Here is a 55133-nt window from a genome sequence, read left to right on the forward strand (position 1 = left end):
GCCGCACAATGAGGCCTGAAAGAAGACCGCACTCGATCACACGCTAACAAGGTCACAAGCCTCTTGCATTACGGGCGGCAACCAAAGAAGCGGCCTGGATCTAGCTGAAGTATCCGCCGTCCGAATCGTCGCCCGATTCCTCGACCAGGCGGTTGAAGTCGGGCAGGATGATGGCGCGCTTGCCCTGAAGCTCGATCACGCCGTCGCGCTTCAGCGCGCTGATCTGGCGGCTGACGGTTTCCAGGGTCAGGCCCAGGTAATCGGCCATCGCCTCGCGCGTCAGGGGCAGCTCGATCTGCATCCGGCCGCCCGGATCGCGCTTGTGCAGCGCGGCTTCGCGGCGCGCGATGATGGCGATGAAGGACGCGATCTTTTCCCGCGCGGTCTTGCGGCCAAGAAGCAGCATCCATTCGCGCGCCGCGTCCAGTTCGTCCAGCGTCATTTCCAGCAACCTGTGCGCGACATGGGGCGTCGTGCGCATCATCTGTTCGAACGGCTTGCGGCGGAAGCAGCACAGCACGACCTTGGTGGCCGCAGTGGCATTATACGCGGCGATCTCGCGGTTGGGGCGGCCCAGGAAATCGCTGGGCAGCAACAGGCCCACCATCTGCGTGCGCCCATCCTCCAGCGTCTGCGTCAGCGCGGCGACGCCGGTGACGACCGATCCCACGAAGTCCATGCGGTCGCCTTCCCAGACGATCGGCTGGCCGGGTTCGAAGACACGATAGAACTTCATGTCTTCCAGCAGCGCCAGCTCGTCCGTTTCGCAATGCGCGCAAACGGCGCGATAGCGGATCGGGCAGTCGCCACAACGTTCCGAGCCATCATGGCTTGCGGATTTCTGATTGATCTGGGTCAAGGCATTCTCGCGCGTTATCACGTAATCCTACCGGCATGAGCAATGTTTCGCAACTAAAGCGGCTGGGTCTGTTCGATTCGCGCGTCCCGCGCTACACGAGCTATCCCCCCGCGACACAATTTAAAACTGGCGTGAACGCCAATATGGTCCTGGGTTGGCTGGATTCCATACCCGAGGGCGCGGCGATTTCGCTTTATCTGCATGTGCCGTTTTGCCGCAGGCTGTGCTGGTTCTGCGCTTGCCGCACGCAGGGCACCAAGACGCTGGATCCGGTCATTGCCTATGTGGACACGGTCCTGGCGGAACTGGACCTGCTGCGCCGGCACCTGCCGCGCGGCGTGCGGCTGTCGCGCCTGCATTGGGGCGGGGGCACGCCCACGCTGCTGCCGCCCGACCAGATGCGGCGCGTGGCGGATGCGATCTTCGACGTGGTGCCGATGGCCGAGGGCGCCGAGTTCTCGGTCGAGATCGACCCGTCAGAGATCGACGCCCCCCGCATGGCGGCGCTTGCGGCATCGGGGATGAACCGCGCATCCATCGGGGTGCAGGATTTCGATCCAAAGATTCAGGACGCCATCGGCCGCCAGCAATCGTTCGAGCTGACCGGCCAGGCGGTTGACCTGATCCGCAGCCACGACATCGCCAGCCTGAACGCCGACATCCTGTATGGCCTGCCGCACCAGGACCGGAACCGGATTTCGGAAACGGTGCAGAAGCTCTTGGCCCTGTCGCCGGACCGGGTGGCGCTTTACGGCTATGCCCATGTGCCCTGGATGTCCAAGCGCCAGGTGATGATCCCCGAAGACGCCCTTCCCGGCAACGAGGACCGGCTGACCCTGTTCAACACCGCGCGCGACCTGTTCGTGGCCGACGGTTATGCCGAAATCGGCATCGACCATTTCGCACGCCCGGGCGACGGTCTGGCGATGGCGCAAAAGGCGGGCCGGCTGCGGCGGAACTTCCAGGGCTATACCGACGACGGGGCGCAGGTGTTGCTGGGACTTGGCGCATCCTCGATCTCGCGGTTCCCGCAGGGCTATGCGCAGAACGCCCCGGCAACCGGCGCCTATACCGCCCATGTCCGCGAAGGCCGCCTGCCCCATACCAAGGGCCATGCCTTCACGCCCGAGGACCATTGGCGCGGCCGGATGATCGAACAGTTGATGTGCGATTTCGCCGTGGACGCGGCCGAGATGGTTCTGGACCATGGCCTGACGCCAGCCCAGTTGCAGCAGGTCTTCGACCCGGTGGTGGCGCAGTTCGGCAACATGGTCCAGGTCGGTCCCTGGGGCCTGCGCATCACGCCCGAAGGCCGTCCGCTGGCGCGCATGGTCGCCAACATGCTGGACGCCTATATGGCCGCGCCGACCAGCCATTCCTCGGCGGTGTAGCGCCACACGGTGCGTGCAAGCACGCACCCTACACGGCTGACAGGCAAAGCTAGACCGCAGGGTGCGTGCTTGCACGCACCGCACCTCACGCGTGATCATGCGCCTTGTGATCGGCGCAGCCTTCGGGCGGCTCGATCTCGATGGTGGCATGGGCCACGCCATGGTCATGGGCCAGCATTTCCTTGGCCGCGCGGGTGATGGCGAAGGGGTCGCCCTGGCTGACGACCAGATGCACCGAGGCCGCCGCGCGTCTTTCGTCGATCTGCCACAGGTGCAGGTGATGGGCATCGCTGACGCCCGGCAGCGCGCGCAGGGCTGACAGCACGGCGCCGGGGTCGCTGCCCGGCGGCGCGGCCAGCATCAGCATGCGGAAGACCGGGCCGATCTCCATCCCGATATGCCACAGGATCACGACCGAGATCGCCAGCGTCAGGATCGGGTCGGCCAGGTTCCAGCCAAAGGCCCAGATCAGCGCCCCGCCCAGGATGACTCCGACCGACACGCCCGCATCCGCGAGGTTGTGCAGGAAGGCCGCGCGGATGTTGGCGCTGTCCTTGGCAGCCCGCCAGACAAGCGCGGCGGTCGCCAGATCCACGACCAGGGCGAAAGCCGCCAATCCCATCACCAGCCCGCCCGCAACCTGCGGTGGATCGGACAGGCGGCCCAGTGCCTCGGCAGCCAGCCAGATGGAAATCGCGATCAGCGCCAGATAGTTGACGAAGGCTGCGACGATTTCTGCCCGGCCCCAGCCATAGGACCAGTCGGGCGTGGCGGCCCGCCGCGACAGGCGGCGCGCGCCGAAGGCTAGCACAAGCGCCAGGGCATCGGACAGGTTGTGGATCCCGTCCGCGATCAGCGCCGTCGAATCGGCGGCATATCCGCCGATGATCTGCGCGGCCGTCAGCGCCAGGTTGACGACGACCGCCCAGCCGATGGCCGCGTCGCCATGATGGTGGTGGTGATGGCCGTGCCCGTGCGCATGGGTGTGGCCCATCAATGCGCCTCGGCCCAGTTCGCGCCGTGTCCGGCATCCACGACCAGCGGCACCGACAGCCGGACGGCGGGTTCTGCGGCGTTTTCCATGATGTCGCGGGCAACCGCGATCAGGTCGTCCACGGCATCCTCGCGCACCTCGAAGACCAGTTCGTCATGGACCTGCAACAGCATCCGCGCGGGCAGGTGGGCGATGGCGGCCGGCATGCGGATCATGGCGCGGCGGATGATGTCGGCGGCAGCCCCCTGGATCGGCGCGTTGATGGCCGCGCGCCGCGCCCCGCCCGCCGCCGGGCCGGACTGGTTGATGCCGGGCGTGTTGATGCGCCGTCCGAACAGGGTGCGGACGCTGCCGTCGGCCTTTGCATCCGCCAAGGTCCGGTCCATGTAGGCACGGATTTCCGGGAAGCGCTGGAAATAGGTGTCGATGAAATCCTGCGCCTCGGCGCGCGGGATGCGCAGGTTGCGCGACAGCCCGAAGGAGGAAATGCCATAGATCACGCCGAAGTTGATCGCCTTGGCGCGGCGGCGGATCATCGGGTCGATCCCTTCGACCGGGACGCCGAACATCTGGCTGGCGGTCATGGCATGGATGTCGATGCCCTCGCGGAAGGCCTGCTTCAACGCCGGGATGTCGGCCACATGGGCCAGGATCCGCAACTCGATCTGACTGTAATCCAGGCTGACCAGCCGATGCCCTTCGGCCGCGATGAAGGCTTCGCGGATGCGGCGGCCTTCCTCGGTCCTGACGGGGATGTTTTGCAGGTTCGGGTCGGTGGATGCCAGCCGCCCTGTCTGCGCCCCCGCGATGGAATAGCTGGTGTGGACGCGTCCCGTATCCGGGTTCACGAAGGTCGGCAGGGCGTCGGTATAGGTCGATTTCAGCTTGCTGATCTGCCGCCAGTCCAAAATCCGGGACGGCAGGTCATGGCCCTCGGCGGCCAGATCCTCCAGCACGTCGGCGCTGGTGGAAAAGGCCCCGGTCTTGCCGGTCTTGCCGCCGGTCATGCCCATCTTGTCGAACAGGATCTCGCCCAGTTGCTTGGGGCTGCCGATGGTGAATTTCTGGCCTGCCAGGGCGTAGATTTCGTCCTCAAGCGCCGCCATCTTCTGCGCGAAGGCCCCCGACATGCGGCGCAGCACCTCGGCGTCGATGCGGATGCCGGCCATCTCCATCTCGGCCAGGACGGGGACGATGGGGCGTTCGGTCATCTCGTAGACGGTGGTCACGCGTTCGACGGGCAGAAGCGGCGCGAAATGCTGGTACAGGCGCAGCGTGACATCGGCGTCTTCGGCAGCATAGGGCGCCGCCTTGTCGATGGGCACCTGCCCGAAGTTGATCTGCGACTTGCCCGAGCCGATCAGGTCCTTGATGGGGATGCACTTGTGGGCCAGATACCGCTCGGCCAGTTCGTCCATGCCGTGATTATGGGTGCCCGCGTTCAGCGCATAGGACATCAGCATCGTGTCGGCCAGCGGCGTCATGCGGATGCCGTGGCGGGCCAGCATCTTCCAGTCGTATTTCAGGTTCTGGCCGATCTTCAGGATCGCCGGATCCTCCAGCAGCGGCTTCAGGGCCGCCAGCACATCGGCCAGCGGCAACTGGCCGGGGATCAGGGCCGACTGCCCGAACAGGTCGTCGCCTCCCGCCATGTGGCCCACAGGGACATAGCAGGCGCGGCCCGGCGCCACGGCCAGGCAGATGCCCACCAGATCGGCCTGCATCTCGTCCAGGCCGGTGGTTTCGGTGTCGATGGCGACTTGGCCCGTGTCGCGGATCAGCTGCACCCAGCGGTCCAGGGCGTCGCGGTCGGTCACGGTTTCATAGGCCGCGCGGTCGATGGGGGCCAGATCGGGCGCAGCGGGCGCGTCGCGCACCGGCGCAGAGACGACGGCGGGCGCCTCGGCCCCCAGTCGTTCGGCTACGCGGGCGGTCAGGGTGCGAAACTCCATTTCCGACAGGAAGGTCAGCAGTTGAGCCGCATCCGGTGCCTTCACCTCCAGGCTTTCCAGGGTGAAGTCCAGCGGCGTGTTGCAGTCCAGTTCCACCAGCCGCTTGGAAATGCGGATCTGCTCGGCGTGGTCGATCAGGGTCTGGCGGCGCTTGGGCTGCTTGATCTCCTCGGCCCGCGCCAGCAGGGTTTCCAGGTCGCCGAATTCGGTGATGAGCTGGGCCGCGGTCTTGATGCCGATGCCCGGCGCGCCCGGCACGTTGTCGATGGAATCGCCCGCCAGTGCCTGCACGTCCACCACGCGGTCGGGCCAGACGCCGAACTTCTCGAACACCTCGTCGCGGTCGATGGGCTTGCCCTTGATCGGGTCCAGCATCTGCACGCCGTCTCCCACAAGCTGCATCAGATCCTTGTCGCTGCTGATGATCGTCACGGTGCCGCCCGCATCCCGCGCCTTGCAGGACAGCGCGGCGATGATGTCGTCGGCCTCATAGCCCTCGGTCTCGATGCAGGCGATGTTGAAGGCGCGAGTGGCGTCGCGGGTCAGCGGGAACTGCGGGCGCAGATCCTCGGGCGGTTCGGGGCGGTTGGCCTTGTAGGCGTTGTAAATCTCGTTGCGGAAGGTCTTCGAGGAATAGTCGAAGATCACCGCCGCATGGGTCGGCGCGTCGTGGCCCCGTTCGTCGGTGACGTATTTCCACAGCATGTTGCAAAAGCCCGCGACCGCGCCCACGGGCAGGCCATCGGATTTGCGCGTCAGTGGCGGCAGGGCGTGATAGGCCCGGAAGATGAAGGCCGATCCGTCGATCAGGTGCAAGTGGTGGCCCTTGCCGAAGCTGTCCATGAAAGCGGTCCTTGTGCCGAGTCGTTCCGGTCTTTCTGGCAGAAACTCGGGCGGGGCGCAAAGCCGTGAGGACAAGGACCGGGGCGCTGCCCCGGACCCCGGGATATTTAAGCCAAAATGAAAGAGCGCTTGCCGCCCGTCAGTGATCGTCGTGCGCGTGTTCGCGGTCGATCACGAAGCGCTTGTCGCAGTAGCCGCAATCGACAAAGCCGGTTTCGGGCGAGATCGCCAGCCAGACGCGCGGATGGCCAAGCCCGCCGGCATCGTCGCCGTCGCAGGCGACCTTCCAGGTGGTCACCGTCTGGGTCACGGGCGGGGGCAGGCGCAGTTCGGACAGATCCGTCTGTTCGGTGGACAGCGAGTTTTCCGGCGGGATGTATTGCGTCATGGCTGGCCTTCTTGTGGCGGCGGGCGGCATCTGGTCTAAGGCCTGATACCGCAGCGCCGCCTGCCTTCGCAAGCCGTCCGGGGATCAGACCATGCCGAATGCCATTGAAATCGCCGGGCTGCGCAAGACCTATGCCGCCCAAGGGTCCGCCCCCGCGAAGGAGGCGTTGAAGGGCATCGACCTGACCATCCCCGCAGGCAGCATCTTCGGCCTTCTGGGACCGAACGGCGCGGGCAAGTCCACCATGATCAACATCCTGGCCGGGCTGGTCAACAAGACGGCGGGCCGCGTCACGATCTGGGGCTTCGACCAGGACGTGAACCCGCGCCAGTCGCGCGCGGCCATCGGGGTGATGCCGCAGGAACTGAACATGGATCCGTTCTTCACCCCCCGCGCCAGCCTGGAGGTGCAGGCGGGCCTGTATGGCGTGCCAAAGCGCGAACGCTGGACGGATGAGCTGCTGGAGCTGGTGGGACTGACCCACCAGGCCAATGCCTATGCCCGCAACCTGTCGGGCGGGATGCGGCGGCGCCTGCTGCTGGCCAAGGCGCTGGTCCACCGCCCGCAGATCCTGGTGCTGGACGAACCGACGGCGGGCGTGGACATCACCCTGCGCGACATGCTGTGGCAAAATGTGCGAGCACTGAACCGGCAGGGCATGACCATCATCCTGACCACCCATTACCTTGAGGAAGCCGAGCAGATGTGCGACGAGATCGCCATCATCAACCACGGCGAACTGGTGGTGCGGCAGGACACCCGCAGCCTTCTGTCGCGCGCCGACGGCAAGACGCTGGTGCTGGACACGGGCGGGCGCGTCCCCTTGCCGCCCCTGCCGCAGGGGGCGCATCCCGAATGGCGGGGCGACGGACTGCTGGCGATCAGCTATCCCCCGTCGCGGATCCGCGCCGATCAGTTGCTGGATGCGTTGCGCGGCGCCGACATCCCCATCCTGGATGTCGCGACCGAGCAGCCGGATCTGGAGGATGTGTTCGTGGAAATGACGCGGGGCTGATCCCGCGAGGAGGAAAAGGATGGACCCTGAGACACGGCAAGGCGGCTGCCGCTGCGGCCGGGTGCGGTTCGCCGTCACCGGCGCGCCCCTGGTCACGATGGCCTGCCATTGCGACGGCTGCCGCAGGATGACCGCCAGCGCCTATTCCGTCAGCGGTCTTTATCCGGGTGCGGCCTTTCGGATCACGCAGGGCGAAACGGTTCTGGGAGGGCTGAAGGGCGATCTGCAGCACCATTTCTGCGGCTTCTGCCTCAGCTGGCTGTTCACGGCAGGTCCCATGCTGGGCGATATGGTCAATGTCCGCATCACCCTGCTGGACGACCCCCTGCCCGAGCCGCCCTTCATCGAATGCTGGACCGAAACCGCGCTGCCCTGGGCGCGGACCGGGGCAAGCCGGCGCTTCCCGCGCTTTCCCGATCCGGCCGAGTTTCCGTCGCTGGTCGCGGCCTATGCCGGGCGGCAGGCACCCTAGCCCTGGCGCGGCAGCATCGGTCCCATCACCCGCCCGCCCAGGATGTGCAGGTGGTAATGCGGCACCTCTTGCACGCCATGCGCGCCCGTGTTGGCGATGGCGCGGAAGCCCTGGTTGCCGCCGTCCAGGCCGACGCCTTCCGATACGCAGACCTGCGCGCAAAGCCGCGTGAAATCCACGATTTCCGCATCCGAGGCATTGGCCGCGAAATCGTCGAAGCTGACATAGCGGCCCTTGGGGATCACCAGCACATGCACCGGCGCCTGAGGGCGGATGTCGCGGAAGGCCAGGGCGTGATCGCTTTCCGCGACCTTGTCGCAGGGGATTTCCCCCCGCAGGATCCGGGCGAAGATGTTGGTGTCGTCGTAATCAAAGGCCATGGGCATTCCTCAGTCGGTGAACAGATGTGGCGTCCGGGCCAGATCATGCGCGACCTCGGGCGAAACATCCAGAAACCGCGCGATGGCATGGGCATTCGCCTCGGACGTTGCGTCGGGCGCAATGGCGGCAAACCGGGCAAAGTCCATGTCGCGCAAACGCTCGACCTCGTGGGCAAGGTCGCCTGCGACGATCGGCAGCAATTGGTCGATCACCGTGTCAGGCGTGCCGTCCCCTGCCAGGCCGGTGCGGCGCATGTGGCCGCGCAGATAGGCGTCGTCAAAGCTGGTGTCGATGAACAGGATCCGCGTCTCGGCCTTGTCGGACGCGAAGTCGGCGATCAGCGGCAAGGCCGAGGGATCCAGGCACAGGACCAGCCTGCGCGACCCGAAATCGTCGAAAAGCAGCCGGACCAGGGCGCGGCGATGCCGTTCCCGCTTGGCCACCGTCGAGGCGATCCCCCCCAGGTCGGGCAACCCGGCATCGCGTTCGTTGAAGATGTAATCGACCGCCGGAATGTCTGTCAGCGCCCGGATGGCAACCGTCAGGCGCTTGGCGACATGCCATTTCTTCGCCACGATCAGGCACAGGACATGGTTGCGCGACGCGCCCTGATCTTCCCAGAAGCGGGGGGCAAAGCGTCGGCCTACCCGGCCGCGGCCTGTCAGGAAACGGAACAGGCGGGGCGCCTCGTTCGTGATGGCGAAGCTGACGCCCTCGGCCTGCCACAGCGCGCCCAGCCTGGCGCGCAGATCCTGCGCCTCGGCACTGATCTTGCGGGCGAACAGGTAATCCTGGCGGATGAGCAGATCGTAGTGGTCGTTATGGAAGGTCACCGGCATTCCGTAGTCGGTGAACATCAGGCAGGTGGGCGAGCGGCGGCGGATCTGTGTCCTGGGCACCAGATGGGCAACCAGGGTCTGGAAGAAGGTCTCGTCCGGGATCCAGGTGGTGCGGAAAAAGCGCGGCAGGTCGGGCCGTTCCGCGATCAGCGTCAGCAGCGCCTCGACCGTCTGGCGGCGCAGGCACCACCATTGCGACCCGATCATGACCTGGATGCCCCGGGGCAGTGGCCGTTCAAGGCCAAGCCATTGCTGCGCCCTCAGGCTGGCATAGAACAGGCGCTTCGACCTTCGTTCGTTGAACCAGTGGCGATAAGCCAGCCGTTCGCCCTTGAGGCCGGTCTTGATCCAGTCGCTGTCGAAGAAGTCGAAGGCTTCGATATAGTCGCATTCGTCCCGATCCAGGAAGGCGCGGGCATATTCGGCCGACTTGATGGGCATGCAGTCGCCCGACAGCATGTAGAAATGCGTGGCCTGGGGAAAACGGCGTTCCGCTTCGCGCAGCGCCGACAGGGTGGCAGCGACCAGCGACCATTCGCCCCAGCCGCATCGGAACCGCCGGGGCGCGAAGCCGACGCCCGGCGCGTCCGCCAGCGCCTGCCGGATCCGGCGGTAATCGCCGGCCGGCGCATTGCGGTCATAATGGATGACGACATGATCGCCGCTTGCCGTCAGGCGCCGCGCCTGGTCCACCACGCCTTGCGGATCCTTGTGGGTCAGAAGGATGAAGGCGATGCGGGCCATGAATACGAAGTCTTAAGAATGCTGCGGTAAGGAAAGGCGACAATGCTTGCACGCTTCCCGGTTTCTGTGTGTAAACGCCTTTGACGCGCGCCGACAAGCCGGGTTGCAATCTGAAGAAGTGGGGGACGATGGGCTTTCCAGGGGTCTGGATGACCGAAAGCGAAAGCATGATCTATCGGGTGGTGCCGAAATGCGCCTGCTCGACCATCGGGCAGATCATGTTCTATTCCGACCATGGGCGTTTCTTCGACGGCGACATCCACGATGCGTCCGAAGGCCTGCACAAATGGTCCCAGGACCACAGCAAGCCCCTGATCGAAGCCGCCGTCGCCCGGCACAAGGGCGTCACCTTCACCTGCGTGCGCAATCCCTATGCGCGGATCCTGTCGTCCTTCTTCGACAAGATCGCCGGAATCCAGCGGAACGGGCGGCGCTATCGCGGCAATCTGGTCCCGCAACTGGCGCAGCAATATGGCATCGACGTGGGCGGGCCGGAAAACGGCTTCGACTTCGACCAAATCGCCAGCTTCCGCCGCTTCCTGCTGTTCGCGCGCGACACGATCCGCTTCCGTCGCCCGATGGAGCCTGACATCCACTGGTCAGCCATCTCGGGCCATGTCGGCACCTTCATCGCCAATGGCGGCCGCTACGACCGTATTTTCTTCACCGAGACCTTCAACGACGGCATGGCGCAGATCCTGGATGCGGCCACGACCCCGGTACCGGTCGATCCGGCCGCGGTGCCCCGCTTCAACGAATCCGAAGGGCACGGGCCGAAGCGGGCGCATAGGGTCAGCGATTACTTCGACGACCTGTCACGGCACCTGGTCTGGGAAATCTACAAGGACGATTTCCAGCTGTTCCGATACGATTTCGACAATCCCGACAACAAGCTGCCCTTGGGCGAAATCGACCTGGACGAGGTTCACGCGAAGCTGGGCCGCTAAGGCGCCATCACTCCAGATGGCTTTCCAGGAACCACAGGTCCTTGTCGGCGCTGCGCGACGCGGCCGTAAGGATATCGGCGGTATCGGCATCGCCCGCCTCGTCCGTGGCGTCGATGGCGGTGCGCAGCTTTTCCCCGTGATCGCGGTAACGGGTGCACAGGGCACGGATGTGGTCCTCGGCCTTGGTCAGATCGGTCGGGTATTCGGTCAGGGTCGTGCTGGCGGATACCTTCTCGGCCGTGCCAAGCGCCACGCCGTCCAGCTGCTGCACGCGCTCGGCGATGACATCGATCTGTTCGCGCAGGTTGTTGTGCAGCATGTCAAGCAATTCATGCACGGCAATGAAGTTGCGCCCCTTCACGTTCCAATGCGCCTGCTTGACCGCCAGCGCCAGGGCGATGGAATCGGCCAGCCGCCCGTTCAGCTCCGAAATCGCGGTCTTGCGGGCGTTGTCGGTAAGGCCCCTCAGTTCGACAGCCATGATCTGCTCCTTCCATGTTGCGCGGCCCCAACGGCGCGCGGCTGTGCGCGGTTCCGGCAAGGCCGCCATGCGCCAATGGAAAACGGCGTCCCTGCTGGTGCAGGAACGCCGTCTGGAGGGTGCCGGTGATCGGCAGGTGCGGATCAGACCGCGCCCTTGATGAAGGTCACGGCGTCGCCCACGGTCTGGATGGTTTCGGCGGCATCATCGGGGATCTCGATCCCGAATTCTTCCTCGAACGCCATGACCAGCTCGACGGTGTCGAGGCTGTCGGCACCCAGGTCGTCGATGAAAGACGCGGATTCGACCACCTTGTCCTCCTCGACGCCCAGATGCTCGACCACGATCTTCTTCACGCGATCAGCGATATCGCTCATGTCACATCCTCATTCTCGCGGGCATCCGCCCAATTTTATACGCGAATGTATAATTCGCCTTGGCACAGGGCGGTTTCCCTGCTGCTCAAGCCGGGGATATAGCACCCGTGAAGTCTCTTGCAACCGCTTTTGCGTGGCTGGCCTGCGTCAGACCATCGCCATGCCGCCATTGACGTGCAGCGTGGCGCCGGTGACATAACCCGCCTCGGGACTGGCAAGATACAGCACCGCCGCCGCGATCTCATCGGGGGCGCCCATGCGTCCGGCGGGGATCTGGGACAGGATCTTGCCCTTCTGGTCATCGGTCAGCTTGTCGGTCATCGCGGTCTCGATAAAGCCGGGCGCCACGCAGTTCACGGTGATGCCGCGCGACGCGACCTCATAGGCCAGCGACTTCGACATGCCCACCAGTCCCGCCTTGGCGGCGGCATAGTTGCCCTGCCCCGGATTGCCCGTGGCCCCCACGACCGAGGTGATGTTGACGATCCGCCCCCAGCGGGCCTTCATCATCCCGCGCAGCGCGGCGCGCGACAGCCGGAACACGCCCGTCAGGTTCACGTCCATGACCTGCTGCCATTCGTCGTCCGACATGCGCATGAACAGGTTGTCGCGCGTGATCCCGGCATTGTTGACCAGGATATCGACCGATCCCATGGCGGCGGCCGCATCCTTGATCAGCCCCGCGGCGGCTTCCGCATCCGACAGGTTCGCGGGCACCACATGCGCCCGCCCCCCCAGGGCCTGGGCCAGATCGTTCAGCGGCCCCTCGCGCGTGCCGGACAGGGCGACCGTGGCCCCCGCCGCGTGCAGCGCCTGGGCAATGGCGCCGCCAATGCCGCCCGATGCGCCGGTCACCAGGGCCGTCTTGCCTGTCAGATCGAACATGGCTGATCCTTCTTCTTCATGAAAATATCCCGGGGTCCGGGGCAGCGCCCCGGTCCGCCCTCAGCCCTTCAGCGCCACGATATCCGCAGGGGCGCCCACATTGCGCACCACCGCGTCCTTGGCGATGCGCTTGATCATGCCCGACAGGGCCTTGCCCGCGCCGATTTCCCAAAACTCGATGACGCCGGCCTCGGCCATGTTGGCGATGGATTCGCGCCAGCGCACGGTGCCCGTCACCTGTTCGATCAGCAGGCGGCGGATCGCGCCGGGTTCCGTCACCGCCTCGGCCCGGACATTGGCGATCAGGGGGACGGCGGGGGGATGGATGTCCACGCCCGCCAGCGCGTTGGCCATCACCGCCGCCGCAGGCTGCATCAGCACCGAATGGAAGGGCGCGGAAACCGGCAGCATCAGCGCCCGCTTGGCGCCCGCCGCCTTCATCGCGTCCGCCGCGCGCTCCACCGCCCCCTTGTGCCCGGAAATCACCACTTGCGCCGGATCGTTGTCGTTGGCGGCCTGCACCACCTCGTCGCCCGCCACCTCGCGCGCGATGTGATCGACGGTGGCGAAGTCCAGCCCCAGGATCGCCGCCATGGCCCCCTGCCCGACCGGCACCGCTTCCTGCATCGCCTGCCCGCGCAGGCGCAAAAGCCGCGCCGCATCCTCCAGCGTCAGCGCCCCGGCCGCGCACAGCGCCGAGTATTCCCCCAGTGAATGACCCGCAACGAAATTGGCGTCCTGGATGCCGAAGCCTTCCGATTCCAGCGCTCGGAACGCCGCCATCGAGGTCGCCATCAGCGCCGGCTGCGCGTTCTGCGTCAGCGTCAGCGTGTCGATGTCGCCGTTCCAGACCAGATCCGACAGCCTCTCGCCCAAGGCGTCGTCCACCCGTTCGAACACCTCGCGCGCGGCGGGATAGACCTCGGCCAGTTCGCGCCCCATGCCGACGGTCTGCGCCCCCTGGCCGGGAAAGACGAATGCGCGCATGGGTTCCTCCTGCATGGGTTGGGTCACACGGGGATAGCGCGGATGGGGGTGGGGGCGCAACGGGGGGTCATTCGTCAGGTGCAGGGTCCCACGGCCCCCGTCCCTCAGATATTCATCTGCTGCCCCAGTTCCACGACCCGGTTCGACGGCAGGCGGTAATAGTTCGTCGGCTCGGATGCCGACCGATAAAGCGTCACGAACACCCGCGCCATCCAATAGGGCATCAAGTTGCCCCGGCCCGCGCGCAGGGTGCGGCGGTTCAGGAAATAGGACGTGGACATGATGTCGAACTTCTGTCCGACATGCCGGGCTTGGGCCAGGGCGCGGGGCACGTTCGGCTGCTCCATATAGCCGAAGACCAGGCGGGCGCGCCAGAAACCGGGGGCGATGTCCTGAAGGTGCAGACGGGCATCCTCGGGGACGCGGGGGGTGGTGGCGCTTTCGACCTTCACGATGAAGTTGCGCTGATGCAGCACGCGGTTGTGCTTCAGGTTGTGCAGCAGCGCCGGTGGCGCAACGGCCGGATCGGCGGTCAGGAAGACCGCCGTGCCCGGCACGATCACCGGCGGCGACTTGGAAAGCTTGGCCGCAAAGACATCAAGGGGCACGCTGTCCTGCGCCAGCCGTTCCTGAAGCCGCCTCATCCCCTCGATCCAGATCACCATGAGCGCGATGGCCCCGGCCGCAAACAGAAGCGGGATATAGCCCCCGTCCAGCAGCTTCAGCAGGTTGGCCGAGAAGAAGATCAGTTCGATCCCCAGCACCGGGACCATCACGGCGGCGATCAGCGGCCAGCGCCAGTTCCAGGCCCAGCGGAACACCACCACCGCCAGGACCGAGGTGATGACCATGTCCCCGGTCACGGCGATGCCATAGGCGCTTGCCAGCCGGGCCGAGGATCCGAAGGACAGCACCAGCGCCACGACGCCGAACATCAGGATGGAGTTGACCTTGGGCAAGAAGATCTGGCCCGCCTGCCGGTCCGAGGTGTGGTTGATGTGCAGGCGCGGCAGGATGCCCATCTGCACCGCCTGCGCAGCCACCGAGAACGCGCCCGAGATCACCGCCTGCGACGCGATCACCGTCGCTGCCGTGGCCAGGATGACCAGCGGCGCCAGAAACCAGGACGGCGCCATCAGGAAGAACGGGTTCGACACGGTTTCCGGATGCGCCAGAACCATCGCCCCCTGTCCCAGATAGCTGAGCGCGAGGGCCGGGAAGACCAGCACGCTCCATGCGATGCGAATCGCGCTGCGGCCGAAATGGCCCATGTCGGCATAAAGCGCTTCGGCCCCGGTCACGGCCAGGAAGACCGACCCCAGGACCGGCATGGCAGCCATCCCGTATTCGGTCAGGAACGCCGCCCCCCGCAGGGGATTGAGCGCCTGCAGGATCCGGGCGTCATCCGCGATATGGCTGGCGCCCAGGATCGCCATGGTGGAAAACCAGACCAGCATCACCGGCCCGAAAAGCCGCGCGATCCGGTCGGTGCCGCCGCGCTGCACCCAGAACAGGATGATCACGATTGCCAGCGTGACGGGCACCACCCAGGCCTGAAAGCCCGGCTCGATCAGCGCCAGCCCCTCGACCGCGGACAGGACGGAAATCGCGGGCGTGATCATGCTGTCGCCGAAGAACAGCGACACGCCCACGATCCCCAGCAGCATCAGCAGGCGGCGGCTTTTCGACCGCGGCCCCTTCTTCAGCGCGCCCTGGGCCTTGGCAACCAGTGACAGGGTTCCGCCTTCGCCGTTGTTATCGGCGCGCAGGATCAGGACCACATACTTGATCGTCACGATCAGGACGACCGTCCAGAACAGCAGGGACACGATGCCGATGACCGAGCTTTCGGGCAGGCCCTCCTCGTGCGCGTGAACCAGGGATTCGCGCAGCGCATAGAGCGGCGAGGTGCCGATGTCACCATAGACGACGCCAAGGCAGGCCAGCACGAGCGCGGGACCGGTCTTGGAATGGGAATGATCTTCAGACACTGGGTCTGCCGCGGAATGCTCGCGCGCGGCGCCGTCGCTTGCCATATGGTACCCCGTCAGGGAATTTGCGCCGGTATGCGCCTGCCAGGATCACCGTTCAAGGAAAATGTCGCCCCGGCCTGCCGCCGATAAGAAAGGGACCGCGATGGCCCCTTTCCCTTGCATCCTGGCGTCTAGACGCTCAGCCGACCAGTTCAAGGCCCGAGAAGAAGAACGCGATCTCCTCCTTGGCCGTTTCCGGGGCGTCGGAACCATGGACCGAGTTCTCGCCAACCGACAGCGCGAATTCCTTGCGGATGGTGCCTTCGTCGGCCTGGGCCGGGTTGGTCGCGCCCATCACTTCGCGGTTCTTGGCAATGGCGTTCTCGCCTTCCAAAACCTGCACCACGACGGGTTCGGAAGCCATGAACTCGACCAGTTCGCCATAGAAGGGGCGGTCCTTGTGGACTTCGTAGAACTTGCCCGCCTGTTCCGGCGACAGCTTGATGCGCTTTTGCGCGACGATGCGCAGGCCCGCGTCCTCGAACTTGGCATTGATCTTGCCGGTCAGGTTGCGGCGGGTCGCGTCGGGCTTGATGATGGAAAGCGTGCGTTCGATGGCCATGGGGCATCCCTTTGCTGTGGCAGGCGGGCCAGCCCCGCCCGGTCATGAAATCCGCGCCCGGTTATCAGGGATGGTATCTGCCGGCAAGCCGGGGGCATGATGCACGCGAACCCGACGAAAGGCCCGACCCATGACCGACCGTCCAGCCGCCCCCGCCCCGCAGCCGCGCCTGCATCCCGGTCCCATCGCCATGGCCTTTGCGACGGCGATCCTGCTGGCCGCCGCCTGGATGTGGTCGAACATGCTGTTGCTGGGTTTCGGCGCGGTCCTGATCGCCATCGCGCTGCGGGCAGGGGCGACGTTCCTGCACCAGCGCACGGGCATCGGCATCAAGCCCGGCGTGCTGCTGTCGGCCCTGGCAGCCATTTTGGTCATTGCCGGGGTCGTGGCCTGGGCGGGACCGGCGATCTCGGACCAGTTCCGGCAGCTGATCGGCAGCCTGCCCGCCGCCTGGGAACAGGTGAACGACTGGCTTGGCGGCAGTTCGTTCGGGCAGTTCCTGGAACGGCAGATGGAGGATGCCTCGACCGGCGGCGAGGTGTCGCCCTCGGGCTTGCCCTCGATGTTCAGCTATGTGACCGGGACGCTGACCACGGTCTTTGGCGGAGTGGCGAACCTGGTGCTGCTGGTGACGGTGGCGATCTTCCTGGCGCTGGATGCGGGGATGTATCGGCGCGGAGCCTTGCGCCTGGTGCCGCCGTCCTATCGTCCCCGCGCGGGCGGGATCGCGGACGAACTGGCCCGCGCCCTGGCCCGCTGGATGGGGGGACAGGCGCTGGACATGGTTCTGGTGGCCCTGGTGACGGGGCTTGGCCTGTGGCTGCTGGGCGTGCCGCTGGCCCTGGTCCTGGGCCTGATCGCCGGGCTGACCAACATCATCCCGGTGGTCGGGCCGTTCCTGTCGGGGGTGCCGGCGGTGCTGTTCGCGCTGACCCAGGGCCTTGACATGGCGGTCTATGTCGCGTTGCTGTTCCTGGTGGTCCAGCAGGTCGAAGGCAACCTGCTGATGCCCCTGATCCAGAGATTCGCGGCCGACCTGCCGCCCGCGTTGACGGTGCTGGCGATCCTGGCCTTCGGCAGCCTGTTCGGGTTTGCGGGGGTCATCCTGGCCACGCCGCTGCTTCTGGTCGGCATCATCCTGGTCAAGCGCATCTATGTCGAGGACATCCTGGGCGACCGGCAGGACGATTGAATCTTCGCAATTCGGTCACGACATCGCGTTATGATGGTTGCCGCTGACCAGGGGGCGACACATGCAATCCTTGCGCAAGGGCCGATACCTGGCCCGGCTGGCCCGGACACCCGATGACCTGCGCGCGGCGCAGCGTCTGCGCTGGCTGTGCTTTGTCGCACGCGACGGCGCGTCGGCCGAAGGTCTGGATGCCGACGGGCTGGACGCCGCCTGCCGCCACATGCTGGTCGAGGATACATCGACCGGCCGCCTTGTCTGCTGCTTCCGCTTTCTGCCGCTGATGGACGGAGGCGATATCGCCCGCAGCTATTCGGCGCAATTCTATGACCTGTCGGCGCTAGGATCCTTCGACGCCCCGCTGTTGGAGGTCGGGCGCTTCTGCGTCCATCCGGGCACGCAGGACCCCGACATCATCCGCACGGCCTGGGCCGCCCTGTCGCGCATCGTCGAGGACGGCGGGGTCAGGATGCTGTTCGGCTGTTCCAGCTTCATGGGAACCGAACCGGCCCTTCATGCCGAGGCTTTCGCCATGCTGCGCGCCCGCCACTTGGCCCCGCGCCACTGGCTGCCGCGCGTGAAGGCGCCGAACGTCTTCCGCTTTGCCCGCGCGCGGCCTTCGGGCCGGCCAGATCCGAAGCGGGCCATGGCGGCGATGCCGCCCCTGCTGCGCAGCTACCTGGCAATGGGCGGCTGGGTCAGCGACCATGCCGTCGTGGATCCCGTGCTGCGCACCATGCATGTCTTCACGGGGGTCGAGGTCGGCGCGATCCCCCCTGCGCGCCGCCGTTTGCTGCAAAGGGCGGCATCCTGATTTCAGGATTGCCCGACGCCTGGGCGGAGCGCCCATCGAATGGGCAGTGGCCCCAGATCACGCAGGAACGGGGCGCCGCCACCTGCAGCGCCGGATTGACCTTTCGGCTGGCTGGACGCCCCCTCGGGCCATGTTCGACGCGACCGACCCCATGCCCCTTCTTCAGCGCAGCACCGGCGCCGCGCAGGTGGTCATGGGTCCGCGCGGGCTTGTCGATCTGGCTCAGTCGGGATCAGCCAAGGCCATGCTGCCCCGCGTGTCCGAGGGTCCGCCGCAGATCGTGTTCCTGAACACCTCGGGCGGGCTGGCTTCGGGCGACCGGCTGTCCTTTGCCGTGATCCTGCGGCCCGGCGCCCGGGTGCTGGCGACCACCCAGACCGCCGAACGCGCCTATCGCGCCGAAGGTGCCCCCGCCCAGGCCGACCTGCGCTTGCAGGTGGGCCAGGACTGCTGGCTTGACTGGCTGCCCCAGGAAACCATCCTGTTCGACGGCGCGCGGCTGGAACGCAGGACAGTCGTGGACCTTGCCCCCGGCGCGGGCTGCGTGCTTCTGGAGATGATCGTGCTGGGCCGTCTTGCCAGGGGCGAACAGCCCCGCCGCCTGCATCTGCGCGACTACCGGATCGTGCGGCGGGCGGGCCGGATCGTCCATCACGACGCCCTGGCCCTGGACGACGCCGCGCTGCTTCGGCGGAACGGACCCGCCCTGCTGGGCGACGCCCGCGCCCTTGCGACGCTGGCGGTGGTCGCGCCCCATGCGCCCGACCTTCTGGCCCGCGCCCGCGCCGCCCTGGACGAACCCGGCGTCGCCGGCGCGGCAAGCGCCCCGACGGGGCGGCTGGTGATCCGCTGCCTGGCCCGCGACGATTGGCCCCTTCGGCGGCAGGTCGTCCGCCTTCTGGCCGCGCTGCGGCCCGACCCCCTTCCCCGCATCTGGCAGGTCTGACGATGAACCTTACCCCCCGCGAGCGTGAAAAGCTGCTGGTATCCGTTGCGGCGATGGTGGCGCGCGGCCGCCTGGCGCGCGGCGTCAAGCTGAACCACCCTGAGGCCATCGCGCTCATCACCGATTTCGTGGTCGAGGGCGCGCGCGACGGCCGCAGCGTGGCCAACCTGATGCAGGCGGGCGCGCATGTCATCACCGCCGATCAATGCATGGAGGGCGTTCCCGCCATGATCGAGTCCGTCCAGGTCGAGGCCACCTTTCCCGACGGGACCAAGCTGGTCACCGTCCACCACCCGATCCGCCACGAGGCTTGAATGAAAAGGATTTCGATTGCCGCCGCCCTTCTGCTGCCGCAGGCCGCCCTGGCCCATGTCGGCCATCACGACCAGGGCCAGTTCCTGTCGGGCCTGAGCCATCCCTTGGGCGGCGCGGATCACCTGCTGGCGATGGTGGCGCTTGGCCTGCTGGCGGCTCAGATGGGGAGCCGGGCGCTTTGGGCGCTGCCCTTGGCCTTCGTCGGCAGCATGATCGCAGGCGGTTTCGCGAGCTTTGGCGGGCTGCCCTTTCCGGGGGTCGAGCCGATGATCCTGGCCTCGGTCGTGATCCTGGGCGCGCTTGTCGCGATGGCCGCGTGCCTGCCGCTGGCGGCGATGGTCCCCGGCGTGGCGCTGTTCGGCATGGCGCATGGCTGGGCGCATGGCGCGGAAGGCCCGGCGGCGGGACTGGCCGCCTATGCGGCGGGCTTTGCGGTGGCAACACTTGCGCTGCATGGGGCGGGCATCGGCGCGGCGCGGATACTGGAACGCGGCACGGCCCTGCGGGCCTTGGGCGGCGGGACGGCGGCGGCGGGCCTGGCCCTGGCGATGGTGGGTTGAATGACCCGCACGATTGTTCCGGGCGAAATCCTGCCCGCATCCGGCGAGATCACCCTGAACCAGGGGCGCGATCCGGTCACCGTCATGGTCGCCAATACCGGCGACCGCCCGATCCAGGTCGGCAGCCATTACCACTTTGCCGAAACCAACCCGGCGCTGGATTTCGACCGCGAAGCTGCGCGCGGGATGCGCCTGTCGATCCCCGCCGGCACCGCCGTCCGGTTCGAGCCCGGCCAGTCCCGCGAAGTCCGCCTGATCCCCTATGCGGGCGACCGTGTGGTCCAGGGCTTCCGCAAAGACGTGATGGGGCCGCTATGACCCGCCTGTCCCGCGCCGATTACGCCGCGCTTTACGGTCCCACCACGGGCGACCGGATCCGGCTGGCCGATACCGAGCTGCTGATCGAGGTCGAGCGCGACCTGACCATCGCGGGCGAGGAGGTGAAGTTCGGCGGCGGCAAGGTCGTCCGCGACGGCATGGGCCAGTCCCAGGTCACGCGCGCGGGCGGCGCGATGGACACGGTCATCACCGGCGTCGTCGTCTTCGACCACCAGGGCATCACCAAGGCCGACGTGGGCCTGCGCGACGGCCGCATCGCCGGGATCGGCAAGGCGGGCAACCCCGACACCCAGCCGGGCGTGACCCTCATCATCGGTCCCGGCACCGAGATCATCGCGGGCGAGGGGCGCATCCTGACGCCGGGCGGCTTCGACTGCCACATCCACTACATCTGCCCGCAGCAGGTCGACCATGCGCTGCATTCCGGGGTCACGACGCTTCTGGGCGGCGGCACCGGCCCCGCGCATGGCACGCTTGCCACCACCTGCACCCCCGGCCCCTGGCACATCGCCCGGATGATGGAGGCCTGCGCGGATCTGCCGGTCAACATCGGCATTGCGGGCAAGGGCAACGCCAGCGTTCCCGCGCCGCTGGAGGAACAGATCCGCGCAGGCGCCTGCGCGCTGAAGCTGCACGAGGACTGGGGCACCACCCCCGCCGCCATCGACAATTGCCTGTCTGTCGCCGACGCCATGGACGTGCAGGTGATGATCCACACCGACACGCTGAACGAATCGGGCTTTGTCGAGGACACGATGGCCGCCATCGCGGGCCGCACCATCCACGCCTATCACACCGAGGGCGCGGGCGGCGGCCACGCCCCCGACATCATCCGCATGGTCGGCATGGGCAATGTCCTGCCCTCGTCCACCAACCCGACGCGGCCCTATACCGCCAACACCGTCGAGGAACATCTCGACATGCTGATGGTCTGCCACCACCTAGACCGCCGCGTGCCCGAGGACGTGGCCTTCGCCGAATCCCGCATCCGCCGCGAGACCATCGCAGCCGAGGATATCCTGCACGACCTGGGCGCGTTCAGCGTCATTTCCTCGGACAGCCAGGCCATGGGCAGGATCGGGGAAGTCATCATCCGCACCTGGCAGACCGCAGACAAGATGCGCCGCCAGCGCGGACGGTTGCCCGAGGAGCAGGGCCAGAACGACAACCTGCGCGCCCGCCGCTATATCGCCAAATACACGATCAACCCGGCCATCGCGCATGGCGTCAGCCAGCATATCGGCAGCATCACCCCCGGCAAGCGCGCCGACCTGGTGCTGTGGTCGCCTGCCTTCTTCGGCGTGAAGCCGGAAATGGTGCTGGTCGGCGGGCAGATCAGCGTGGCGCAGATGGGCGATCCGAACGGCTCGATCCCCGTGCAGCCGATCTTCAGCCGTCCGATGTGGGGGCATACGGGCCGCGCGTCCGCCCTGTTCGTGTCGAAGGCGGGCCTTGAAAACGGCGCGGGCGACAGCCTGCACAAGACCCTGATCGCGGTCGAGAACACGCGGGCCATCGGCAAGGCCGACATGGTCCTGAACGCCGCCATGCCCGCCATCGAGGTCGATCCCGAGACCTATGAAGTCCGCGCCGACGAGCAGTTGCTGACCTGCGAGCCAGCGACGGAACTGCCCATGGCCCAACGCTATTTCCTGTTCTGAGCGAGGATACCCCATGATCACCGCCACCAGCATCATCCGCAACGCCCCCGCCCCCTTCGACGGAGAGGTCTGGCTGGACTACGAAGGCCGCCTTCTGCGCCGCAAGAAGCTGTCCTGCCAGGCCGATTTCGGCAGCTGCGATTTCCTGGTCGATCTGCCCGAGGTCACCAGCCTGGAAGACGGCGACGCCTTTGAACTCTCGGACGGCCGCCAGATCGTCGTGCGCGCCCGGCCCGAACCCGTGATGGTCATCCGCGGCCACCTGGCGCGCCTTGCCTGGCACATCGGCAACCGCCACACCCCCTGCCGGATCGAGGCCGACCGCCTGGTCATCCGCCAGGACCATGTGCTGGAGGCCATGCTGCGCAAGCTGGGCGCCGACATCTGCCACAAGGACCTGCCCTTCCGCCCCGAAGGCGGCGCCTATGGACATGGCCGGACCTTCGGGCATGACCACGCCTCGTCGCACGACCATTCGAATGAACATCATCATAACGACAAGGGCCAAGGTCATCCCCACGACCATCACCACGCCTGAGGCCGCGCGCCTGCATCTGGCCCAGATCCTGTCGCCCGCCTTTCCGGTGGGCGGCTTTGCCTGGTCGCAGGGGCTGGAATGGGCCATGGACAGCGGCATCGTCACGCGCGAAACGCTGCCGCAATGGCTGGCCGACTGGCTAGACTTTGGTGCGGGCTGGACCGACGCGGTGCTGGTCGCGCTGTCGCTGCGCGCCACGGATTACGCGGCCCTGGACGATCTGGCCCGCGCGGCCTGCCTTTCCTCGCAGCGCCTGACCGAGACCGTCGAACAGGGCACTGCCCTGTCCACCAACATCGCCGCGCTGACCGGGCTGCCGCAGCCCGCCGCCGCGCTGCCGATAGCTTTTGGCCGGGCCTGCGCCACCATGCCCTTGCCGCATCCCGAAATCATCGCGGCCTTCCTGCAAGCCCAGGCCGCAGCTTTGGTTTCCGCCGCCGTCCGCTTCATGCCGCTGGGTCCGGTCGAAGGCCAGAAGATGCTGGCCGCGCTTCAGCCCGCGATCCTTGCCGCCGCCCTGCGCGGCGCATCGGCAACCGAAGACGACCTAGCCGTCGCAAGCTGGGGCGCGGATATCGCCGCCATGCGGCATGAAACCATGACAGTCAGGATATTCCGATCATGAGCCAGAATGGTCCCCTTCGCGTCGGCATCGGCGGCCCCGTCGGCGCGGGCAAGACCACGCTGACCGAACAGCTGGCCCGCGCGCTGGCCCCGCGCCTGTCCATGGCCGTGATCACCAACGACATCTACACCCGCGAGGATGCCGAGGCCCTGATGCGCGCCCAGGTCCTGCCGCGGGACCGCATCCGGGGCGTGGAAACCGGCGGCTGCCCCCATACCGCCATCCGCGAGGACGCGAGCATCAACCTGGCCGCCATCGCGGATCTGAACGCGGCCTTTCCCGACCTGGACCTGGTGCTGATCGAATCGGGCGGCGACAACCTGGCCGCGACCTTTTCGCCGGAACTGGCGGATCTGACCATCTATGTCATCGACACGACGGCAGGCCAGGACATCCCCCGCAAGCGCGGGCCGGGACTGGCGCGGTCCGACCTGCTGGTCGTGAACAAGACGGATCTGGCCCCCCATGTGGGCGTGGACGCCGCGCTGCTGGAATCCGATGCGCGCGCCGCGCGGGGTGCCCGCCCGGTGGTCATGGCGCAGCTGCGCCACGGCAAGGGCGTGCAGGACATCGTCGATTTCCTGATCGACCAAGGCGGCTTGCAGCCCCGCGCGGCCTGATCCTGCCTGCGGCGCGGGCAATTGCCTGCGGGATTGCCCGGTGGCCGCCCAGTTGCCGCATTCCCCGCCCGAAACCTGCCCAAGGCCTGTTCAGCCTTCCCAAAACCCGGCTTGCTGCACCTGCGAAGGCCCCACGCCTTCACAAAAACAACAGGGACACAGGGCCGAACGGCCGGGGAAGGTGATGATGAACAAACTGTCCGCGATGCTGGCGCTGACCACCGCCATGGCATTGGCAACGGGCGCGATGGCGCAGGAAGGCGAGCCGATCAAGATCGGCGTGCTGCATTCGCTGTCGGGCACCATGGCGATCTCGGAAACGACGCTGAAGGACACGGTCCTGATGATGGTCGAACAGCAGAACGCCAAGGGTGGGCTTCTGGGCCGCCCGATCGAGGCCGTGGTGGTGGACCCCGCATCCGACTGGCCGCTGTTTGCCGAAAAGGCCCGCGAACTGCTGACCGTCAGCGACGTGGACGCGATCTTCGGCTGCTGGACCTCGGTGTCGCGGAAATCCGTCCTGCCGGTGATCGAGGAACTGAACGGGCTGCTGTTCTATCCCGTCCAGTACGAAGGCGAGGAGTCGTCCAAGAACGTGATCTATACCGGCGCCGCGCCGAACCAGCAGGCGATCCCGGCGGTGGATTACATGGCCGAGGAACTGGGCGTCGAGAAATGGGCGCTGCTGGGCACGGATTACGTCTATCCGCGCACCACGAACAACATCCTAGACGCCTATCTCAAGGGCAAGGGCGTGGCGGAAGGCGACATCTTCGTCAACTACACCCCCTTCGGCCATTCGGACTGGTCCAAGATCGTGGCGGATGTCGTGGCGCTTGGCGCGGACGGCAAGAAGGTCGGCGTGGTTTCCACCATCAACGGCGACGCCAATGTGGGCTTCTACAAGGAACTGGCGGCGGCGGGCGTTTCGGCCGACGACATCCCGGTCATGGCGTTTTCCGTGGGTGAAGAAGAACTGGCGGGCCTGGACACGACCAACCTGGTCGGCCACCTGGCTGCCTGGAACTATTTCCAGACCGCCGAATCCGACGCCAACACCGCCTTCATCGAGGAATGGAAGAAGTTCATCGGCAATGATGAACGCGTGACCAACGATCCGATGGAGGCCACCGTGATCGGCTTCAACGCCTGGGTCGCCGCCGTCGAAAAGGCCGGCACCACCGATGTCGATCCCGTGCTGGACGCCATCGTCGGGGTCGAGGTTCCGAACCTGACCGGCGGCACCGCCACGGTCCTGCCGAACCACCACCTGACCAAGCCGGTCCTGATCGGCGAGATCCGCGAGGACGGCCAGTTCGACATCGTCAGCCAGACCGAACCCGTGCCGGGCGATGCCTGGACCGACTTCCTGCCGGAATCGGCCAAGCTGGAGGCCGACTGGCCGGGCAAGGACTGCGGCATGTTCAACACGGAAACCAACGCCTGCGTGCAGGTCCAGTCGAACTATTGACGCCTGCGGGGGCGGTTGCGCCGCCCCCCTGCCAAGGAACGCGCCCATGATCCGCCCAATGATCGCCCTGGTCCTGACGCTGCTTCTGGCCCTGCCCGCCAGCGCGAACCCCGCGCTTGAGGCCGTCATTGCCGACAACCTGGACCAGATCGAAAAGCCCTCGCGCCGCACGGTGGAACCCCTGGTCGCGCAGATCGCCGCCACCGGCCCCGAAGGGCTGGCGCTGCTGTCCGCCTGGGCCAACCGTTCGCTGGGCGTGACCGATGACGGGCGGCTGCTGATCGTGGACGGCGGCACCGCCACAGACGCCGCGACCGGCCAGCCCGTCCCCGGCGCCGACCCCAGGATGCTGCGCCCCAATTCCGGTGTGCGCGGCGTCATCGAATCCGCCCTTGTCGCGGGAGAGATTGCCAGCCCCGACCCCGCCCGCCGCGCCGCCGCGCTTGCCAGTATCGCTCGCGACGGCACGGCCGAACACCTGGCCGCCCTGCGCGCCGCCCCGGCTGAAGCCGATCCCGCCCTGGCCCGGCAGCGCGAGCGTGTCACCAACCTGCTGGCGATCCGCTTCGACGCTGACCCCGCCGCCCGCGTCGCGGCCATCGAGGGAATGGCAGGCGATGTGGGCCTCGATTTCCGCGCCGCGCTGAACCCGCTGCTGGCGACCAGTCGCGTCGCCGCGCCGGGTGAACCGGCGGACGCAAACATCGCCCGCGAGCTGACCGTCGGCGACACCGAGTTCCCGCGAGAGGCCGCCATCGCCCTGCTGACCAGCCAGGGCGTCCTGCCACCCCGTCTGACCCCCGCCGATCAGCGCAACGCGCTTGCCGCCAACATCCTGGACGGCAGCGTGGGCGGCGTCCCGGTGGCCGAACTTTCGGATCCCGCCGCCCGCGACCGCGCCTACGAGGCGCTCGAGGCCGCAGGCGCCGTTCCCCCCGCCGCGACCGAGGCCGAGGTCGAGGCAGCCATAGACGCCCACCGTTTCTTCGAAATCTACGCTGAACCGAACAGCGACGTGACCGACGCCGCCCGCGCGGCGCAGACCGGCGCGCAGGTGCGTCTGGCGGCGATGACCGGCATCGACCTGGGGCTGGACGCGCTGTCCTTGGCCTCGATCTATTTCCTGGCGGCCATCGGTCTTGCCGTCACCTTCGGGGTGATGCGCGTCATCAACATGGCGCATGGCGAGTTCATCATGATGGGCGCCTATACGAGCTATGTCGTCCAGACCCTGATCGCCAACCGCACCCTGTCGCTGGTCGTGGCCCTGCCGCTGGCCTTCGCCGTGACCTTCGGCGCGGGGGTGATCCTTTACCGGCTGGTGATCCGGCACCTGGCGAACCGTCCGCTGGAAACGCTGCTGGCGACCTTTGGCGTGTCCATCGCCTTGCAGCAATTGGCAAAGAACATCTTCGGCACGCAGGCCCGCCCGCTGACCGCCCCCGCCTGGCTAGAAGGGGCGATCACCATTAACGACGTGATTTCGATCTCCTCCATCCGGGTGGCGATCTTCGTGCTGGCGCTGCTGTTCCTGGGCCTGTTCCTGTTCATCATGAAGCGCACCCGCCTGGGACTGGAGGTCCGCGCCGTGACCCAGAACCCCGGCATGGCGGCGTCCATGGGCATCAATCCCGACCGCATCGCCATGATGACCTTTGGCCTTGGGTCGGGCATCGCGGGCATCGCGGGCGTGGCCATCGGGCTGTTCGCGCAGGTCACGTCGGAACTGGGCCAGCAATACATCGTGCAAAGCTTCATGACCGTGGTCGTGGGCGGCGTCGGCACCATCTGGGGCACGCTGGCGGGCGCGGGGCTGATCGGCGGGCTGTCCAAGGTGATCGAGGCCCTGAACCCCGCCAATACGCTTGCCGCGCAGACCTTCATGATCCTGTTCATCATCATCTTCATCCAGTTCCGCCCGCGCGGCATCATCCCGCAGCGCGGCCGTGCGGCAGAGGCGTGACCCCATGACCGAAAAGATGACCCGGCAATCCTTCCTCCTGCGGAACCCCTCGATCCTGGTCGTGCTGGCGCTGCTGGCGGTCTTTACCGTCGCCGTCACCCTGCTGAGCCAGGCCTATGGCAGCGGCGCGATCCCCACCTCCATGGTCAAGGTGCTGGGCAAGACGCTGTGCCTGGCGCTTGCGGCGGTGGCGATGGATCTGGTCTGGGGATACCTTGGCATCCTGTCGCTGGGGCAGATGGCCTTCTTCGCCCTCGGCGGATACCTGATCGGGCAATGGCTGATGTATGCGCGCACCGAAGGCATCGTCGCCGCGTCCCTGGCCCAGAACCCGATCCCCCCGACGCCCGCCGAATTGCAGGAAGGCGTCGCCAACCAGATCTTCGGCGTTGTGGGATCATCCGACCTGCCGCTGGCCTGGTCCTTCGCCCATTCCCTGCCGCTGCAACTGCTGCTGGTTCTGGCGGTGCCCGGCCTGCTGGCCTTGGTCTTCGGCTGGCTGGCCTTCCGGTCCCGCGTGAACGGGGTCTACCTGTCGATCCTGACCCAAGCAATGACGCTGGCCCTGGCCTTGTGGCTGTTCCAGAACGACAGCGGCTTTCGCGGCAACAACGGGTTGTCAGGCTTGCAGAACATCCCCGGCCTGGACGCCGTGGATCAGGCCACCCTGTCGGTCTGGTTCCTTTGGGCCTCTGCCGCAGCCCTGGCGCTAGCCTATGTCCTAGCGGCCTGGCTGGTCAGCGGCAAGTTCGGCAGCGTGGTCCGCGCCATCCGCGACGACGAGACCCGCGTGCGCTTCCTCGGCTACCCGGTCGAGGGCTTCAAGCTGGTGGTCTTCACCCTGGCCGCGATGATCACCGCCATTGCAGGCGCGCTCTATTACCCGCAGGCGGGGATCATCAACCCGGCGGAGCTGATGCCCATCGCCTCGATCTACCTGGCCGTCTGGGTCGCCATCGGCGGGCGCGGCAGGCTTTATGGCGCGATCATCGGTGCGGTTGTGGTGTCGCTTCTGTCCAGCTGGTTCACCGGCGGGCGGGCGCCCGCGATCCACCTGCCGGGCTATGTGGTCAACTGGGTGGACTGGTGGCAGGTGGCGCTTGGCCTCGGCTTTGTGCTGGTCACGCTGTTCGCGCCCAAGGGCATCGCGGGCCTCTTCGACCGGCTGGGCGGCATCCTGCCCCCGCAGCGGCATGGCCGCGACCTCGGCCCTGACGGGGGCGCCTTGCAGGAACAAGAGGCCAAGGCATGACCGCGCTTCTGGAAGTGGACAGCATCTCGGTCAGCTTCGACGGGTTCAAGGCGATCAACAACCTGTCCTTCAACATCGGTCCTGCCGAGTTGCGCGCCGTGATCGGTCCCAACGGCGCGGGCAAGACCACCTTCATGGACATCGTCACCGGCAAGACCCGGCCGGATAGCGGCGACGTGAAATGGGGCACGCCGCCGAAATCCCTGCTGCGCATGAACGAGGCGCAGATCGCCCGCGAAGGCGTGGGCCGCAAGTTCCAGCGCCCCACCGTCTTCGAGGACCAGACGGTTTCCGAGAACCTGACCATGGCGCTGAAGGCGGGCCGCAATCCGTTCTCGGTCCTGGGCTGGCGTCCGTCGCGCGCCTCGGCGGCGCGGGTCGCGGACTTGGCATCCGAAGTGGGCCTCGCCGCCCAGATCACCCGCAAGGCGGGCGAGCTGTCGCATGGCCAGAAGCAATGGCTGGAGATCGGTATGCTGCTGGCGCAGGAGCCGCGCCTGCTGCTGGTCGATGAGCCCGCCGCCGGCATGACCCTGGCCGAACGAGAGCAGACCACCGCGCTGCTGGTCCGGCTGGCCGAAACCCGCGCCGTGGTGGTGGTCGAACACGACATGGACTTCGTGCGCCGCCTCAACTGCAAGGTGACGGTGCTGCACCAGGGGTCCGTTCTGGCGGAAGGCAGCCTGGACCATGTGACCCGCAATCCTGACGTGATCGAAGTCTATCTGGGACGCTGAAGATGCTGGAAGCCACCAACCTCACCCTGCATTACGGCGGCAGCCAGATCCTGCACGGCATTGACATCGCCGCCCGCCCCGGATCGGTCACCTGCGTGATGGGCAACAACGGCGTGGGCAAGACATCCCTGATGAACCTGCTGGCCGGGCGGCATCCGCGATCTGGCGGGACCATCCGCTTCGATGGGCGTGAGTTGGGCCGGATCAGCGCACAGCAGATGGCCCGCATGGGCGTGGGCTATGTCCCGCAGGGCCGGGCGATCTTTCCCATGCTGACCGTGCGCGAGAACATGGAGACGGGCTTCGCCTGCCTGCCCCGCGCCGACCGCCGCATCCCGGACGAGATCTTCGACAGCTTCCCCGTCTTGGCCGAGATGGCGCACAGGCGCGGCGGCGACCTGTCGGGCGGTCAGCAGCAGCAGCTTGCCATCGCCCGCGCGCTGATCACCCGGCCGCGCGTCCTGCTGCTGGACGAGCCGACCGAAGGGATCCAGCCCAACATCATCAGCCAGATCGGCCGCGTCATCGCCGCCCTGCGCGACCGGGGCGACATGGCCATCGTCCTGGTGGAACAGTTCTTCGACTTCGCCTGGGATCTGGGCGACGATTTCCTCGTGCTGGAACGGGGCCGCGCGGTGATGCAGGGAACGAAGGCAAGCCTGCGCCGCGCCGACCTGCACGCAAGGCTGGCCGGTCACGCGGCAGCGTGATCACATTCCGGCTTTGCCCGGCCACCATCCGCGATATACCGGACTGGCCCGCAACCGGAGACCGCCATGGAACGCCTCATCGAGCGCAGCCTTTTCGCAAGCCGCTGGATGATGGCGCCCATGTATCTGGGCCTGGCGGGCACGCTTGTGCTGCTGGTCGTGGTCTTTCTGGTCGAGCTTTGGAAATTCGTCCTGTCCATCCCCGTCATCACGGGCAATGATGCGATCCTGGGGGCGCTGACGCTGATCGACCTCAGCCTGACGGCGAACCTTCTGCTGATCGTGATCTTCTCGGGATACGAGAATTTCGTCAGCCGCATGGATCTGCACGGCGAAAAGGATCGCCCCGAATGGCAGGGCGATGTCGATTTCTCGGCGCTGAAACTGAAGCTGATCGCCTCGATCGTTGCGATTTCAGGGATCCATCTGCTGAAGATCTTCATGAAGATAGACGCCTATTCCCCCGACCAGATCCGCTGGATGGTGGTGATCCATCTGGTTTTCGTGGTTTCGGGTGTGCTTCTGGCCGCCATGGATTGGCTGTCCGATCATGCCAAGGCCCGCAAGAAGGCTAGGGCCATGCCGGACTAGGCCGCAACCCGCCCCGTCCGCAGCAGATCGACCGCCACAAAGAAGGCGAGGCTTACCCCCAGCACCGGCAGCGCCCAGCCAAGGCCCACCGCCAGGGCCGCCCACAGCACACGCTGGCCCACGGGCAGGCGGCGCCAGCTGGCCCACAGCGGCTCGCCTGCCGCGGGGCGGCGCGCCCACCACATCCGATAGCCATAGACGATCATCACCATCAGACCGATTGCCAGACCCGCCATCAGGATTTGGTTCGCCACCCCGAACAGCACGCCCATATGCGCGTCGATGCCCCAGCGGACCAGTTTAGGGATCAGGGTGAAGCCGGCGAAATCGGCGCGGCTGGTGATCTGCATGGTGTCGGGATGGATCGCCACTGTATCCACCTGAGTGGGCCAGCTGCGGTCGTATTCGCGCACCACCCAGGCCTGTTCCGGCTTGGGCAGGCGGATCTCGAACAGCGGGGAATTGATCCCGCCCGCACGGGCGGCGGCGGCCACGGTGTCAAGTTGATCCAGGCGATCCTCTCGGACCGCGATGCCGTGCCCTGCGTGATCGCCATGGTCCGACGCGGGCACCGCAGGCCCCTCAAGCGCCGTGCTGGCCGAGGGCGTGACCCAGCCCAGTCCGGCCCGCAGCGCGTCGATCCGCGCGCCGCCCTGTTGCGACCAGGTCAGCCCGGTCAGCGACACGAACAGCAGCGCCAGCGACAGGACCAGCCCGATGGTGGAATGCAGCCAGCGGCGGCGCTGCGGGGCGGGCATCCCGGCGACCGCCCGGCGTCGGCGTGGCCCCGTGGCCCACAGCGCAACCCCGCCCAGAACCGCGACCCACAGCCAGCTTGCGGCCAGTTCGCTGTAATATCGGCCAAGGCTGCCCAGCATCATGTTGCGATGCAGATAATCCAGCGCGATGCGGAAGGGCAGGATTCCGGTGGTGCCATAGGTGATCAGTTCGCCCCGGACCTCAAGCGTGACGGGATCGACGAACAGCGTCCGGTTCTCGGATTCGCCAAGCGAGGGGTCGGAAAACATGATCCGCGTGGTGGTTCCGGGCGCGGTCGCGGGGCGCACGGCGGATACGGCAAGCCCCGTGCCCAGGGCTGTGCGCGCGGCCAGAGCCTGATCGGCCAGACTGCGGGCGGGACCGGTGCTGTCGGTGTAAAGCGCATCCCGGTACAGCCAGGATTCGATCTGCGGCGTCAGGACGTAAAGCAGGCCGGTCAGGGCCGCGACGAAGATGAAAGGGCTGACGAACAGCCCGATATAGAAATGCATCCGCAACAGAAAGGGACGCAGGGACGTGCGGGCGGCAATGGCCCGCGGAGAATCGATGATATGGGACATGGACAACACCTGGATGACAAGAGCATGTGCCACCCTGTCGGGCGGCGCGGCTTTGATTCAGATCAGGTGGGGCGGGCCGCGTTTGGGAATGGCGGGATCGCGCGCATGACCCGCCGCCCGGCGGACCTGCGGCAGCACGACCCGGGCCAGGATGCGCTGTTCGGCATCCAGCAGGGACGGCGCGACCACTGGCAGGCCCGATGGCGCCGGCAGGTTGCACAATGGGCAGTGCCCGTCGCCGTGGCCGCGATTGCCGTCACCGTGGTCTTCGCAAAGGATCTCGTCCAGATCGGCGCCCGCCATGGCCCAGGCCTGAAGCCGCAGGTCCATCTCGGTGGGAACGGGACGCGCCGACAGCCCCGCCGCCAGGGCAAGGATCAGCAAGGCCAGAAAGGCCATGCCGAAAAGCCGGGGGGACAAGCTGCGCCACATGGGCGCGGCGATGCCAGATCAGGACCCGACACCGCAAGTGCCATCTTGACGCAGCCCTAGCGTTTGCGTTCCCAGCGGCCCGATTCCTCGGACCAGTATTCCGCCGCCACCCCTGCGCCGGTCAGCACCCGCCACTGGTCGCGCGCCCGCGCCGTGGCCGCCGCGTCGCCGCCGTCGAAGATGATGCAGGTGCGGGTCAGTGCCTGGCATTCGGCGGGCGCCACCTCGGCCCCGTCAAGCGCCATCAGGCAAGCGGGGCTGTTTGCGGCATCCTGCCCGACCAGTGTCAGCAGGACAGGCTGGCGCGCGTCATGCGGCCCGCCCGCAAGCCCGTGCGGCAGGAAACCGTCGCCCTGCCACAGGTGCAGATCCAGCCGCTCCAACCGCGCGGGATCGGTGCCGCGCAGTTCCACATGCCATCCCGCCGCCAGCGACTTGCCGATCAGAACCGGAAGCAGGCTTTCGGCGGGCGAGCGGGTCAGGTGATAGAACAGCGCATTGCCCATGGGGTCCTATTTCGCCTCGTAGGCGTCGCGGATCAGGCGGTCGAGCGTCATGACTCCCCAGCCGGTCGCGCCCTTCGGCGCCAGGTCCGTCGCGGCGGGCGGCAGGGTCACGCCCGCGATGTCGATATGCGCCCAAGGAGTGCCCTTGCGGATGAAGCGTTGCAGGAACTGCGCCGCCGTGATCGACCCCGCCGCGCGGCCGCCGGTGTTCTTCATGTCGGCCAGACGCGACTTGATGAGGTTGTCATAGGGCTGCCCCAGCGGCAGGCGCCAGGCGCCCTCGCCCTCGGCCTGCGCGGCGGCCAGGATGGTGTCGGCAAGCGTGTCGTCATTGGAAAACACGCCCGCGTTGTCGTGCCCAAGCGCGATGATGACCGCGCCGGTCAGCGTCGCCAGGTCGATCACGGCCGAGGGGTTGAAGCGCGTCTGCGCATACCACAGCACGTCGGCCAGGACCAGGCGGCCCTCGGCATCGGTGTTGATCACCTCGATCGTGTCGCCCTTCATGGATTTAACAATGTCGCCCGGGCGCTGGGCCTTGCCGTCGGGCATGTTTTCCACCAGCCCGACCAAGCCCACGACATTGGCTTTCGCGCGCCGCAGGGCCAACGTGCGCATGACGCCCGCGACGACGCCCGCGCCCCCCATGTCCATGGTCATCTCCTCCATGCCCGCCGCAGGCTTGATCGAGATGCCGCCGGTGTCAAAAACCACGCCCTTGCCGACCAGCGCCAGCGGCGCCTGATCGCCGCCTCCGTTCCAGTGCATCACCACGACCTTGGAGGGGCTTTCCGACCCCTGCCCCACGCCCAGCAGCGCGCGCATGCCCAGTTCAGCCAGTTGATCTTCCTCCAGCACCTCGACGGTCAGGCCGATCTCCTCCATCGCCTTGAGGCGGTCCGCGAAATCGCTGGTGGTCAGGACATTGGCCGGTTCGTTGACCAGGTCGCGGGTGAAGAACACGCCCTCGGCCACTGCGGCCGCGTCCTGGGCGGTCTTGGCCAAGGTTTCGGGATCGGCTGCCATGAAGGTCACGCGGGCCTTTTCCGAAACCGGCTCATCCGGGGTTTCCGGGGCGCTGTCGGCCTGGGCATCGGCAAGGACGGCCGTCTCGGCCTCGTGGGTGATGCTTTGCGGGATGGGATCCGCGCCCGCATCCCCGTTCCCTTCGGCGGGCTTGGTCTGATAGACCGAGAAGTCGTATCCCCGCAGCGCGATGCCAAGCGCGATCTCGTTCGCCAGCGGATGCGCGCCCGCCAGCACCAGCGTATGCGTCTTCCCCAGCTTGGCGCCGATGGCGGCGCCCGCCTTGCGCGCCTGCGCCACCGTCGCGTCACCCGGCAGCGCGACCAGCATCAGCGCATCCGCCGCCATGCCCGCCGGAAAGGCCAGTTCCAGCGCTGCGCCGGGTTTCAGCGCCTTGCCCGCCTTCGAGTCCAGCGCCCGCCGCGCCGCCTGATGGGCGGCCTCGGGCAGGCCCGGCGGCAGATCACCCCCCGGCGCGACGATCATCGCCACCCGTCCCTGATGGCCGGCCAGACGGTCGGTTGCGGTTTCGGTAAAGGTGATCTCGACAGGGTGGGTCATGGCGTCCTCATCATTCTGCGCAAGAAAGCCTAGTCGCCCCGCGCACCCTTTTCCAGAGCCGCCCTTGCCGCTAAGCAAGTATGTGACCGCCGCCCAAGGACATCCAGCCGACATGCCCCGGATCGACCGCTATATCCTCAGCCAGTTGCTGACGCTGTTCGGCTTCTTCGCGCTGGTGCTGGTGTCGGTCTATTGGATCAACCGCGCGGTCAGCCTGTTCGACGACCTTCTCAGCGACGGGCAGACCGCGCTTGTGGTGGTGGAATTCACCGCGCTGACCCTGCCCCTGGTGATCTCGGTCGTGCTGCCGGTGGCGGCCTTCGCGGCCACGGCCTATGGCACGAACCGCATGGCCGGCGAATCCGAACTGGTGGCGATGCAGGCGGCGGGACTGTCGCCCTGGCGGCTGGCGCGGCCGGTGCTGGTCTTCGGGATCTTCGTGGGGCTGATGGTCGCCGTTCTGGTGCATGGGCTGGTGCCGCTGGCCCGTGCGCGGCTGGCGGACCGGCAGGCCGAACTGGCCCAGGACGCGACCGAGCGGTTCCTGCGGCCCGGCAGCTTCCAGTATCCGGCAGAGGGCATCACCCTGTTCATCCGCGACATCGCCAGCGATGGCCGCCTGCTGGACCTGTTCATCGAGGATGCGCGCGATCCTGCCAACCAGGTGATCTACACCTCGGAAGAAGCCCTGGTCGTGCGCGCGGAAACCGGGCCGGTGCTGATCCTGCTCAGCGGCATGTCGCAGAACCTGCGGCAGACCGGGGATCGGCAGTCGCTTGCCGTCACGCGCTTTGCGGAATTCAGTTATGATGTGGGGGCGATGTTGTCCGGCGGGGCGCGAAAGGGCCGCGATCTGCGCGACTACGGCACCTTGCAGTTGCTGAACCCCGACGCCGCGCTGCTTGCCGCGACCGGCGCCACGGCCCCCGACGCCCGGCGCGAGGCGCATGAGAGGATCGCCCAGCCCCTGCTTTCGCCCGTTGCGGCGATGATCGGCTTTGCCACGCTGCTGATCGGCGGCTATTCGCGCTTTGGCGTCTGGCGGCAGGTCCTGTGGGCGATCCTGGGGCTGATCCTGGTGCAGTTGCTGACCAATGCGGCGGCAAACCAGGTCGGGCGCGACCCGTCGCTGTGGCCCCTGCTCTATGGCCCGGCGGCGGTGGGCGCGGCGATGTGCGGCGCCCTGCTGTGGTGGGCGGGCAAGCCGCGGCGGCTCAGGCAGGGGGGTGTCCCTGCATGATCCTGGCCCGCTATGTCGCGCGCCGCTTTCTGCGGTCCTTCGTCACCATCACCGGTGTCTTCCTGCTGATCCTGCTGCTGATCGACATGATCGAGATGATCCGCCGCTTTTCGGACCGCGACATCGGCCTGGGCGGCGCCCTGGGGCTGGCGGCGCTGAATGTCGCGTCCAGCTTCTATTCGATCCTGCCGCTTCTGACGGTGCTGGCGGGAATCGCGCTGTTTCTGAATCTGGCGCGCACCTCGGAAATGGTGGCGATCCGGGCATCGGGGCGTTCGGCGCTGAAGGTCGTGACCGCGCCCGCCGTCACGGCAGTCCTGGTCGGCGCGCTGACGGTGGCCGTTCTGAACCCCCTGGTCGCCGTCACCGGCGCACGCTTCGACGAGGCCGTGGCCGAGATCGACCGGAACAGCCGCCAGACCGTATCCGTGGGCGACAGCGCCGTCTGGCTGCGCCAAGCCGTGGCCGAGGGCACGGACGAAGCGGGCCAGATCGTCATCCGCGCCCGCCGCGCCAGCCCGGATGCCACGACGCTTTACGACGCGACCTTCCTGGTCTTCGACGAGGCGCGCGGCCCTGTCCGCCGGATCGAGGCCAGGGAAGCCCGCCTTGCGCCCGGCCGGTGGGAATTGTCCGATGTCCGCGCCTATCCCCTGTCCGAAACCAATCCCGAGGCCGCTGCCACATCGGCCGACCGGATGGAGCTGGCCTCCGACCTGACCGCGCAGCGCATCCGCGAAGGCTTTGGCCGCCCCGAGGCGGTGCCGGTCTGGAACCTGCCGGGCTTCATCGCGGGCCTTGAACGGGCAGGCTTTTCCGCCGCCCGCCACAAGGTCTGGCTGCACATGGAACTGGCGCGCCCCTTCCTGATGGCCGCGATGGTGCTGATCGCCGCCGCCTTCACCATGCAGCATGTGCGCGGCCGCAACACCGGCGGCGCGGTCCTGCTGGCGTTCGGGGCCGGGATCGGGCTGTTCTTCCTGCGCAATCTGGCGCAGGTTCTGGGCGACAACGGACAGGTGCCGCCGTGGCTTTCCGGGTGGACGCCGCCGCTGGTCGGGGGTCTGCTGGCGCTGACGCTGATCCTGACGCGGGAGGATGGATGAAAGCGCGCGTGCTGACATGGGTGATTCGGGGGGGCGTGCTGCTGATGGCGCCGTCCCTGGCGCTTGGCCAGACGATGCTGAGCCGGGATCCGGGCCTTGGCGCGGGCAGCCTGGGCGGGGCAGGCAGCTTTCGCTGGAACGACGAGGCTGCCCTGGCCCCTACGGCCGATCCCCTGGGCAACGCCATCCTGGGCGACCGCACCCCCGATGCCGCAAGGTTGCAGTCCGCAGCACCCGACGCCGACGTGACCCTGCCCGCCCGCGACCCCGGCGGGGCCAGGGACGATGCCGCCACGGTCCTGGCCGACAGCATGGTCCTGCAAGGCGATCGGACGCTGATCGCGGCGGGGGGCGTCGTCGTCTGGTATCAGGGCGCGCGGCTGGTGGCATCACGCATCGTCGTGGACGGGGCGACGGGAACCCTGACCATCGAAGGCCCGATCCACCTGTCCCGCCCCGGCGCCGCCGACCCGGACGCCGAGGCCGTGCTGATCGCAGACAGCGGCCAGCTTGACCGCGAATTGCAGGACGGCATCATCCGCGGCGCGCGCCTGGTACTGGCCCGCGAATTGCAGCTTGCCGCAACCGAGGCGACGCGGACCGGCAATGGCCGGACGACCACCCTGCGCCAGGTGGTGGCCTCCTCGTGCCAGATCTGCGCCAGCGACCCAACACCCCTGTGGGAAATCCGCGCCCGCAGCATAACTCATGACGCGGAAACGCGGCTGCTGACCTTCGATCGCCCGCAGTTCCGCGCCTTCGGCATTCCGCTGGCCGCCGTGCCCTTCACCGTGACCGCGCCGGATCCGACAGTCGAACGCGCGACCGGCTTCCTGCAACCTCAGTTCCGCACCACCTCCAGCCTGGGCTTCGGGGTCAAGGTCCCCTATTTCGTCACCCTGGGCGATCATGCCGATGTGACGGTGACGCCCTATGTTTCGGCAAACAGCACAAGGACGCTGGAACTGCGTTATCGCCAGGCCTGGACGACGGGGGTTACCGAATGGAACGGCGCGATCACTCGCGACGACATCCAGCCGAACGAGACGCGGGGATACCTGTTCGGCAATGCCCTGTTCGACCTGCCCCGCGGCTATCGGCTGGGGGTGCAGGTGCAGGCCGTATCAGAGCGCGCCTATCTGCTGGACTATGACATCACCAATGCCGACCGCCTCTGGAGCGGTTTCACGCTGGAACGCGTGACCCGCGAAAGGCTGTTCTTTGGCCGCGTCGGCAACTATCGCTCGCTGCGCGAGGACGAGGACAACAGCACCTCTCCCGCGCAGGTGGCGGACGTGATCTGGCAGCGCAGCTTCACGCCGCGCCATATCGGCGGGCAGGCGCTTCTGGAATGGTCGCTTCACGCGCATCGGCGGCCCTCGGACCAGGACCAGGTGGGCCGCGACATGGCCCGCGCCTCGGTCGGGCTGGACTGGCGGCGCAGCGAGATCCTGCCCGGCGGCGTGGTCGGCGCGGCCCTGGCAGGCCTGGACGCCGACATCTATCGCATCGCGCAGGACAGCAGCTATGACGACCTGGAGGCTCGCGCCGATCCCATGCTGGGTGTCGAATTGCGCTGGCCCCTGATCGGCGGCAGCGACGGTGCGACGCATATGGTCGAACCGGTGGCGCAGATCCTGTATTCCCCCCCCGGAGGAGACGAGGATATCCCGAACGAGGACAGCCGCCTGATCGAATTCGACGAGGGCAACCTGTTTTCCGAGAACCGCTTTCCGGGCTGGGACGCACGCGAAAGCGGCCTGCGCGCCAACCTGGGCGTGACCTGGACGCGCCTCGATCCGACCGGCTGGTCGCTGGCCCTGACCGGCGGGCGCGTCTTCCGCGCCGAAGCCGACCCGGACTTTCCCCCGACCTCCGCCTTGTCGGGAACCAGTTCCGACTGGCTGGTCTCGGCCCAGTACGACAGCGGCACGGGCCTTGCCATCGCCAATCGGGCGCTGTTCGACGACGATCTGGACATGTCGCGCAACGAATTGCGGCTGGGCTGGCTGCGCGATGACCTTCAGCTTTCGGCGGGCCACCTGTGGCTGGACGGCTATGCCCAGGACGATACCGCCGTTCCCGACATCAGCGAACTGGTCGCCAATGTCGGCTGGCAAATCCGCGAGGGCTGGTGGGGCAGCGCCGAAACCCGTTACGATTTCGTGGCCGACCAGGCGCAGCGCGCGTCCCTGGACGTCACCTATCGTAACGAATGCTTGACCGTCGAGATGGGCGTGTCCCGCCGCTTTACCAGTTCGGACAACGTAAACCCCGAAACCAGCGTCGGATTCTCGGTCCAGTTGGGCGGCTTCGGGATGCAGGAAGATCTGCCGGGCACGGTGGCGCGCCGGTCCTGCATACGCTAAGCTTCGCGCCAAGAAACGAACACGCCAACAAAAGACACGGGGGCCAGCAGATGCGGCATTTCCTTTCCGGCTTCGCCCTGGCGGCGGCGCTTGTGGCAGCGGCGCCGGCCTTGGCGCAGAACCCGTTCGAGCCGGTGGTCTATATCAACAGCGCCGCCATCACCCGCTATGAGGTGGAACAACGCCAGCGCTTCATGCAGATCCTTGGCGCCCCCGGCACCACTGCCGAGGAAGCGCAGCAGGCGCTGATCGACGACCGGCTGCGCAACCACGCCGCCCGGCAGCTTGGCATCGTGCCGACCGACGAAGGCCTTCAGAACGGGCTCGAGGAATTCGCCAGCCGCGCGGGCCTGTCGGCCGCCGAATTCACCGCCGCCCTGGAGAACGCAGGGGTGGAACCCCAGGCCTATCGTGATTTCGTCAGTGCGGGCCTCGTCTGGCGCTCGGTGATCCGCGAACGCGTGGTCCCGCGGATCGAGGTGTCCGAAGCCGAGGTGGACCAGGAACTGCGCCGCGTGGTCGAAACGCCGATCCTGTCGCGGGTGCTGATTTCCGAACTGATCATCCCCGCCCCGCCGGGCCAGGAACAGCAGGCCCTGAACCTTGCACGCCAGATCGCCGGCGCGGGCCTTTCGTCCGACGAATTCGAGGCAGCGGCACGGCAGTATTCCGCAGCCGATTCGGCCCGGTCGGGCGGGCGTCTGGCCTGGGTGAACATCGACAATCTGCCCCCCAGCCTGCGCCCCGTCATCACCGCCCTTCAGCCCGGCCAGACCACCCAGCCTCTGACCGTCGAGGGCGCGGTGGTGTTGTTCCACCTGCGCGACAGCCAAGGCACCCTGCGTCCCGGCGCCACCGAACAGGTGATCGACTATGCTACCCTGCGCCTGCCCACGGCCGCGGATGCGGCCACCCTGGGCGCACGGACGCGGTCCTGCGACGACCTCTATGTCCAGGCGGGTGCCCAGGCCGGCCAGGTCCAGCGCCAGACCGTTCCGCAGGGCGCCGTCCCCACGCTGATTGCGCAACGCCTGGCGACGATGGACGCGGATGAATCGGGCGTGGTCGATTACGGCAATGGCGCGGATCTGGTGATGCTGTGTTCCCGCCAGCCTGCCCTGGTGGCCGACCTGGCCGATGATGTCGCCACCACCGCCCTGCCCGACGACGGGGTCGAGGCCGCGATTCCCGACGCCGATGCCCTGCCCAGCCGCGAAGCCGTCCGGGACGAGATCTTCAACCGCAAGGCCAATGCCGCAGCCGAGGCCTATCTGGCCGAATTGCGCGCCGACGCCCTGATCCGTCGTCCGTGACGGCCCTATGATCCCGGGCCGCATCATCCTGACCTGCGGCGAACCGGCAGGCGTCGGGCCGGAACTGGCCCCGCAGGCGCTTGCCTCGGGCGTCGATTTCGCCTGGCTGGGCGATCCGCGCCACCTGCCCGCGGGCACGGCCTTTTCCGAGATTGCCCTGCCTGACGACCCGGTTCCCGCAGGCCACCTGCCCGTCCTGCGCCACGACTTCGCCGCCCCTGCGGTTCCGGGCCGTCCCGATCCCGCGAATGCGGCGGGCGTGATCCAGGTGATCGCCCGCGCGGTCGATCTGGTGATGCGGGGCCAGGCCGCAGGCATCTGCACCCTGCCGATCAGCAAGCAGGCGCTGAAGGAAGGCGCGGGCTTTGCCTTTCCCGGCCATACCGAATACCTCGCGCATCTCGCGGGCGACGTGCCGGTGGCGATGATGCTGGCCTCGACCACCGTGGATCCGCCCTGCCGCGTGGTGCCCGCGACGATCCACATCCCGCTGGAAGACGTACCCGCCGCCCTGACCGAGCAGGTCCTGGAACAGGCGATCCGCATCACCCATGCCGCGATGATCCGCGATTTCGGCATCCCGTCTCCGCGCCTGGCCGTGGCCGGCCTGAACCCCCATGCCGGCGAGGGGGGAACGATGGGCCGCCAGGAAACCGACTGGATCGCCCCGCGGCTGGTCCGACTGCGGGCGGAGGGCCTCGACCTTTCCGGTCCCCTTCCCGCCGACACGATGTTCCACCCCCCCGCCCGCGCCCGATACGACGCGGCGATCTGTGCGTATCACGACCAGGCGCTGATCCCGATCAAGACGCTGGACTTCGCCGGCGGCGTGAACGTGACCTTGGGCCTGCCCTTCATCCGCACCTCGCCCGACCACGGCACGGCCTTCGACATCGCAGGCAAGGGGATTGCCGACGCCCGGTCCACCATTGCCGCCCTGCGCATGGCCCGTGACATGGCGGCAAGCCGGCGGCAATGAGTCTTCTTCACACAAATATCCCACGGGGGCCCGGGGGTGTGAAACCCCCGGCTTTGCCGCAATGAGCACCATCGACAACCTGCCCCCCCTGCGCGAGGTGATCGCCCGCCACGACCTGCGCGCGAAGAAGCAACTTGGCCAGAACTTCCTGCTGGACCTGAACCTGACCGCCAAGATCGCGCGGCAGGCGGGCGACATGACGCAATGCGACCTGCTGGAAATCGGCCCCGGACCCGGTGGGCTGACGCGGGGCCTGCTGGCCGAGGGCGCGCGTCATGTCCTTGCCATCGAAAAGGATGTCCGCGCCCTGCCTGCCCTGCAGGAAATCGCCGACCGCTATCCGGGCCGCCTGACCGTGATCCACGGCGACGCCTTGCAGGTCGATCCGCTGGCGCATCTGACACCGCCGATCCGCGTGGCCGCGAACCTGCCCTACAATGTCGGGACCGAGCTGCTGATCCGCTGGCTGACGCCACCGGACTGGCCGCCCTTCTGGCAGTCGCTGACGCTGATGTTCCAGAAGGAGGTCGCGGAACGCATCGTCGCGGCGCCGGGCAGCAAGGCCTATGGCCGCCTTGCCCTGCTGGCGCAATGGCGGGCGGATGCGCGCATCGTGATGACCCTGCCGCCCGAGGCCTTCGTGCCCGCCCCCAAGGTCCATTCGGCGGTGGTCCAACTGACCGCCCTGCCCCAGCCCCGCTATCCCGCCGATCCGGCAGTCCTGTCGCAGGTCACGGCGGCGGCTTTCAACCAGCGGCGCAAGATGCTTCGCGCGTCCTTGCGGGGCCTGCACCCGCAGATCGAATCGCTGCTGGAACAGGCGGATATCTCGCCGACCGCACGGGCCGAGGAGATCGACCTTGAACGGTTCTGCGCCTTGGCCCGCGCATTGCAGGCAGCCCGGCAAGGACAATGAAAAGGGCCGCTGACAGTATCGTCGCGGCCCTTTGGATTTATTCTTCGCTGGCAGGGCTTTCCTGGGTCGCGGGTTCGCCCTCGGGCGACTTGCGACGGCCGCGCGGGGTGCGTGGCGCCGCAGGCTTGTCGCCGCGCGGCGCACGGGGGCCGCGGCTTCGGGCCGGCTTGGCTGCCGCCTCGGGCGTCTCGACCGGTCCTGCGGCCTCGTCCTCGGACGTGGTCACCACGTCCGGCAGGCCCTCGGGCCGGGGTTCCGCTGCCTCGACGGGATCGGGCTGACGCAGGGACGGCTGGTCGTCCTCGCGGCTTTCGGGCTGGATTTCCGCTCGAGGCTGCTCGCGATGACCCTGGTCCTGGATATTCTGGTCGCGGGGGGCATGATCCCGGCCCGCAGGTTCGCGGCCACCCTGTTCGCGTGGATCGCGCTGCTGGTCGCGATGGCCATTGTCGCGCCCGCCATTCTCGCGCCGGCCATGGTCGCGGGGATTGCCATTGTCGCGGCCGCCTTCTTCGCGCCCGCCCTGATGGCTGCCAATGCCATTCGGCTGGATGTCGCGCCCCTCATCCCCATCCTGACGGGGTTGGTGGAACTGCTGGCGCTCGGCCATTTCCTTCTGCGCCTCGCCCAGCATCCGGGTATAATGCTCGGCATGTTGCAGGAAGGCCTGCTCGGCCACGCGGTCCCCCGACAACTGCGCATCGCGGGCCAGTGTCAGGTATTTCTCGATGATCTGCTGGGGCGTGCCACGGACCTTGCCCTCGGGGCCGGAACTGTCGAAGACGCGGTTGACGATATTGCCCAGCGAACGCTGGCGGTTCGACTTGTTGCGCGAACGGGATTTCGATGATCTCATCAGTCTGTCTGTCGTGATTCCAGGTTGATCTGGGGTTCCAGGGATCTGGACGGCGTCGCGGGCGGGCACCGGCGGCACACTGCGCGCTTCGCCGTTCAGCCCGAGGCTTTCGCCCGAACGAACGCAACCGGCGCTCATCAGGGAATCGGCTTTTGCAGGCTGACCCGTGCGTTGGCATCGCTGCCCCCTGCACAGGGGCGACTAACCACGCCCGTTGCAGAGTGACAAGCGAAATCGTCATGAAGGCCCCGGATTCCGGGTTTTCAGGCCGGAAAGCGCGCCAGAACGACCCGATCCCGTCCGTCAAGATCGCGGATCACGCGGGTTTCGGCCCCCATATTGCGGAACAGGGCATCGACCGCCTTGCCCTGTGCGCAGCCGATTTCGACCAGAACATGCCCGCCGGGCGCCAGGTGATCCGCAGCCCCCGCCGCAATGGCGCGATAGGCCGTCAGCCCGTCGGCGCCGTCGGTCAGGGCCGAATGGGGTTCCCAATCCCGCACATCGGCGGAAAGGCCGGCCATCTCGTCCAGGGCGATATAGGGCGGATTCGACACGATCAGATCGAAGCGGCCCGTCACGCCGCCATACCAGTCGGACAAGGCGAAATCCGCCCGGACCCCGATCCTGGCCGCGTTCCCCCGCGCCACCTCGAGCGCCGCGGCCGAGATATCCGTCCCCAGCCCCCGCGCCCCCGGACGCGCCGCCAGCAGAGAGATCAGGATCGCCCCGGTTCCCGTCCCCAGGTCCAGAACGCTTTCCCAGGGCAGGCCAAGCGCCTGATCCACCAGCACCTCGGTTTCCGGGCGCGGGTCCAGGGTGTCGGGGGTGACCCGGAAGCGATGGGCATAGAAATCGCGAAAGCCGACGATCTGCGCGACCGGCTGCCGCGCGCTGCGGGCGGCCAGGCCCCGGTCCAGCCGGTCCATCTCGTCAACCGTCAGGTCGCGGTCGTCCAGCAGCCGCAGCCGTCCCGGCTCGATCCCCAAGGCTGCGGCCAGGATCCGGTCGGCGTCGCGGGCCGCACCCTCGATCCCCGCCGCCACCAGCCGCCGGGCAGCCTCGCGCCGGGCCTCAGACAGCCTCATCCCTGGGCGGCCAGCCGCGCCGCCTGGTCATGGGCGGTCAGCGCGTCGATGACTTCCCCCAGATCGCCTGCCATGATCCGGTCCAGCGCATAAAGCGTCAGGTTGATGCGGTGGTCGGTCATCCGCCCCTGCGGGAAGTTGTAGGTGCGGATCCGCTCGCTGCGATCGCCAGACCCGACCTGGGACTTTCGGTCGGCGGCTCGTTCGGCATCGGCGCGGCTGCGCTCCATGTCGTAAAGACGGGCGCGCAGCACGGCCATGGCATTGGCGCGGTTCTGGTGCTGTGACTTCTCGCTGCTGGTGACGACGATGCCGGTGGGCAGATGGGTGATGCGCACGGCCGAATCGGTGGTGTTCACATGCTGGCCGCCTGCGCCGCTGGCGCGCATCGTGTCGATGCGGATGTCGCCGGCAGGAATGTCGATATCGACCTCCTCGGCCTCGGGCAGGACGGCCACGGTCGCGGCGCTGGTATGGATACGCCCGCCGGATTCCGTTTCGGGCACCCGCTGGACGCGGTGGACGCCCGATTCGTATTTCAGCCGGGCGAAGACTCCCTCGCCTTCGACCCGCGCCACGGCCTCCTTGACGCCTCCCAGTTCCGTTTCGGTCAAATCCAGCAGCTGGAAGGTCCAGCCCTGTTGTTCGGCATGGCGGCGATACATCGACAGAAGGTCGCCCGCGAACAGCGCGGCCTCGTCCCCGCCGGTGCCGGGGCGGATCTCGATGATGGCCGGGCGCGCATCCGCCGCGTCCCTGGGCAGCAGCGCGATGCGCAGCGCCTGTTCCAGCGCGGGCATTTCCTCGCGCAGCCGCACAAGCTCCTCGGCCGCCAGATCCCGCATCTCGGGATCGGCCAGCATCCCCTCGGCCTCGGCCAGGCTGGCACGGGCGGCACGCCAGCGGGCGGCCTGTTCCACGACAGGCTTCAGTTCGGCATATTCGCGGCTGATGCGGGCGATCTGGTCGGGCGCCGTGCCGGCATTCAGCTGCGCTTCGAGAAACTCGAACCGCTGGACGATCTGGGACAGGCGATCTTCGGGTAACATGGCGGCGAATTACCCGTCCGCCTGTAGACGGGCAAGGACTTCTTCTTCACGCAAATATCCTCGGGGGTCCGGGGGGCGAAGCGCCCCCGGCCAACGCGGGACGCAATCAGCGCCGGGTCCAGCCGTAAAGCGCGATCAGCTCCATCGCCACATGCGCCCCCGCGATCGCGGTGGCCCCGGTCGTGTCATAGGGGGGCGAGACCTCGACCACGTCCCCGCCGATCAGGTCGATCCCCGCCAGCCCGCGCAGCAGGGCCGCCGCCTGCCAGCTTGCCAGCCCGCCCCAGACCGGCGTGCCGGTGCCGGGCGCAAAGGCCGGGTCCAGCGCGTCGATGTCGAAGGTCACATAGACCGGGCGGTCGCCCACCACCGCGCGGATCCGGGCCAGCGTGGCGTCCACGCCGTCGCGATGCACGCCCGCCGCGTCCAGGATGGTCACGCCCATCGTGTCGGGATTGTCGGTCCTGATCCCGATGCTGACGCTGGCCGCCGGATCCACCACCCCTTCGCGAATCGCCTTGTAAAGGAACGTCCCGTGGTCGATCCGGGCCGGATCGTCGTCCACCCAGGTGTCCGAATGGGCGTCGAACTGGATCAGCGCCACGGGGCCGCGCCGGGCGGCCACCGCCCGCAGGATCGGCAGGGTGATGGAATGATCGCCCCCCAGCGTCACCGGCGCCGCGCCCGCGTCCAGGATGGCGCCGATATGCGCCTCGATCCGCGCCGGCACTTCGGCCACATGGGCGTAATCGAAGGCCATGTCGCCGTAATCCACGACCGTCAGCGCCGACAGCGGGTCATAGCCCCAGCCATAGGGCGCATCAAAGGCTTGCAGCGTGGAGGCTTCGCGGATGGCGCGGGGACCAAAGCGGGTGCCGGGCCGGTGCGTCACGGCCTGGTCGAAGGGAATGCCCGTCACGGCCATGTCCACCCCCGCCAGATCCTTGCTATAGCGCCGCCGCAGGAAGCTGGTCGCCCCGCCGAAGGCGTTCTCGAAGGACAGCCCGCGCGGATCGGACCGCGTAAAGGCCTGATCCACCTGTTTCTTCGCATCCTCCAATGCCATCGCTCCCTCCATGTCGCCTCGGGTCGCGGCAGAGTGGCGCGCCCGGCCCCGCGGCGCAAGATCACCGCGCCATGTCGGTTCCGCCCACCGTTTGATCTGTATCAGGGCAGCGGCGCAATTCGCGGGATACCCTTCGCCACGGGCGCGCGAGACCTGAAACGAGAGACAGCCATGAAGACATCCCTTCTTGCTATCGCTGCGCTTGGCGCTTTGGCCCAACCGAGCCTGGCCCAGACCGAACTGCCCTCTGACGCCGACCTGCGCCGGGCCGCCCTGGAATGGTTCCAGCCCATCCCGGACACGCCCCAGGCCCCGCCGGGCAACATGCTGACCCCCGAGCGGGTCGAACTGGGCACGATGCTGTTCTTCGATCCCCGCATGTCGCTGTCGGGGCTGTTTTCCTGCCAGTCCTGCCACAACGTGGGGCTGGGCGGCGTGGACGGGCTGACCACCTCGATCGGTCATGGCTGGCAGCAGGGGCCGCGCAACTCTCCGACCATGCTGAACGCGATCTTCAACATCGCGCAGTTCTGGGACGGCCGCGCGCCCGACCTTGCCGAACAGGCCAAGGGCCCCGTCCAGGCCGGGGTCGAGATGAACAACACCCCCGAGAACCTCATCGGGACGCTGAAGTCGATGCCCGGCTATGTCGAGGCTTTCGAGGCGGCCTTCCCCGACGAGGCGACGCCCGTCAGCTTCGACAACTTCGCACGCGCGATCGAGGCTTTCGAGGCGACCTTGATCACCCCCGACAGCGCCTTCGACCGCTATCTGAAGGGCGACGATGCGGCGATGTCCGACCAGGAAAAGCGCGGCCTTGCGGCCTTCATGGACACGGGCTGCACCGCCTGCCATTCCGGCGTGAACGTGGGCGGCCAGGATTACTATCCCTTCGGCGTGGTCGAACGGCCGGGCGGGTCGGTCCTGCCGGAAGGCGACCGGGGCCGCTTCACCGTGACGCAGACGGCCAGCGACGACTATGTCTTCCGCGCCGCGCCCCTGCGCAACGTCGCCCTGACCGCGCCCTATTTCCACTCGGGCGCCGTCTGGGATCTGCGCGAGGCGGTGCAGATCATGTCCTCGTCGCAGCTGGGCACCGAACTGGCCGAACCCCAGGTCGAGGAGATCGTGGCCTTCCTGGGCACCCTGACCGGCAAGCAGCCCCAGATCGTGCATCCGATCCTGCCGGTGCGCGCGGCTGACAGCCCCTTGCCGCAGCCGATGCTGAAATGATCCATCGCCCGGTCCGATCGGTCGGGCCGGGCACCCCCGAATCACCTTGCATCCCCTGCAATCGCCGCTATAAAGCCGCATCCTTCCGACCGGATCTTGCAACCGGCGCAGCCTCTCGTGACGGGTGCGGAAGGGATGGCCCGTCGATGAAATGCGCCTGAAACTGAAAGGGATGCCATGCCTCTGTACGAGCATGTGCTGATCGCCCGCCAGGACCTGTCGAACACGCAGGCCGAAGGGCTGATCGAACATTTCGGGACCGTGCTGGCCGACAACGGCGGCCGCGTCATCGAAAACGAATACTGGGGTGTCCGCACCCTCGCCTACAAGATCAACAAGAACCGCAAGGGCCACTATGCTTTCCTGCGTTCGGACGCGCCCTCGGCCGCCGTGCAGGAAATGGAACGCCTTGCCCGCCTGCATGACGACGTGATGCGCGTCATGACCGTGCGCGTGGACAAGCACGAGGAAGGCCCCTCGGTCCAGATGCAGAAGCGCGAAGAGCGCGGCGAGCGTGGTGACCGCGGCGATCGCGGCGACCGTCCCCGGGGCGATCGCGACCGTGGCGACCGCGATCGCGGTGGTGATCGTGGTGACCGCGGCGAACGCCGCGAGCGGACTGAAAGGATCTGATCATGGCGAACAAACCGTTCTTCCGCCGCCGCAAGGTCTGCCCGTTCTCGGGCGAGAATGCGCCGGCGATCGACTACAAGGACACGCGCCTGCTGCAGCGTTACATTTCCGAACGCGGCAAGATCGTGCCCTCGCGCATCACCGCCGTCTCGGCCAAGAAGCAGCGTGAGCTGGCCCGTGCCATCAAGCGCGCCCGCTTCCTGGCCCTGCTGCCCTATGTCGTGAAGTAAGGAGACGGGGACATGCAAGTCATCCTGCTGGAACGCGTGGCCAAGCTTGGCCAGATGGGCGAAGTCGTCCGCGTCAAAGAAGGCTATGCCCGCAACTTCCTGCTGCCGCAGGGCAAGGCGCTGCGCGCATCGGACGCCAACATCAAGGCCTTCGAAGGCCGCAAGGTGCAACTGGAAGCGCAGAACGCCGAAACCAAGGCCGAGGCGCAGAAGATCGCCGACAAGCTGGACGGCCAGACCTTCGTGGTCATCCGTTCCGCGTCGGACGCCGGCGCGCTTTACGGTTCCGTGACCACCCGCGACGCGGCCGAGGCCGCGACCGAGGCCGGCTTCACGCTGGACCGCAAGCAGGTCGTCCTGAACAACCCGATCAAGGAACTGGGCCTGCACGAAGTCAACGTCGTGCTGCACCCCGAGGTCGAGGCGACCATCCTGCTGAACGTCGCGCGTTCGCCCGAGGAAGCCGAACTTCAGGCCCAGGGCAAGTCGATCCAGGATCTGGCCGCCGAGGCCGATGCCGCGGCCGAGTTCGAGATCGCGGAACTGTTCGACGACATCGGCGGCGCGTCGGACGACAGCGACGACGACCGCTAACAGGTCCTTTGGACACGCAAAGTTCAGGACCGCGCCGGGAAACCGGCGCGGTCCTTTTTTCGTTCCGATCCAAATTGTTTCCCGCCGGAACCAGACGTATCATGGACTTGATGATTGGCAGCCGTCCCCGGACGGATTTTTCGCATTATCCCGCAGGACATCCGATGCCGGACCCTCTTTCCCAGCTTCTTGCCAGCCGCGACTGGCTGATGGCCGACGGGGCGACGGGGACGAACCTGTTCAACATGGGTCTGCCGTCGAATGTCGCGCCGGAACTGTGGAATGCCGACCGCCCCGATGCGGTGCGGCGCCTGTACCAGGATGCGGTGGATGCCGGGGCCGACCTGTTCCTGACCAATACCTTCGGCGGCAATGCCAGCCGTCTTCGCCTGCAGGGCGCAGCGCATCGGGTGCGCGAACTGAACCTGACAGGCGCCGCCATGGCGCGAGAGATCGCCGATGCGTCAGACCGCAAGGTCGTGGTGGCAGGCAATATCGGCCCCACGGGCGAAATCATGGCGCCCATCGGCAATCTGTCCCACGCCCGCGCGGTCGAGATGTTCCACGAACAGGCCGAGGCGCTGAAGGAAGGCGGCGCCGATATCCTGTGGGTGGAGACCATCAGTTCCGAACAGGAATTCCGCGCCGCCGCCGAGGCCGCCCGCTTGGCCGACATGCCCTGGTGCGGCATGATGAGCTTTGACACCGCCGGCCGCACGATCATGGGCGTGACCTCGGCGCAATTGTCGGCCCTGGTGGAACGGCTGCCCAACCCGCCCGTTGCCTATGGTGCGAATTGCGGCGTGGGCGCGGCGGATCTGCTGCGGACGGTGCGCGACTTCGTGGCCTCGGGGAACGAACGGCCGATCATCGCCAAGGGCAATGCCGGGATACCGCATCTGGAAGCCGGGCACCTGCATTATGACGGCACGCCCGAAATCATGGCGGATTACGCCTGCCTTGCCCGCGACCTGGGGGTGCGGATCATCGGCGGCTGCTGCGGCACCACGCGCGACCATCTGCGCGCCATGCGCGACGTCCTGGAATCGCGTCCCGCAGGCCCGCGCCCTTCTTTGGAGGAAATCGCCGGGCGGCTTGGCGGATTCAGTTCCATCCAGACCATCTGACGGGCGGCGCCCATGCCACAGCATGAAAAAAGGGCCGAAAGCGTTCGGCCCTTTTCCATTCCATCCTGCAGATCAGGCGGTGCGCTGTCTCCGACGGCTCAGGACGGCCAGCCCACCCAGGGCGCCCAGCATCAGCATGCCGGCGGCAGGCAGCGGCACGGGCGCGATCTTGACCGCCCCAAGGGCGGCATCGGGCCGGCCGATATTGTCGTTTCCATTCGGATCCACGAAGAACGAGAAGGTGGTCCCGATCAGCCGGAAGCCCTCTGCCTTGCGATAGCCGTTCCCGCCCGGATAAACCTTGTCGGCGACCACCGTCACATCGGGAACGCCGCCAGGGGTTCCTGACGTGATATAGGCAATCTCGGCATTGCTGCCGTCGCGGGCCACGAACAGGTCCAGAAACCAGGTCGCGACCAAGGCCACGCTGCGCGAGAAGACGATCTGGATATAGTTTGCGGGATTGCCCTCGATCTCGGACCCGGAAATGCCCAGGCCGTCGTTCACGCAAGCCAGTTCCGGCACCGGAGAGGTGCAGGCCTCGGGGGCACGAATCTCGCCGCGAGAGGATGTCAGCGTCCAGTCGATAGACCCCACGCTGCCCGTCAATGTTCCAGAGGTTCCAACGGGATAGGCCGTGAAATCGATCATCGCAGCCTTCGCAGGCTCTCCGACAGCCGCCAGAGCCAATGCTGCAACGGCTATACCTTTGACATTTCTAACCATTTATCGATTCCCGTTCCCAAGCATGTGGTAGAGAAGTTCTGGCAGACAGACATCATTCAACCGCAGTATAACGCATATCGGGTATTTTGTTCCCTATCATTTTCATAAATTTTTGTTTGTTGCGCCAATATGATCAAATAGATGAATATGTCTGCCAATAGAGGTCGAGATCCGCGTTGCGGATATTCTCTCTGCTTCCTATCTTCGTTTCTTCCGACAAGTCCCACGTCGCCCGGCTTGGCGTCAGGCAGTCGATACGGATCCCAGCAGCCAGGACCGCGACCATGACCGAGAAACGCGACAGCAAGACATCCGTCCTTCGGGGGCTGATGAACAAATGCCCCAATTGCGGAGAAGGCCGGTTACTGCGGGGATATCTGGCGGTGCCCGCCCAGTGCGAGGTCTGCCATGCGCCCCTCGGCCGCTATCCGGCGGCGGACGGACCGGCCTTCTTTGCCATGACCATCATGCTGTTGCTGCTGATCCCGCTGATCGGATTTACCTGGGTGCTGTTCCGGCCCAGCCCGGTCATGCTGCTGGTCATCACCGGGGTCATCACGACGGTGCTGACCCTGATCCTGCTGCGCTTCGTGAAGGGGGCGTTCATCGGCTATCTCTGGGCCAAGAACGAACAGGACCGGGGCGCCTAGAACAGCGAAAGCTGTTCGCCCGGCTTGGGCGGCGGGCCGAAGCGGCTGCAATCCAGGGTCGCCCCCCCGGTGCGATAGCCCAATCGCCTGCGCGCCAGCCGGAACCGCTGCAAGGCCAGTTCCGCAAAGGTCCCCTGACCCTGGAAGCGATGGCCGAAGCGGGGATCGTTGTCCTTGCCGCCACGCATGGCCTGCACCCGGTTCATCACATGCGCCGCCATGCCGGGCCGATGGCGGACCAGCCAGTCGCGAAACAGCGGCGCCACCTCATGCGGCAGGCGCAGGGGAATCATGCTGGCGGTCGTCGCCCCTGCTTCCCTTGCGGCGGTCAGGATGGCCTCGATCTCGGGTTCGGTCAGGACCGGGATGACCGGCGCCACCATGACCCGCACCGGCACCCCTTCCCCGGCCAGCCTGCGGATCATCCGCAGACGTGTCGCGGGGGCAGGTGCGCGAGGCTCCATCGCGCGGGCCAGATCGGCGTCCAGCGTCGTGATGCTGATCCCGACCGCCGCCATCCGCTTGGCCGCCAGTTCCGCCCACAAGGCCAGGTCGCGCAGCACGGTCTGGCCGCGCGTGACCAGCGTCGCCGGATGGTTCCAGTCCGACAGCACGCGCAGGATTCCCGGCATGATCGCCAGCTTTGATTCGATGGGCTGGTATGGATCGGTATTGGTCCCAAGCGCGATCGGCGCCGGACGATAGCCGGGCCGCCCCAGTTCACGCGACAGCAGCACGGCCGCATCGGGCTTGGCGGTAATCCGCGTCTCGAAATCCAGGCCCGGCGACAGGCCAAGATATGCGTGGGTAGGCCGGGCATAGCAGTAGATGCAGCCATGTTCGCAGCCGCGATAGGGATTGATGGACCGGTCGAAGGATATGTCGGGCGAGGTGTTGCGCGTGATGATGCTGCGCGGGCGTTCGATAGTGACTTCGGTGCGCAGCAGGTGGTCGTCTTCCGGGATCTCCCAGCCATCCGCCTCCCGTATCCGCCGATGCGCTTCGAACCGCCCTTCGGGACGGGTATCCGTCCCGCGGGCCTTCAGGCGTTCATCGGGGTTCCGGGGCGGCAGCATGACCCCAGCCTAGAACAATCCAGGAACACTTGCCAGCATTTTGATGGGTTGATGTTCCCCTGTCCCGCGCCCATCCTGCCCTCGAACCATGTCCAGGAGGTGTCATGACCGACGACTATACCCCGCCGAAGGTGTGGAAGCAGACCGGCCAGAACGGCGGCCAGTTCGCCAACATCAACCGCCCCGTGGCAGGCCCGACGCATGACAAGGACCTGCCGGTCGGCAAGCATCCCTTGCAGCTTTACTCGCTGGCCACGCCCAACGGACAGAAGGTCACCATCATGCTGGAGGAGCTGCTGGAGGCGGGCCATGATGCCGAATACGACGCCTGGCTGATCCGCATCAGCGACGGCGACCAGTTCGGCAGCGGCTTCGTGGCCGCCAACCCCAATTCCAAGATCCCCGCGATGATGGACCATTCGGTGACGCCGCCGCGCCGGGTCTTCGAATCCGGGTCGATCCTGGTCTATCTGGCCGAAAAGTTCGGCGCCTTTCTGCCCACCGATCCCACCGCGCGGACCGAGACGATGAACTGGCTGTTCTGGCAGATGGGATCGGCGCCCTTCCTGGGCGGCGGCTTCGGGCATTTCTATGCCTATGCCCCGACAAAGATCGAATATGCCATCGACCGCTATACCATGGAAGCCAAGCGCCAGCTTGACGTTCTGAACCGCCACCTGGCGCAGAACCACTTCATGGCGGGCGACGAATATTCCATCGCCGACATGGCGATCTGGCCCTGGTACGGGCAGGTCGTTGCGGGCAAGCTGTATGGCGACGCGGCGACCTTCCTGGACGCGGGCATCTACGGCAATGTCCGCCGCTGGCATGACGAGATCGCCGCACGACCCGCCGTGCAGCGCGGGATCATGGTCAACAAGACCTCGGGCGATCCGTCCCAGCAACTGTGGGAACGCCACGATGCGTCGGATTTCCAGACCCGGACGCAGGACAAGCTGCAAGTGTGAAAACAAGGGGGCGCTGCCCCCCGTCCTTCGGACTCCCCCCGGGATATTTTTCCACAGAAGATAAGGTTTATTCATCTTCTGTGCTCAAATATCCTCGGGGGTCCGGGGGTGGAAACCCCCGGCTTTCTGTGGGGTCAGTTCCGCGCGCGGTCCACCATCTTGCCCTTGGAGATCCAGGGCATCATCTCGCGCAGCTTCGCGCCGACCTTCTCGATCTGGTGTTCGTCATTGGCGCGGCGCGAAGCCTTCAACGTCGGCTGGCCGATGCTGTTTTCCAGCATGAAGTCGCGCACGAACTTGCCGCGCTGGATATCCTCCAGCACCGCCTTCATGCGGGCCTTGGTTTCCTCGTAGGGGAGGATGCGCGGGCCGGTGACATACTGGCCATATTCCGCCGTGTTCGAGATCGAGTAGTCCATGTTGGCGATGCCGCCTTCATAGATCAGGTCCACGATCAACTTCACCTCGTGCAGGCATTCGAAATAGGCCATTTCGGGTTCATAGCCCGCCTCGACCAGGGTTTCGAAGCCGCAGCGGATCAGCTCGACCAACCCGCCGCACAGGACCGCCTGCTCGCCGAAGAGGTCGGTCTCGCATTCCTCGCGGAAGTTGGTTTCGATGATCCCGGACCGCCCGCCGCCAATGGCCGAGCAATAGGACAGCGCCAGATCCAGCGCCTTGCCGGTCGCGTCGTTGTGGACCGCCACCAGGCAGGGCACGCCGCCGCCCTTAGTGTATTCGCCGCGGACCGTGTGGCCGGGACCCTTGGGGGCCATCATGATGACATCGACGCCAGGCTTCGGCTCGATCAGGCCGAAATGCACGTTCAGGCCATGGGCGAAGGCGATCGCCGCGCCTTCGCGCAGGTTGTCGTGGACGTATTTCCTGTAGGTGTCGGCCTGCAACTCGTCCGGCATGGTGAACATGATCAGGTCGGCCCAGGCGGCAGCCTCGGCGATGCCCATGACCTTCAGCCCCTCGCCTTCGGCCTTCTTGGCCGAGGGGGAACCCTCGCGCAGGGCGACGACCAGGTTCTTGGCGCCCGAATCGCGCAGGTTCAGCGCATGGGCATGGCCTTGCGACCCATAGCCCAGGATCGCAACCTTCTTGTCCTTGATCAGGTTAACGTCGCAATCGCGGTCATAGTAAACGCGCATGTGGATGGTCCTTTCATTCTGCTGGTGCCGTTCTAGCGCCCTTGCCGCGATGATGCCTGCACGGCGGATGCAAGAAACTGCCATGCTTGCGAAAAGATCATGCCGTGATATGCGGCTTTGCATGGATTTCATGCCTGATAGCACTGACCGTCGCATCCTGCGCCAGCTTATGGCCGAGCCCGAGGCCGCGAATGGCGTTCTGGCCGAACGGGCGGGCATTACGACTGCCGCGCTGTGGCGGCGGCTGGAACGGATGCGCGAGGCGGGCGTCCTGAAGGGCGTGCAGGCGCGCATCGACTGGCGCGCGATGGGCTGGGCGGTCGAGGTGTCGCTGCGCTTCACCCTGGACAAGACCAACCCCCGCGCCTTCGACGAATTCCTGGCGGCCCTGCGCCAGGTGCCCGAGGTGAT

At 67.0% G+C, this 55133-nt stretch carries 57 protein-coding genes (1 of these 57 running past the window's edge); 34 read left to right on the forward strand and 23 right to left on the reverse strand.

Translation table 11 applies throughout. The annotated features are described in order from the left end of the window. Nucleotides 1–100: 100 nt before the first annotated feature. The gene (gene fnrL / locus RAH32_RS14555; protein ID WP_306608671.1) at nt 101–859 is read right to left on the reverse strand and encodes a transcriptional regulator FnrL; all 759 of its coding nucleotides are present in this window, start codon (nt 857–859) and stop codon (nt 101–103) included. Nucleotides 860–894: 35 nt separating this feature from the next. Between fnrL and hemN the strand changes: the two genes are divergently transcribed. Beyond that, a complete protein-coding gene (gene hemN, locus RAH32_RS14560; RefSeq protein WP_306608672.1) occupies nt 895–2250 on the forward strand; it encodes an oxygen-independent coproporphyrinogen III oxidase in 1356 nt (451 codons plus the stop codon). Nucleotides 2251–2335: 85 nt separating this feature from the next. Here the strand turns inward: hemN and RAH32_RS14565 are convergent, their stop codons facing one another. The 3 genes from RAH32_RS14565 to RAH32_RS14575 all read right to left on the reverse strand — a co-directional run bounded on the left by RAH32_RS14565 (nt 2336) and on the right by RAH32_RS14575 (nt 6367). Beyond that, nucleotides 2336–3244 carry a cation diffusion facilitator family transporter gene (locus tag RAH32_RS14565; RefSeq protein WP_306608673.1) on the reverse strand — a complete coding sequence of 303 codons (909 nt, stop codon included), beginning with the start codon at nt 3242–3244 and terminating at the stop codon, nt 2336–2338. Further along, nucleotides 3244–6039 carry a DNA polymerase I gene (gene polA, locus RAH32_RS14570; RefSeq protein WP_306608674.1) on the reverse strand — a complete coding sequence of 932 codons (2796 nt, stop codon included), beginning with the start codon at nt 6037–6039 and terminating at the stop codon, nt 3244–3246. The genes RAH32_RS14565 and polA overlap by 1 nt, the downstream gene beginning before the upstream one ends. A 139-nt stretch (nt 6040–6178) precedes the next feature. Further along, the gene (locus RAH32_RS14575) at nt 6179–6367 is read right to left on the reverse strand and encodes a zinc-finger domain-containing protein (protein WP_306608936.1); all 189 of its coding nucleotides are present in this window, start codon (nt 6365–6367) and stop codon (nt 6179–6181) included. A 151-nt stretch (nt 6368–6518) separates the two neighbouring features. Between RAH32_RS14575 and RAH32_RS14580 the strand changes: the two genes are divergently transcribed. Continuing rightward, entirely contained in the window at nt 6519–7442 is a 924-nt protein-coding gene (locus tag RAH32_RS14580) for an ABC transporter ATP-binding protein (RefSeq protein ID WP_306608675.1), read from the forward strand. A gap of 19 nt (nt 7443–7461) precedes the next feature. After that, a complete protein-coding gene (locus tag RAH32_RS14585; protein ID WP_306608676.1) occupies nt 7462–7914 on the forward strand; it encodes a GFA family protein in 453 nt (150 codons plus the stop codon). Here RAH32_RS14585 and RAH32_RS14590 read toward each other — a convergent pair. Both RAH32_RS14590 and RAH32_RS14595 read right to left on the reverse strand, forming a co-directional pair. Further along, entirely contained in the window at nt 7911–8294 is a 384-nt protein-coding gene (locus RAH32_RS14590) for a histidine triad nucleotide-binding protein (protein WP_306608677.1), read from the reverse strand. The genes RAH32_RS14585 and RAH32_RS14590 overlap by 4 nt on opposite strands. A gap of 9 nt (nt 8295–8303) precedes the next feature. Continuing rightward, nucleotides 8304–9878 carry a DUF5928 domain-containing protein gene (locus RAH32_RS14595; protein ID WP_306608678.1) on the reverse strand — a complete coding sequence of 525 codons (1575 nt, stop codon included), beginning with the start codon at nt 9876–9878 and terminating at the stop codon, nt 8304–8306. A gap of 128 nt (nt 9879–10006) precedes the next feature. Here RAH32_RS14595 and RAH32_RS14600 point away from each other — a divergent pair, with 128 nt between their 5' ends. Continuing rightward, entirely contained in the window at nt 10007–10825 is an 819-nt protein-coding gene (locus RAH32_RS14600; protein WP_306608679.1) for a sulfotransferase family protein, read from the forward strand. Between the two features lie 7 nt (nt 10826–10832). Here RAH32_RS14600 and dps read toward each other — a convergent pair whose 3' ends face one another. The 6 genes from dps to ndk all read right to left on the reverse strand — a co-directional run bounded on the left by dps (nt 10833) and on the right by ndk (nt 16150). Next, nucleotides 10833–11306, reverse strand: a complete 474-nt coding sequence (gene dps, locus RAH32_RS14605; RefSeq protein ID WP_306608680.1) for a DNA starvation/stationary phase protection protein Dps — start codon at nt 11304–11306, stop codon at nt 10833–10835. Nucleotides 11307–11449: 143 nt separating this feature from the next. Beyond that, nucleotides 11450–11683 (reverse strand): acyl carrier protein, encoded by a 234-nt coding sequence (locus RAH32_RS14610; RefSeq protein ID WP_089387089.1) that lies wholly within the window; start codon nt 11681–11683, stop codon nt 11450–11452. Nucleotides 11684–11830: 147 nt separating this feature from the next. Then, nucleotides 11831–12568 (reverse strand): 3-oxoacyl-ACP reductase FabG, encoded by a 738-nt coding sequence (fabG, locus tag RAH32_RS14615; RefSeq protein ID WP_306608681.1) that lies wholly within the window; start codon nt 12566–12568, stop codon nt 11831–11833. 60 nt (nt 12569–12628) lie between these two features. Further along, on the reverse strand, nt 12629–13555 hold the full coding sequence (gene fabD, locus RAH32_RS14620) for an ACP S-malonyltransferase (RefSeq protein ID WP_306608682.1): 927 nt from the start codon (nt 13553–13555) through the stop codon (nt 12629–12631). 104 nt (nt 13556–13659) lie between these two features. Further along, a complete protein-coding gene (locus tag RAH32_RS14625) occupies nt 13660–15591 on the reverse strand; it encodes a potassium transporter Kup (protein WP_306608683.1) in 1932 nt (643 codons plus the stop codon). Nucleotides 15592–15727: 136 nt separating this feature from the next. Beyond that, nucleotides 15728–16150 carry a nucleoside-diphosphate kinase gene (ndk, locus tag RAH32_RS14630; protein ID WP_306608684.1) on the reverse strand — a complete coding sequence of 141 codons (423 nt, stop codon included), beginning with the start codon at nt 16148–16150 and terminating at the stop codon, nt 15728–15730. Nucleotides 16151–16280: 130 nt separating this feature from the next. Here ndk and RAH32_RS14635 point away from each other — a divergent pair, with 130 nt between their 5' ends. The 16 genes from RAH32_RS14635 to RAH32_RS14710 all read left to right on the forward strand — a co-directional run bounded on the left by RAH32_RS14635 (nt 16281) and on the right by RAH32_RS14710 (nt 30481). After that, nucleotides 16281–17342: an AI-2E family transporter gene (locus tag RAH32_RS14635; protein WP_306608685.1), complete on the forward strand. Its 1062-nt coding sequence runs from the start codon at nt 16281–16283 to the stop codon at nt 17340–17342. A 61-nt stretch (nt 17343–17403) separates the two neighbouring features. Beyond that, entirely contained in the window at nt 17404–18153 is a 750-nt protein-coding gene (locus RAH32_RS14640) for a GNAT family N-acetyltransferase (protein ID WP_306608686.1), read from the forward strand. 130 nt (nt 18154–18283) lie between these two features. Beyond that, the gene (locus RAH32_RS14645) at nt 18284–19099 is read left to right on the forward strand and encodes an urease accessory protein UreD (protein WP_306608687.1); all 816 of its coding nucleotides are present in this window, start codon (nt 18284–18286) and stop codon (nt 19097–19099) included. Between the two features lie 2 nt (nt 19100–19101). Beyond that, entirely contained in the window at nt 19102–19413 is a 312-nt protein-coding gene (locus RAH32_RS14650; RefSeq protein ID WP_306608688.1) for an urease subunit gamma, read from the forward strand. Further along, nucleotides 19414–19974, forward strand: a complete 561-nt coding sequence (locus RAH32_RS14655) for a HupE/UreJ family protein (RefSeq protein WP_306608689.1) — start codon at nt 19414–19416, stop codon at nt 19972–19974. A gap of 12 nt (nt 19975–19986) precedes the next feature. Further along, the gene (locus RAH32_RS14660; protein ID WP_306608938.1) at nt 19987–20292 is read left to right on the forward strand and encodes an urease subunit beta; all 306 of its coding nucleotides are present in this window, start codon (nt 19987–19989) and stop codon (nt 20290–20292) included. Further along, on the forward strand, nt 20289–21974 hold the full coding sequence (gene ureC / locus RAH32_RS14665; protein WP_306608691.1) for an urease subunit alpha: 1686 nt from the start codon (nt 20289–20291) through the stop codon (nt 21972–21974). The genes RAH32_RS14660 and ureC overlap by 4 nt, the downstream gene beginning before the upstream one ends. A gap of 13 nt (nt 21975–21987) precedes the next feature. Beyond that, nucleotides 21988–22512 carry an urease accessory protein UreE gene (locus tag RAH32_RS14670; RefSeq protein WP_306608692.1) on the forward strand — a complete coding sequence of 175 codons (525 nt, stop codon included), beginning with the start codon at nt 21988–21990 and terminating at the stop codon, nt 22510–22512. Continuing rightward, a complete protein-coding gene (locus RAH32_RS14675) occupies nt 22454–23137 on the forward strand; it encodes an urease accessory protein UreF (protein ID WP_306608694.1) in 684 nt (227 codons plus the stop codon). The genes RAH32_RS14670 and RAH32_RS14675 overlap by 59 nt, the downstream gene beginning before the upstream one ends. Continuing rightward, a complete protein-coding gene (ureG, locus tag RAH32_RS14680; protein WP_306608696.1) occupies nt 23134–23757 on the forward strand; it encodes an urease accessory protein UreG in 624 nt (207 codons plus the stop codon). The genes RAH32_RS14675 and ureG overlap by 4 nt, the downstream gene beginning before the upstream one ends. A 184-nt stretch (nt 23758–23941) precedes the next feature. After that, nucleotides 23942–25228, forward strand: a complete 1287-nt coding sequence (gene urtA / locus RAH32_RS14685; RefSeq protein ID WP_373429720.1) for an urea ABC transporter substrate-binding protein — start codon at nt 23942–23944, stop codon at nt 25226–25228. A gap of 46 nt (nt 25229–25274) precedes the next feature. Then, the gene (urtB, locus tag RAH32_RS14690) at nt 25275–27191 is read left to right on the forward strand and encodes an urea ABC transporter permease subunit UrtB (protein WP_373429721.1); all 1917 of its coding nucleotides are present in this window, start codon (nt 25275–25277) and stop codon (nt 27189–27191) included. Between the two features lie 16 nt (nt 27192–27207). Next, nucleotides 27208–28443, forward strand: coding sequence for an urea ABC transporter permease subunit UrtC (gene urtC / locus RAH32_RS14695; protein WP_306608944.1), 1236 nt, complete (start codon nt 27208–27210; stop codon nt 28441–28443). Continuing rightward, complete coding sequence (urtD, locus tag RAH32_RS14700; protein WP_306608698.1) at nt 28440–29180, forward strand: urea ABC transporter ATP-binding protein UrtD; 741 nt, start codon at nt 28440–28442, stop codon at nt 29178–29180. Before urtC ends, urtD begins: the two co-directional genes overlap by 4 nt. Nucleotides 29181–29182: 2 nt before the next feature. After that, on the forward strand, nt 29183–29890 hold the full coding sequence (gene urtE, locus RAH32_RS14705) for an urea ABC transporter ATP-binding subunit UrtE (RefSeq protein ID WP_306608700.1): 708 nt from the start codon (nt 29183–29185) through the stop codon (nt 29888–29890). Nucleotides 29891–29956: 66 nt separating this feature from the next. Next, nucleotides 29957–30481, forward strand: coding sequence for a TIGR00645 family protein (locus RAH32_RS14710; protein ID WP_306608702.1), 525 nt, complete (start codon nt 29957–29959; stop codon nt 30479–30481). Here RAH32_RS14710 and RAH32_RS14715 read toward each other — a convergent pair. The 4 genes from RAH32_RS14715 to RAH32_RS14730 form a co-directional block, all read right to left on the reverse strand. After that, the gene (locus RAH32_RS14715) at nt 30478–31821 is read right to left on the reverse strand and encodes a PepSY-associated TM helix domain-containing protein (RefSeq protein ID WP_306608704.1); all 1344 of its coding nucleotides are present in this window, start codon (nt 31819–31821) and stop codon (nt 30478–30480) included. The two genes, RAH32_RS14710 and RAH32_RS14715, sit on opposite strands and share 4 nt — an antisense overlap. 57 nt (nt 31822–31878) lie before the next feature. Beyond that, entirely contained in the window at nt 31879–32241 is a 363-nt protein-coding gene (locus tag RAH32_RS14720; RefSeq protein WP_306608706.1) for a DUF2946 family protein, read from the reverse strand. A 68-nt stretch (nt 32242–32309) separates the two neighbouring features. After that, nucleotides 32310–32759, reverse strand: a complete 450-nt coding sequence (locus RAH32_RS14725) for a DNA polymerase III subunit chi (protein ID WP_306608708.1) — start codon at nt 32757–32759, stop codon at nt 32310–32312. Nucleotides 32760–32765: 6 nt separating this feature from the next. After that, a complete protein-coding gene (locus RAH32_RS14730; protein ID WP_306608710.1) occupies nt 32766–34346 on the reverse strand; it encodes a leucyl aminopeptidase in 1581 nt (526 codons plus the stop codon). A 112-nt stretch (nt 34347–34458) separates the two neighbouring features. On the opposite strand from RAH32_RS14730, the gene lptF reads away from it, so the two are divergent. From lptF to rsmA, 6 genes are all read left to right on the forward strand, one after another. Further along, nucleotides 34459–35586, forward strand: coding sequence for an LPS export ABC transporter permease LptF (gene lptF / locus RAH32_RS14735; RefSeq protein ID WP_306608712.1), 1128 nt, complete (start codon nt 34459–34461; stop codon nt 35584–35586). Continuing rightward, the gene (lptG, locus tag RAH32_RS14740; RefSeq protein ID WP_306608714.1) at nt 35583–36692 is read left to right on the forward strand and encodes an LPS export ABC transporter permease LptG; all 1110 of its coding nucleotides are present in this window, start codon (nt 35583–35585) and stop codon (nt 36690–36692) included. Before lptF ends, lptG begins: the two co-directional genes overlap by 4 nt. Beyond that, a complete protein-coding gene (locus RAH32_RS14745) occupies nt 36689–39061 on the forward strand; it encodes an LPS-assembly protein LptD (protein WP_306608716.1) in 2373 nt (790 codons plus the stop codon). Before lptG ends, RAH32_RS14745 begins: the two co-directional genes overlap by 4 nt. Before the next feature lie 50 nt (nt 39062–39111). Then, complete coding sequence (locus RAH32_RS14750) at nt 39112–40374, forward strand: peptidylprolyl isomerase (protein ID WP_306608718.1); 1263 nt, start codon at nt 39112–39114, stop codon at nt 40372–40374. Between the two features lie 7 nt (nt 40375–40381). Beyond that, the gene (pdxA, locus tag RAH32_RS14755; protein ID WP_306608720.1) at nt 40382–41353 is read left to right on the forward strand and encodes a 4-hydroxythreonine-4-phosphate dehydrogenase PdxA; all 972 of its coding nucleotides are present in this window, start codon (nt 40382–40384) and stop codon (nt 41351–41353) included. Nucleotides 41354–41414: 61 nt separating this feature from the next. Continuing rightward, a complete protein-coding gene (gene rsmA, locus RAH32_RS14760) occupies nt 41415–42269 on the forward strand; it encodes a 16S rRNA (adenine(1518)-N(6)/adenine(1519)-N(6))-dimethyltransferase RsmA (RefSeq protein WP_306608722.1) in 855 nt (284 codons plus the stop codon). A 37-nt stretch (nt 42270–42306) separates the two neighbouring features. Here rsmA and RAH32_RS14765 read toward each other — a convergent pair whose 3' ends face one another. From RAH32_RS14765 to speB, 4 genes are all read right to left on the reverse strand, one after another. Beyond that, entirely contained in the window at nt 42307–43125 is an 819-nt protein-coding gene (locus RAH32_RS14765; protein ID WP_306608724.1) for a DUF4167 domain-containing protein, read from the reverse strand. Nucleotides 43126–43388: 263 nt separating this feature from the next. Continuing rightward, on the reverse strand, nt 43389–44213 hold the full coding sequence (gene prmC, locus RAH32_RS14770) for a peptide chain release factor N(5)-glutamine methyltransferase (RefSeq protein ID WP_306608726.1): 825 nt from the start codon (nt 44211–44213) through the stop codon (nt 43389–43391). Beyond that, nucleotides 44210–45262 (reverse strand): peptide chain release factor 1, encoded by a 1053-nt coding sequence (gene prfA / locus RAH32_RS14775; RefSeq protein WP_306608728.1) that lies wholly within the window; start codon nt 45260–45262, stop codon nt 44210–44212. Before prfA ends, prmC begins: the two co-directional genes overlap by 4 nt. A gap of 106 nt (nt 45263–45368) precedes the next feature. Continuing rightward, a complete protein-coding gene (gene speB / locus RAH32_RS14780) occupies nt 45369–46328 on the reverse strand; it encodes an agmatinase (RefSeq protein WP_306608731.1) in 960 nt (319 codons plus the stop codon). 171 nt (nt 46329–46499) lie between these two features. Here speB and RAH32_RS14785 point away from each other — a divergent pair, with 171 nt between their 5' ends. The 5 genes from RAH32_RS14785 to bmt all read left to right on the forward strand — a co-directional run bounded on the left by RAH32_RS14785 (nt 46500) and on the right by bmt (nt 50145). Continuing rightward, complete coding sequence (locus RAH32_RS14785) at nt 46500–47561, forward strand: cytochrome-c peroxidase (protein WP_306608733.1); 1062 nt, start codon at nt 46500–46502, stop codon at nt 47559–47561. Nucleotides 47562–47738: 177 nt separating this feature from the next. Further along, the gene (gene rpsF / locus RAH32_RS14790) at nt 47739–48194 is read left to right on the forward strand and encodes a 30S ribosomal protein S6 (protein WP_103173060.1); all 456 of its coding nucleotides are present in this window, start codon (nt 47739–47741) and stop codon (nt 48192–48194) included. A 2-nt stretch (nt 48195–48196) separates the two neighbouring features. Further along, the gene (rpsR, locus tag RAH32_RS14795; RefSeq protein WP_103173059.1) at nt 48197–48424 is read left to right on the forward strand and encodes a 30S ribosomal protein S18; all 228 of its coding nucleotides are present in this window, start codon (nt 48197–48199) and stop codon (nt 48422–48424) included. Between the two features lie 12 nt (nt 48425–48436). Then, entirely contained in the window at nt 48437–49018 is a 582-nt protein-coding gene (gene rplI / locus RAH32_RS14800; RefSeq protein ID WP_306608737.1) for a 50S ribosomal protein L9, read from the forward strand. Between the two features lie 164 nt (nt 49019–49182). Next, nucleotides 49183–50145, forward strand: a complete 963-nt coding sequence (gene bmt, locus RAH32_RS14805; protein ID WP_306608739.1) for a betaine--homocysteine S-methyltransferase — start codon at nt 49183–49185, stop codon at nt 50143–50145. Between the two features lie 72 nt (nt 50146–50217). Here the strand turns inward: bmt and RAH32_RS14810 are convergent, their stop codons facing one another. After that, nucleotides 50218–50796 carry a VPLPA-CTERM sorting domain-containing protein gene (locus tag RAH32_RS14810; RefSeq protein WP_306608741.1) on the reverse strand — a complete coding sequence of 193 codons (579 nt, stop codon included), beginning with the start codon at nt 50794–50796 and terminating at the stop codon, nt 50218–50220. A gap of 359 nt (nt 50797–51155) precedes the next feature. Here RAH32_RS14810 and RAH32_RS14815 point away from each other — a divergent pair, with 359 nt between their 5' ends. Further along, nucleotides 51156–51521, forward strand: coding sequence for a DUF983 domain-containing protein (locus RAH32_RS14815; protein WP_103173055.1), 366 nt, complete (start codon nt 51156–51158; stop codon nt 51519–51521). Here the strand turns inward: RAH32_RS14815 and RAH32_RS14820 are convergent. Beyond that, nucleotides 51518–52597 carry a PA0069 family radical SAM protein gene (locus tag RAH32_RS14820; protein ID WP_306608744.1) on the reverse strand — a complete coding sequence of 360 codons (1080 nt, stop codon included), beginning with the start codon at nt 52595–52597 and terminating at the stop codon, nt 51518–51520. The two genes, RAH32_RS14815 and RAH32_RS14820, sit on opposite strands and share 4 nt — an antisense overlap. A gap of 104 nt (nt 52598–52701) precedes the next feature. On the opposite strand from RAH32_RS14820, the gene yghU reads away from it, so the two are divergent. Further along, on the forward strand, nt 52702–53565 hold the full coding sequence (gene yghU / locus RAH32_RS14825) for a glutathione-dependent disulfide-bond oxidoreductase (protein ID WP_306608746.1): 864 nt from the start codon (nt 52702–52704) through the stop codon (nt 53563–53565). A gap of 134 nt (nt 53566–53699) precedes the next feature. On the opposite strand, the gene ilvC is transcribed toward yghU, so the two are convergent. After that, nucleotides 53700–54722, reverse strand: coding sequence for a ketol-acid reductoisomerase (gene ilvC / locus RAH32_RS14830; RefSeq protein ID WP_306608748.1), 1023 nt, complete (start codon nt 54720–54722; stop codon nt 53700–53702). Between the two features lie 130 nt (nt 54723–54852). On the opposite strand from ilvC, the gene RAH32_RS14835 reads away from it, so the two are divergent. Beyond that, nucleotides 54853–55133: the 5' portion of an Lrp/AsnC family transcriptional regulator gene (locus tag RAH32_RS14835; protein ID WP_306608750.1), read on the forward strand. The gene runs 175 nt beyond the window's last position; the window shows 281 of its 456 coding nt (coding positions 1–281); it begins with the start codon at nt 54853–54855; its stop codon lies beyond the right edge, outside the window.

This window comes from Paracoccus yibinensis (assembly GCF_030846195.1).
Classification (GTDB): Bacteria; Pseudomonadota; Alphaproteobacteria; order Rhodobacterales; family Rhodobacteraceae; genus Paracoccus; species Paracoccus yibinensis.

Excerpts from the sequence above, each read along its gene's own strand:
- urtA (WP_373429720.1), top strand. The coding sequence starts at position 23,942 with ATGATGAACAAACTGTCCGCGATGCTGGCGCTGACCACCGCCATGGCA.
- RAH32_RS14785 (WP_306608733.1), top strand. The coding sequence starts at position 46,500 with ATGAAGACATCCCTTCTTGCTATCGCTGCGCTTGGCGCTTTGGCCCAA.
- fabG (WP_306608681.1), bottom strand. The coding sequence starts at position 12,568 with ATGTTCGATCTGACAGGCAAGACGGCCCTGGTGACCGGCGCATCGGGC.
- RAH32_RS14640 (WP_306608686.1), top strand. The coding sequence starts at position 17,404 with ATGCAATCCTTGCGCAAGGGCCGATACCTGGCCCGGCTGGCCCGGACA.
- RAH32_RS14625 (WP_306608683.1), bottom strand. The coding sequence starts at position 15,591 with ATGGCAAGCGACGGCGCCGCGCGCGAGCATTCCGCGGCAGACCCAGTG.
- RAH32_RS14610 (WP_089387089.1), bottom strand. The coding sequence starts at position 11,683 with ATGAGCGATATCGCTGATCGCGTGAAGAAGATCGTGGTCGAGCATCTG.
- RAH32_RS14725 (WP_306608708.1), bottom strand. The coding sequence starts at position 32,759 with ATGGGCAATGCGCTGTTCTATCACCTGACCCGCTCGCCCGCCGAAAGC.
- polA (WP_306608674.1), bottom strand. The coding sequence starts at position 6,039 with ATGGACAGCTTCGGCAAGGGCCACCACTTGCACCTGATCGACGGATCG.
- RAH32_RS14655 (WP_306608689.1), top strand. The coding sequence starts at position 19,414 with ATGAAAAGGATTTCGATTGCCGCCGCCCTTCTGCTGCCGCAGGCCGCC.
- lptF (WP_306608712.1), top strand. The coding sequence starts at position 34,459 with ATGCCCCGGATCGACCGCTATATCCTCAGCCAGTTGCTGACGCTGTTC.
- ndk (WP_306608684.1), bottom strand. The coding sequence starts at position 16,150 with ATGGCCATCGAACGCACGCTTTCCATCATCAAGCCCGACGCGACCCGC.
- RAH32_RS14565 (WP_306608673.1), bottom strand. The coding sequence starts at position 3,244 with ATGGGCCACACCCATGCGCACGGGCACGGCCATCACCACCACCATCAT.
- RAH32_RS14590 (WP_306608677.1), bottom strand. The coding sequence starts at position 8,294 with ATGGCCTTTGATTACGACGACACCAACATCTTCGCCCGGATCCTGCGG.
- lptG (WP_306608714.1), top strand. The coding sequence starts at position 35,583 with ATGATCCTGGCCCGCTATGTCGCGCGCCGCTTTCTGCGGTCCTTCGTC.
- pdxA (WP_306608720.1), top strand. The coding sequence starts at position 40,382 with ATGATCCCGGGCCGCATCATCCTGACCTGCGGCGAACCGGCAGGCGTC.
- RAH32_RS14710 (WP_306608702.1), top strand. The coding sequence starts at position 29,957 with ATGGAACGCCTCATCGAGCGCAGCCTTTTCGCAAGCCGCTGGATGATG.
- RAH32_RS14670 (WP_306608692.1), top strand. The coding sequence starts at position 21,988 with ATGATCACCGCCACCAGCATCATCCGCAACGCCCCCGCCCCCTTCGAC.
- rpsR (WP_103173059.1), top strand. The coding sequence starts at position 48,197 with ATGGCGAACAAACCGTTCTTCCGCCGCCGCAAGGTCTGCCCGTTCTCG.
- bmt (WP_306608739.1), top strand. The coding sequence starts at position 49,183 with ATGCCGGACCCTCTTTCCCAGCTTCTTGCCAGCCGCGACTGGCTGATG.
- RAH32_RS14675 (WP_306608694.1), top strand. The coding sequence starts at position 22,454 with ATGAACATCATCATAACGACAAGGGCCAAGGTCATCCCCACGACCATC.
- RAH32_RS14635 (WP_306608685.1), top strand. The coding sequence starts at position 16,281 with ATGACCGACCGTCCAGCCGCCCCCGCCCCGCAGCCGCGCCTGCATCCC.
- RAH32_RS14585 (WP_306608676.1), top strand. The coding sequence starts at position 7,462 with ATGGACCCTGAGACACGGCAAGGCGGCTGCCGCTGCGGCCGGGTGCGG.
- rsmA (WP_306608722.1), top strand. The coding sequence starts at position 41,415 with ATGAGCACCATCGACAACCTGCCCCCCCTGCGCGAGGTGATCGCCCGC.
- RAH32_RS14765 (WP_306608724.1), bottom strand. The coding sequence starts at position 43,125 with ATGAGATCATCGAAATCCCGTTCGCGCAACAAGTCGAACCGCCAGCGT.
- rplI (WP_306608737.1), top strand. The coding sequence starts at position 48,437 with ATGCAAGTCATCCTGCTGGAACGCGTGGCCAAGCTTGGCCAGATGGGC.
- prfA (WP_306608728.1), bottom strand. The coding sequence starts at position 45,262 with ATGTTACCCGAAGATCGCCTGTCCCAGATCGTCCAGCGGTTCGAGTTT.
- ureG (WP_306608696.1), top strand. The coding sequence starts at position 23,134 with ATGAGCCAGAATGGTCCCCTTCGCGTCGGCATCGGCGGCCCCGTCGGC.
- yghU (WP_306608746.1), top strand. The coding sequence starts at position 52,702 with ATGACCGACGACTATACCCCGCCGAAGGTGTGGAAGCAGACCGGCCAG.
- urtB (WP_373429721.1), top strand. The coding sequence starts at position 25,275 with ATGATCCGCCCAATGATCGCCCTGGTCCTGACGCTGCTTCTGGCCCTG.
- RAH32_RS14745 (WP_306608716.1), top strand. The coding sequence starts at position 36,689 with ATGAAAGCGCGCGTGCTGACATGGGTGATTCGGGGGGGCGTGCTGCTG.
- RAH32_RS14645 (WP_306608687.1), top strand. The coding sequence starts at position 18,284 with ATGTTCGACGCGACCGACCCCATGCCCCTTCTTCAGCGCAGCACCGGC.
- RAH32_RS14715 (WP_306608704.1), bottom strand. The coding sequence starts at position 31,821 with ATGTCCCATATCATCGATTCTCCGCGGGCCATTGCCGCCCGCACGTCC.
- dps (WP_306608680.1), bottom strand. The coding sequence starts at position 11,306 with ATGGCTGTCGAACTGAGGGGCCTTACCGACAACGCCCGCAAGACCGCG.
- hemN (WP_306608672.1), top strand. The coding sequence starts at position 895 with ATGAGCAATGTTTCGCAACTAAAGCGGCTGGGTCTGTTCGATTCGCGC.
- RAH32_RS14820 (WP_306608744.1), bottom strand. The coding sequence starts at position 52,597 with ATGCTGCCGCCCCGGAACCCCGATGAACGCCTGAAGGCCCGCGGGACG.
- RAH32_RS14650 (WP_306608688.1), top strand. The coding sequence starts at position 19,102 with ATGAACCTTACCCCCCGCGAGCGTGAAAAGCTGCTGGTATCCGTTGCG.
- RAH32_RS14580 (WP_306608675.1), top strand. The coding sequence starts at position 6,519 with ATGCCGAATGCCATTGAAATCGCCGGGCTGCGCAAGACCTATGCCGCC.
- fabD (WP_306608682.1), bottom strand. The coding sequence starts at position 13,555 with ATGCGCGCATTCGTCTTTCCCGGCCAGGGGGCGCAGACCGTCGGCATG.
- RAH32_RS14810 (WP_306608741.1), bottom strand. The coding sequence starts at position 50,796 with ATGATCGATTTCACGGCCTATCCCGTTGGAACCTCTGGAACATTGACG.
- RAH32_RS14815 (WP_103173055.1), top strand. The coding sequence starts at position 51,156 with ATGACCGAGAAACGCGACAGCAAGACATCCGTCCTTCGGGGGCTGATG.
- ureC (WP_306608691.1), top strand. The coding sequence starts at position 20,289 with ATGACCCGCCTGTCCCGCGCCGATTACGCCGCGCTTTACGGTCCCACC.
- rpsF (WP_103173060.1), top strand. The coding sequence starts at position 47,739 with ATGCCTCTGTACGAGCATGTGCTGATCGCCCGCCAGGACCTGTCGAAC.
- RAH32_RS14730 (WP_306608710.1), bottom strand. The coding sequence starts at position 34,346 with ATGACCCACCCTGTCGAGATCACCTTTACCGAAACCGCAACCGACCGT.
- RAH32_RS14595 (WP_306608678.1), bottom strand. The coding sequence starts at position 9,878 with ATGGCCCGCATCGCCTTCATCCTTCTGACCCACAAGGATCCGCAAGGC.
- urtC (WP_306608944.1), top strand. The coding sequence starts at position 27,208 with ATGACCCGGCAATCCTTCCTCCTGCGGAACCCCTCGATCCTGGTCGTG.
- urtE (WP_306608700.1), top strand. The coding sequence starts at position 29,183 with ATGCTGGAAGCCACCAACCTCACCCTGCATTACGGCGGCAGCCAGATC.
- urtD (WP_306608698.1), top strand. The coding sequence starts at position 28,440 with ATGACCGCGCTTCTGGAAGTGGACAGCATCTCGGTCAGCTTCGACGGG.
- RAH32_RS14600 (WP_306608679.1), top strand. The coding sequence starts at position 10,007 with ATGGGCTTTCCAGGGGTCTGGATGACCGAAAGCGAAAGCATGATCTAT.
- speB (WP_306608731.1), bottom strand. The coding sequence starts at position 46,328 with ATGGCATTGGAGGATGCGAAGAAACAGGTGGATCAGGCCTTTACGCGG.
- RAH32_RS14750 (WP_306608718.1), top strand. The coding sequence starts at position 39,112 with ATGCGGCATTTCCTTTCCGGCTTCGCCCTGGCGGCGGCGCTTGTGGCA.
- ilvC (WP_306608748.1), bottom strand. The coding sequence starts at position 54,722 with ATGCGCGTTTACTATGACCGCGATTGCGACGTTAACCTGATCAAGGAC.
- prmC (WP_306608726.1), bottom strand. The coding sequence starts at position 44,213 with ATGAGGCTGTCTGAGGCCCGGCGCGAGGCTGCCCGGCGGCTGGTGGCG.